The organism is Weissella diestrammenae (assembly GCF_014397255.1).
In the GTDB taxonomy this organism is placed as follows: domain Bacteria; phylum Bacillota; class Bacilli; order Lactobacillales; family Lactobacillaceae; genus Weissella; species Weissella diestrammenae.
The window spans coordinates 1095758-1153428 of sequence record NZ_CP060724.1 but is presented as its reverse complement, the minus strand read 5'-3'; the positions used below and the strand labels follow the sequence as shown (position 1 = coordinate 1153428).

Annotated in this window: 40 protein-coding genes, 4 tRNA genes, 3 rRNA genes and 2 pseudogenes (2 of these 49 running past the window's edge); 2 read left to right on the top strand and 47 right to left on the bottom strand. The window is 42.3% G+C overall.

Going from position 1 to position 57671, the window contains the following annotated elements:
• The 3 genes in view from H9L19_RS05610 to purE are tightly spaced (each overlapping or abutting the next) and all read right to left on the bottom strand, a layout consistent with a single transcriptional unit that may run on beyond the window.
• A protein-coding gene (locus tag H9L19_RS05610) for a phosphoribosylaminoimidazolesuccinocarboxamide synthase (RefSeq protein ID WP_187528711.1) crosses the window boundary here: on the bottom strand, positions 1-401 show its 5' portion. 319 nt of this gene lie to the left of the window's left edge; the window shows 401 of its 720 coding nt (coding positions 1-401); its start codon is at positions 399-401; the stop codon falls past the left edge of the window.
• Complete coding sequence (gene purK, locus H9L19_RS05605; protein WP_187528710.1) at positions 388-1515, bottom strand: 5-(carboxyamino)imidazole ribonucleotide synthase; 1128 nt, start codon at positions 1513-1515, stop codon at positions 388-390. The genes H9L19_RS05610 and purK overlap by 14 nt, the downstream gene beginning before the upstream one ends.
• Positions 1508-1996 carry a 5-(carboxyamino)imidazole ribonucleotide mutase gene (purE, locus tag H9L19_RS05600; RefSeq protein WP_187528709.1) on the bottom strand — a complete coding sequence of 163 codons (489 nt, stop codon included), beginning with the start codon at positions 1994-1996 and terminating at the stop codon, positions 1508-1510. The genes purK and purE overlap by 8 nt, the downstream gene beginning before the upstream one ends.
• A 447-nt stretch (positions 1997-2443) precedes the next feature.
• On the opposite strand from purE, the gene mscL reads away from it, so the two are divergent.
• Complete coding sequence (gene mscL / locus H9L19_RS05595) at positions 2444-2824, top strand: large-conductance mechanosensitive channel protein MscL (protein ID WP_187528708.1); 381 nt, start codon at positions 2444-2446, stop codon at positions 2822-2824.
• A gap of 271 nt (positions 2825-3095) precedes the next feature.
• On the opposite strand, the gene H9L19_RS05590 is transcribed toward mscL, so the two are convergent.
• The 8 genes from H9L19_RS05590 to H9L19_RS05555 form a co-directional block, all read right to left on the bottom strand.
• Positions 3096-3779, bottom strand: coding sequence for a LysM peptidoglycan-binding domain-containing protein (locus tag H9L19_RS05590; RefSeq protein ID WP_187528707.1), 684 nt, complete (start codon positions 3777-3779; stop codon positions 3096-3098).
• Between the two features lie 367 nt (positions 3780-4146).
• Positions 4147-5091, bottom strand: a complete 945-nt coding sequence (gene coaA / locus H9L19_RS05585; RefSeq protein WP_187528706.1) for a type I pantothenate kinase — start codon at positions 5089-5091, stop codon at positions 4147-4149.
• Positions 5092-5097: 6 nt separating this feature from the next.
• Positions 5098-7386: an RNA polymerase recycling motor HelD gene (gene helD / locus H9L19_RS05580; RefSeq protein ID WP_187528705.1), complete on the bottom strand. Its 2289-nt coding sequence runs from the start codon at positions 7384-7386 to the stop codon at positions 5098-5100.
• A gap of 245 nt (positions 7387-7631) precedes the next feature.
• Positions 7632-8012, bottom strand: a complete 381-nt coding sequence (locus H9L19_RS05575) for a DUF956 family protein (protein WP_187528704.1) — start codon at positions 8010-8012, stop codon at positions 7632-7634.
• A 96-nt stretch (positions 8013-8108) separates the two neighbouring features.
• Positions 8109-9023 (bottom strand): PTS system mannose/fructose/sorbose family transporter subunit IID, encoded by a 915-nt coding sequence (locus H9L19_RS05570; protein ID WP_187528703.1) that lies wholly within the window; start codon positions 9021-9023, stop codon positions 8109-8111.
• 16 nt (positions 9024-9039) lie between these two features.
• A complete protein-coding gene (locus tag H9L19_RS05565; protein WP_187528702.1) occupies positions 9040-9852 on the bottom strand; it encodes a PTS mannose/fructose/sorbose transporter subunit IIC in 813 nt (270 codons plus the stop codon).
• 39 nt (positions 9853-9891) lie between these two features.
• Positions 9892-10848: a mannose/fructose/sorbose PTS transporter subunit IIA gene (locus H9L19_RS05560; RefSeq protein WP_187528701.1), complete on the bottom strand. Its 957-nt coding sequence runs from the start codon at positions 10846-10848 to the stop codon at positions 9892-9894.
• A gap of 262 nt (positions 10849-11110) precedes the next feature.
• Positions 11111-12547, bottom strand: a complete 1437-nt coding sequence (locus tag H9L19_RS05555; RefSeq protein WP_187528700.1) for an aspartate ammonia-lyase — start codon at positions 12545-12547, stop codon at positions 11111-11113.
• Positions 12548-12681: 134 nt separating this feature from the next.
• On the opposite strand from H9L19_RS05555, the gene H9L19_RS05550 reads away from it, so the two are divergent.
• Positions 12682-15492 (top strand): YfhO family protein, encoded by a 2811-nt coding sequence (locus H9L19_RS05550; RefSeq protein ID WP_187528699.1) that lies wholly within the window; start codon positions 12682-12684, stop codon positions 15490-15492.
• Positions 15493-15556: 64 nt separating this feature from the next.
• Here the strand turns inward: H9L19_RS05550 and H9L19_RS05545 are convergent, their stop codons facing one another.
• The 36 genes and pseudogenes from H9L19_RS05545 to H9L19_RS05370 all read right to left on the bottom strand — a co-directional run.
• Positions 15557-15865, bottom strand: coding sequence for a hypothetical protein (locus H9L19_RS05545; protein WP_187528698.1), 309 nt, complete (start codon positions 15863-15865; stop codon positions 15557-15559).
• A gap of 219 nt (positions 15866-16084) precedes the next feature.
• Positions 16085-17275 (bottom strand): WxL domain-containing protein, encoded by a 1191-nt coding sequence (locus H9L19_RS05540; RefSeq protein WP_187528697.1) that lies wholly within the window; start codon positions 17273-17275, stop codon positions 16085-16087.
• Complete coding sequence (locus tag H9L19_RS05535) at positions 17263-17922, bottom strand: hypothetical protein (protein ID WP_187528696.1); 660 nt, start codon at positions 17920-17922, stop codon at positions 17263-17265. Before H9L19_RS05535 ends, H9L19_RS05540 begins: the two co-directional genes overlap by 13 nt.
• Positions 17922-18290, bottom strand: coding sequence for a hypothetical protein (locus H9L19_RS05530; RefSeq protein ID WP_187528695.1), 369 nt, complete (start codon positions 18288-18290; stop codon positions 17922-17924). Before H9L19_RS05530 ends, H9L19_RS05535 begins: the two co-directional genes overlap by 1 nt.
• Positions 18280-19320 carry a WxLIP family cell surface protein gene (locus tag H9L19_RS05525; protein ID WP_187528694.1) on the bottom strand — a complete coding sequence of 347 codons (1041 nt, stop codon included), beginning with the start codon at positions 19318-19320 and terminating at the stop codon, positions 18280-18282. The genes H9L19_RS05530 and H9L19_RS05525 overlap by 11 nt, the downstream gene beginning before the upstream one ends.
• Positions 19321-19395: 75 nt before the next feature.
• The gene (locus H9L19_RS05520) at positions 19396-20013 is read right to left on the bottom strand and encodes a WxL domain-containing protein (protein WP_187528693.1); all 618 of its coding nucleotides are present in this window, start codon (positions 20011-20013) and stop codon (positions 19396-19398) included.
• Between the two features lie 275 nt (positions 20014-20288).
• Entirely contained in the window at positions 20289-23699 is a 3411-nt protein-coding gene (locus H9L19_RS05515) for a beta strand repeat-containing protein (protein WP_187528692.1), read from the bottom strand.
• 84 nt (positions 23700-23783) lie between these two features.
• Positions 23784-27056, bottom strand: a complete 3273-nt coding sequence (locus tag H9L19_RS05510) for a KxYKxGKxW signal peptide domain-containing protein (protein ID WP_187528691.1) — start codon at positions 27054-27056, stop codon at positions 23784-23786.
• Between the two features lie 258 nt (positions 27057-27314).
• Positions 27315-27388: transfer RNA gene (locus tag H9L19_RS05505), tRNA-Pro, on the bottom strand.
• Between the two features lie 93 nt (positions 27389-27481).
• A complete protein-coding gene (locus tag H9L19_RS05500) occupies positions 27482-28120 on the bottom strand; it encodes a copper homeostasis protein CutC (RefSeq protein ID WP_187528690.1) in 639 nt (212 codons plus the stop codon).
• Positions 28121-28223: 103 nt separating this feature from the next.
• Positions 28224-29501, bottom strand: a complete 1278-nt coding sequence (locus H9L19_RS05495) for a chloride channel protein (protein WP_187528689.1) — start codon at positions 29499-29501, stop codon at positions 28224-28226.
• A gap of 366 nt (positions 29502-29867) precedes the next feature.
• Positions 29868-29951, bottom strand: a tRNA-Leu gene (locus tag H9L19_RS05490).
• Between the two features lie 28 nt (positions 29952-29979).
• Positions 29980-30052: transfer RNA gene (locus tag H9L19_RS05485), tRNA-Val, on the bottom strand.
• A 6-nt stretch (positions 30053-30058) separates the two neighbouring features.
• Positions 30059-30175: ribosomal RNA gene (gene rrf, locus H9L19_RS05480) — 5S ribosomal RNA — on the bottom strand.
• Between the two features lie 93 nt (positions 30176-30268).
• A 23S ribosomal RNA gene (locus H9L19_RS05475) occupies positions 30269-33184 on the bottom strand.
• 257 nt (positions 33185-33441) lie between these two features.
• A tRNA-Ala gene (locus tag H9L19_RS05470) sits at positions 33442-33514 on the bottom strand.
• A 76-nt stretch (positions 33515-33590) separates the two neighbouring features.
• Positions 33591-35169, bottom strand: a 16S ribosomal RNA gene (locus H9L19_RS05465).
• The 16S, 23S and 5S rRNA genes sit together here with 3 tRNA genes alongside, the layout of an rRNA operon.
• A 407-nt stretch (positions 35170-35576) precedes the next feature.
• Positions 35577-37754: an LTA synthase family protein gene (locus tag H9L19_RS05460; protein WP_187528688.1), complete on the bottom strand. Its 2178-nt coding sequence runs from the start codon at positions 37752-37754 to the stop codon at positions 35577-35579.
• A gap of 128 nt (positions 37755-37882) precedes the next feature.
• A complete protein-coding gene (locus tag H9L19_RS05455; protein WP_187528687.1) occupies positions 37883-38137 on the bottom strand; it encodes a DUF1797 family protein in 255 nt (84 codons plus the stop codon).
• Positions 38134-39144, bottom strand: coding sequence for a lysylphosphatidylglycerol synthase transmembrane domain-containing protein (locus H9L19_RS05450; RefSeq protein ID WP_187528686.1), 1011 nt, complete (start codon positions 39142-39144; stop codon positions 38134-38136). Before H9L19_RS05450 ends, H9L19_RS05455 begins: the two co-directional genes overlap by 4 nt.
• A 5-nt stretch (positions 39145-39149) precedes the next feature.
• Positions 39150-40174: pseudogene (locus H9L19_RS05445) on the bottom strand (glycosyltransferase family 4 protein).
• The gene (locus H9L19_RS05440; protein WP_187528685.1) at positions 40167-41417 is read right to left on the bottom strand and encodes a glycosyltransferase family 4 protein; all 1251 of its coding nucleotides are present in this window, start codon (positions 41415-41417) and stop codon (positions 40167-40169) included. The pseudogene H9L19_RS05445 and the gene H9L19_RS05440 overlap by 8 nt, the downstream one beginning before the upstream one ends.
• 208 nt (positions 41418-41625) lie before the next feature.
• Positions 41626-42276, bottom strand: a complete 651-nt coding sequence (pyrE, locus tag H9L19_RS05435) for an orotate phosphoribosyltransferase (RefSeq protein WP_276509308.1) — start codon at positions 42274-42276, stop codon at positions 41626-41628.
• Complete coding sequence (gene pyrF, locus H9L19_RS05430; protein ID WP_187528683.1) at positions 42270-42992, bottom strand: orotidine-5'-phosphate decarboxylase; 723 nt, start codon at positions 42990-42992, stop codon at positions 42270-42272. Before pyrF ends, pyrE begins: the two co-directional genes overlap by 7 nt.
• Positions 42993-42995: 3 nt before the next feature.
• Positions 42996-43958, bottom strand: coding sequence for a dihydroorotate dehydrogenase (locus H9L19_RS05425; RefSeq protein ID WP_187528682.1), 963 nt, complete (start codon positions 43956-43958; stop codon positions 42996-42998).
• Between the two features lie 67 nt (positions 43959-44025).
• Positions 44026-47205, bottom strand: coding sequence for a carbamoyl-phosphate synthase large subunit (carB, locus tag H9L19_RS05420; RefSeq protein ID WP_187528681.1), 3180 nt, complete (start codon positions 47203-47205; stop codon positions 44026-44028).
• On the bottom strand, positions 47189-48280 hold the full coding sequence (locus tag H9L19_RS05415) for a carbamoyl phosphate synthase small subunit (RefSeq protein ID WP_187528680.1): 1092 nt from the start codon (positions 48278-48280) through the stop codon (positions 47189-47191). The genes carB and H9L19_RS05415 overlap by 17 nt, the downstream gene beginning before the upstream one ends.
• Before the next feature lie 61 nt (positions 48281-48341).
• On the bottom strand, positions 48342-49619 hold the full coding sequence (locus H9L19_RS05410; protein WP_187528679.1) for a dihydroorotase: 1278 nt from the start codon (positions 49617-49619) through the stop codon (positions 48342-48344).
• A gap of 12 nt (positions 49620-49631) precedes the next feature.
• Positions 49632-50561, bottom strand: a complete 930-nt coding sequence (locus tag H9L19_RS05405; protein WP_187528678.1) for an aspartate carbamoyltransferase catalytic subunit — start codon at positions 50559-50561, stop codon at positions 49632-49634.
• 259 nt (positions 50562-50820) lie between these two features.
• Positions 50821-51132 (bottom strand): hypothetical protein, encoded by a 312-nt coding sequence (locus tag H9L19_RS05400; RefSeq protein ID WP_187528677.1) that lies wholly within the window; start codon positions 51130-51132, stop codon positions 50821-50823.
• A pseudogene (gene glmM, locus H9L19_RS05395) lies at positions 51125-52491 on the bottom strand (phosphoglucosamine mutase). The gene H9L19_RS05400 and the pseudogene glmM overlap by 8 nt, the downstream one beginning before the upstream one ends.
• A gap of 124 nt (positions 52492-52615) precedes the next feature.
• On the bottom strand, positions 52616-53596 hold the full coding sequence (locus H9L19_RS05390; RefSeq protein WP_187528676.1) for a CdaR family protein: 981 nt from the start codon (positions 53594-53596) through the stop codon (positions 52616-52618).
• Between the two features lie 2 nt (positions 53597-53598).
• The gene (cdaA, locus tag H9L19_RS05385) at positions 53599-54423 is read right to left on the bottom strand and encodes a diadenylate cyclase CdaA (protein ID WP_187528675.1); all 825 of its coding nucleotides are present in this window, start codon (positions 54421-54423) and stop codon (positions 53599-53601) included.
• Positions 54424-54475: 52 nt separating this feature from the next.
• Positions 54476-56539, bottom strand: a complete 2064-nt coding sequence (locus H9L19_RS05380) for a cation:proton antiporter (RefSeq protein WP_187528674.1) — start codon at positions 56537-56539, stop codon at positions 54476-54478.
• 33 nt (positions 56540-56572) lie between these two features.
• Complete coding sequence (gene murB, locus H9L19_RS05375; RefSeq protein WP_187528673.1) at positions 56573-57463, bottom strand: UDP-N-acetylmuramate dehydrogenase; 891 nt, start codon at positions 57461-57463, stop codon at positions 56573-56575.
• 13 nt (positions 57464-57476) lie between these two features.
• A protein-coding gene (locus H9L19_RS05370) for a 3'-5' exonuclease (RefSeq protein ID WP_187528672.1) crosses the window boundary here: on the bottom strand, positions 57477-57671 show its 3' portion. Its footprint extends 339 nt past the window's final position; 195 of the gene's 534 nt are visible here — the last part of the coding sequence; its start codon lies off the right edge, out of view — the gene reads right to left on this strand; the stop codon is at positions 57477-57479.

The window sequence follows — 57671 nt, the reverse complement described above, 5'->3', positions numbered from 1 at the left end:
CTTGGATCATCTAAAGCATCATTTTTAAGATAAAATTCTTGCACAATCGGCTTGAGCGGTTGCATTTGTGGTACATCATATTTTCTTTGAAAACTACCAGCGGCAAAATTTCTCGTTACAATCTCCACTTTGATCATCTCTAAGCGTTTCACCAAACTATCTGTATCGCTTAATTGCTGAATAAAATGATTTGGGACATGGTGCTGTGACAAGTAGGTGAACAGAAAACTCGAGATTGCATTCGTATAATAAGCTTTGCCAACGATTTTTGACTTTTTCTTGCCGTTAAGTGCCGTTGCCTGGTCCAAATGATGTAACCAAATCACTTCTGGATCTGACGTGGCATAGACCGCTTTGGCCTTTCCCGTTATCAATAAGTCGCCTTGCTCAATTTTCACCATGTTGTTGCCCCCATTCGTGTAACTGTTGCACATCTTCATTACCTAATACTGTAATATGCCCCATTTTTCGACCTGCTTTAATATCCGCCTTACCATAATCATGAAAATGCCATTCCGGATGATGAATAAAATCCTGTCTAGCCGTCAAAAGTGTTGTCCCAAGTAAGTTGTGCATGAGACTTGGCGCAAGCAATTTTATCGGCGGTATTGCTAACCCAACAATACTGCGAATATGTCCTTCAAATTGTGAAATATTGGTTGCCTCAATTGAATAATGGCCTGAATTATGTGGCCGAGGTGCCAGTTCATTGACATAAACTGTTTCTCCTTGGACAAACATTTCAATCCCTAATACGCCACGCAAATTCAGAGCCTGCGCGATTGATGTCGCAATCGTTTGAATCTGACTTTCCAAGGCCAAGGATAATACAGCTGGCGCACGTGTCTCATTTAACACATGATTCACATGCTCATTTTCAACAATCGGCCACGTCCGAACCGCTGCGGTACCATCCATCGTTACCATCACACTCAGTTCGCGATTAAAATTAATTTTTTCTTCTAAAATAAGTTCTTGATTATCCGTCACTGGCCAGTGCTCTAAAAGCTGTGCCAAGTCATCTAGATCCCCAATGTCCCATTGACCGTGTCCATCATAGCCACCTTCTGCCGTCTTTAGAATGGCTGGTAATTTAATTTGTTTGACCGCCTCTTTTAATGCTTCAGGCGAATTAATTGCTTCATAATTAGCGACCGGGATGGCGTGCTGACTAAGAAAATCTTTCTCACGCAGCCGATTCTTCGTCAACGCTAACATTTTTGTCCCTTGTGGCAGCGCGGCACGTTTACTAGCTAATTGCAATGTTGTCAAAGATATATTTTCAAATTCATAAGTCAAAACATCGGATTGTTCTGCTAACTGTAACAATGCTGATTCATCTGTATACGCTGCAATAATTGCTTCATCAGCTACTTGAACCGCTGGTGCGTTCGCAGTTGGATCCAAGACAATAATGCGATATCCCATAGCTTTAGCTGATAAGGCCAACATTTGACCTAATTGTCCCCCGCCAACAATCCCAATGGTAGCCGGCGGTAATATCACTTTATTCATCAAAAAGTGCCTCACTATCAATTGCGGTTTGCATTTGTTGTGTTCTAAACGCTTCAAGTGGCTCAATTAATCGAGCATCCTTAAGACTTAGCATTTGTAACGCATAGTAAGCAGCATTCTTAGCGCCGGCATTGCCGATTGCCACCGTCCCAACTGGGACACCTGCAGGCATTTGAACAATGCTTAATAACGAATCTAAACCATTCAAAGCATGACTTTGAATTGGCACGCCAATGACTGGAATGATCGTATTCGCTGCTAACATACCTGGCAGATGTGCCGCACCACCTGCACCGGCGATGATGACGTCCACGTCATTCATTCGTGCTTCTTTTGCAAAAGACATCAATTGCTGCGGCATGCGATGCGCCGAAATAATATGTCTTTCTACAATGACATCAAATGTGGTCAATACGTCTACTGTCAATTTCATCGTCGGCCAGTCCGAAATTGATCCCATCACTACTGCAACTTTCGTCATTTACTCACTCCATCTTGATATTATATTGATATAGTTCGTGTTTACGCTATAATTAAACCGCATTTTTTTGTTTTTGTATATGTTTTATTAGTTTATCAATCAATTATGTGTTTTTCTGTTCGGTTTTTCGGACATTTTGTAAAACCACACCCGAACATTCGTAAAATCGAAGAGATGCCGCCTATTCGAACCGCTTTGTTTCACAATCAATTGACACAATGTCACACTTATCCAAAAAAATATGCTACTTATGTATAGATATTTAATTTATAAAAATATATGTTTCATATATTTTTATATACATTAATTTCAAACACCCATTTGACAAATCATTATTTAAGTAATTTATTAAGAAAACATCTGTAGAACTTTATCAATTATTGATATTTATGTATGATTATGAATGTATATATATTAAAAACACAGCTATTTTATGGAGGATATATTATGCTATCAGAGTTCAAAGCCTTTATCATGCGCGGTAACGTCTTAGACCTTGCCGTTGGTGTCATTATTGGTGGCGCATTTACTGGACTTGTTAAATCATTGACTGAAAACCTTTTAAATCCAGTGATTGGTTTATTCACCGGTCAAGCATCGAATCTGGACAGCTTACAATGGGTTGTCACCAAAGATTTAACCTTTAAATACGGTGCATTTCTTGGTGACGTTATTAATTTCCTCATCACCGCTTTCGTCGTCTTCTTGATCATTCGCTTTATCACACGCATCATGCGGAATAATAAAGAAGAAGCCGTTCAAGTTAATCAAGAATTGGCTCTTTTAACTGATATTCGTGATTTATTGGAGAAACAAGCAAGCAAATAAAAAACGTTTATCAATCAGATAAAAAACCCATCCGTTGACAAAACTAACAGATGGGCTTTTTATATGCTCTAAATTTATCTCATCGACTCAAAATCATTATTTTTGCATCATACATCGATTATTTTTACTAGTTTGATTAGCACTAAACCATCACATCGGACAAGAATTAAAAAATAAACGTATTGATGCTAGATTAGCGTCTCATACCGTTCAAAACAAAAAAGTGTTGGCCATAATATGACCAACACTTTTCGTTATATTAAATTTCTTTTTACCACCAACCGTGTGACAAACGGAAAGAAATGGCAGCATCGATTGAACCGTAACGTGAAGTAGCGTAACTAAGCATTCCGGCGGTTTGTTCTGCAACAGAACCATAACCCCAAGCATTCTTAGTTTGTCCCAAACCGTGATAACCATTAGGTGATACAGCGTTAGGATTTCCACCTGATTCAGGCATAACAACATATTGCCACAATGCAGCAGTTCCACCAGCAGCAATGAATTGATCATAAACTGAACCAGATCCAGTAGTTGTAGCAGCAGTCGTTTTAGCGGCTGATGCACTTGATGCAGCAGCGCTTGAAGCAGCAGCTGACGAAGCGGCTGATGAAGCAGCAGCACTTGAAGCAGCGGCTGATGAAGCAGCTAATGAAGCAGTGGCTTCTGAAGCGGCTGAAGCAGCAACGTCAGTCGCTGAAGCGGCTGATGAGGCAACGACATTATCGTCTTCTGAAACAACCAATGATTGATCCTTGATAATTAAACCAGAATCTTTTAAATGGTTGGCCTTCATCAAATTATCAACAGTTGTATTGAACTTAGCAGCGATATCACTTAATGTATCCCCACCTTGAACAGTATATGTGGTTGCGGCATTAATTGCCGTTTGTCCAACGCCAAAGACCGCTGTCAATCCGGCAACTGTTAATGCTGTTTCTTTAATTTTATTCATTCTAATTTTGTCTCCCTAATTTAAGAAGTCTCTCTAGCACCGAAGCGAAATTGCTCGGTGAATCATTTGCGACGTATCCGCCGCATCAACATATATAAGTTTACCAAGCCAGGGAGATGAAATATTAAGGTGAGTTTACAATCAGTTACCAAGCATCAATTTGACCCTCAAATTATGTTACATTGATGAAACATTACAAGTGTAACAGGTCAAAAAGCCCATCATAACGACTTTATTTATTTTTTAATTAACCAGTTAATTAAATTTGATTATGTCATTTTTAGCGCATTTTTTATGGTGATGCTAATTATTAAGTCGGTCATTTCTACACTTTGTCATTAAAATGACACATTGATAAGTTACATTATTAGAACTTTCGTAACCAAACATCACTAATTTCGTGGTGTTTTGCTTTGTGCAAGACAATATCGGCACGCTCACGTGTGGGCAAAATATATTCTTCCAAGTTCACTAAATTGACGGTTTGCCAGACATCATGTGCCATGGACTCGGCCTCCGTTATAGGCACTTGCGTCCATGACCAGAAAAAGTTTGTCGTATCATTCTTCTGCTTTGTTTGCCGTAATAGCGCACGGAAACGTTCAAGGTACCATTCTTCAATCAACTTTGTATCAGCATCGACATAGATTGACACATCAAAGAAGTCTGACAGATAAACAGGTGAGTCTACCGTCGCCTGCAACGTATTGATACCTTCAATAATAAAAATCTCTGGACGCTCAAAAACATCAAATTCGTCTGCGACAACATCTGAAATGTCATGTGAGTATTTGGGCGATCGAATATCAGTCGTACCATCTTTAACAGTATCCATGAAATCAAGCATGCCCCGCATATCATATGATTCAGGGAAGCCCTTGCGCTGCATGATGCCTCTTGCTTGTAACTCTGCATTCGACAACAAAAAACCATCCGTTGTCGTCAAAGCGACTTGTTCTTCCCCAAATTCCGCTTGCAACATAAATTGCAAGAGCCGTGCCGTCGTAGATTTACCCACGGCAACTGGCCCAGCAATACCAATCACGAACGGTGCTGGGGTTTTAACATGGTTTAAAAACGTTAAGCGTTCGGTCCGATTCCGATCATACTGAGCCTTACGCAACAACAGATAATCGACTAATGGTTTGTAAACCTCAAAAACGTCCGCCATTGAGACCTCATCATTAAACGCTTTAATATTTTGTAGCACATGTGGCGTCACAAGTTCAGTTGTTCTCTCAGCCACTGGCGTTGTCAATGCTTGCCAGTCGGCACGTGCATACTCAGCAAAATTAATCGGTGCGTTCGCCATATTTAATCACCTTGTTTTCATAACATATAATTCGGGTGCCACATCAAGCAACGTTGACAAATGATTTTTCGCTAATATCGTTAAACGGTGCATAGCACGTGATGCAATTGTGTAGACCAATTGACGCTCATCATCACCAGCATACGTTTCGCGTGATGCATTCCACATAATCACAGCATCGAACTCCAAACCTTTAGCCAAGTATGCTGGCACAATAATCGTCCCCGGTACTAGACGCTGATTTTCAGTTCTAATGATCGTCACATCCGTCGTTGAATGTAATTCAGCATATACCTGTTCAGCTTCAGCAAGTGTCTTAGTAATAATAGCGGTTGTTTCATGATCAGCGACATTAATCGCGACTTGCGACTTAACCGCTTGTATCATGCCACTGTGATTAGTCACCACCTCAATGGTTGGTAAATCACCTGTCCGTTCAAACGCATTAATAGTTGCGCCTTCAATGAGGATTGCTTTGGCAAAATCTGTAATTTGTTGTGTCGAACGATACGTTTGTGTTAATTGAACATACTCAGATTTATCAGAATCAAACAACTGGTCTAACTCTTGATGTAGTGATCGTGCATTTTCTTTTGTAAAAATGGCTTGATTCAAATCACCAAGCATTGTAAACCGTGCCTTTGGAAAACTGTACTTCAAAAATGCTAACTGGAATGGTGTATAGTCTTGAATCTCATCAATAAAAATAAAGCGAATATCACGTTCACCATGACTACCTTTAATCAAATCAAACAAATACATAAACGGCGTCATATCGGCTAAATTCAATGCCTTTTGACGCATTTGTTCCAAAGTCTCTGCCACGCCCTTTTGCCAGATTTCAGGTGTCAGGCCATAATTTACGACCGACACAAAATCAGGTAATTGTTGGAGAAATTGTATGAATTGTGCATTAATATTTAAAAATCGTGTGCGACTAATTAACTTTAATACAGGTGTCATTTCAGCCTGAACAATCACTTTGGCTAATGCGTTGTATTCTGCCTTTTCATCTTTAAATTCTTTAACGTTATCACCAAGCAAGGAATCATATTCTTCTTTTGACAAATTTTCAATTCGCGCTTCAACCCAATCGGATTGCATCTCCGCCCCAATATGGCCACGCACTTTATTTAGTAAGCGTTCTTTGGTTGCCTCTAAACGTTGTCCTAAACGATAGTTATCATTATATGAATAGTAAATTTCTGCAATTTGTTCCCGACTGATAATTTCATGTCCATGAAACTTAATCGGACGAAACTTCATACCCGCTTGATTTAAGGTTTCCGCATACGTACCAACGGCATTAAAGAATGCACTCGTTCCCTTGAAATCGTTTATTTGTTGTTGCCACAGTGGTTGCTGTTCTTCAAAGCGTTCTTGTAAGGTTTCCAATTTCAACTTAGGTAATCGGCGTGAAGCATATTGATAATACGTCATCTGCACCATATTTTGCTCACCCATTTCGGGTAATACTTGATCAATATAATCATTAAATAATTGATTAGGCGAGAACATCACGACCTGCCCCGCCGATAAATTTCCCCGGTATCGATAAAGTAAATAGGCAACCCGTTGTAAGACCGCCGATGTCTTACCAGAACCAGCAGCACCTTGAACAAATAGTAATTCTGCGCGTGTATTACGAATAATTTTATTTTGTTCGCGCTGAATGGTCGTCACAATTGATTTCATCTTCGTTGAAGATTCACCTGATACGGCATTCAGCAACATCTGATCGCCAACTGCCTCGTCGGTATCAAAAAGGGTCACGATTTTCCCGTCTTCGATTTGAAATTGACGTTTCAAAGACACATTGGCTGATTGTTGACCATCCGGTGTTTCATAAATGACATCGCCCAAACCTGCATCATAATAAATTGATGAAATAGGCGCCCGCCAATCATAGATTAAGAAATTATCTGGTGCATCTGAAAAAGACGCTAATCCAATATAAATAGGTTCTGGTTGATCAGCCCCACTTTCTTGGACATCAATGCGTGCGAAGTATGGATTATGTTGTAAGCGTGACAACACGTCTGCTTGATGTTCAGCTGAATTCTGGGCTAATTCCCGTTCTTGCAACATTTGTTGTTGCTGACGAACTGACATGGCTGTTTCAAATAACCCTGAATAAGTCGATGACTTAAAGCGAACGTCGTTCCAACCTTTTTCAACCTCATCTTGCCCCTTTTTTGCTCGATCAAGTTGCTTGTCATTGGCCTCTTGTGCCACCTTAATTTTTCGCAACACTGTATCAAGGCGTTGCTGCTCCACTTCGAATTCTTTCGACATTTAGGGGCCTCCTCATAAAAAATTAGTTATTCTATATTAACACAAATTACCGAATTATCATAGTTTCCCCATCGACCCTGACGACTCAAGCAAAAATTAACGCAGTTATCAAAAAGCTAACCATAGCCTGTACATCGCCATTCTTAAAAAAATGGTGGGTGGCATCTAGCCACCTACCATTTGATTATTATTTCATATTAAAAATAATCTGAGAATCATCTCAGTTGCCCAGCTATACAGAACAATTACTTTGCTGAATTTTTCTTAAACCATCGCTGAAAGCGCGCTTTAAACTTCTGAACTAAACTTGGCATTCGCAAAACACGTTCATCGCCAACATGATTCCGGACTGCTTTTAAGACTGGCCCAACCATCTTAGACGAAAAATCAAAGCTCCCGGCAGTTGTTTGCACTTTGAAGCGCCGACCAATGTGCGTCCCGCGAACCTGAGCTTGAACCATGATCAACTCCGCCCATGGCACCTGAATATAGTCATTGACATTGTTATCATTAAAAAATTCAAAGGCCTTGTCACCGACTAAAATTTTGCCATACTTTGCGCCAATCCCAGTATAAAAAATACCTGGGGCAGAAAGGTCAGCTACTGTATTCAGAGATTGAACCATAATTAATTCTCCTACGTCTTTTATTCTTTCTACCTATTATAGCTTATATAACTCATAACAGAAAAGGAGCCAGTATAACTGACTCCTTTTTGTTCGTTACATAATGTGTAGTACGTGAAGTACAACACCGACAACGAATAGTCCAACAATCAAAATGATTGGTGATACCTTCTTCTTAAGCAAATACATGCATAAGAATGTTAAGAGCAAGCCCATCAGCCCGGGTACCAAAGAATCAAGGTTAGCTTGCAAAGTATTAGGTACTTCCTTTGTTAAGCTTAACCCACCTGCTTGTTGACCCAAAATTTCTTGTAACTTTGCCCCACTAACATCACCCTTAGGGAAGTTAATATAGGCACCTTCAGCTAATTTCTTGGCTGGCAGTTCAAGGACAAATTTAACGTTAACCCAACGTTCAACTAAGACCGCCAGAATAAACATTCCAAGAATTGACGCACCCTTTGTAATATCCTTCAGCAAACCACCTGATAGGTCCTTAGTGATTTCGCTTCCGGCCTTATACCCAAACTCTTGGGTATACCAGAGGAATCCCCAACGTAAGATATTCCAAACAACGAAGAAGATAATTGGTCCCATGATGTTTCCAGCAATGGCCAAAGATGCCCCTAATGCACCCAAAATTGGTCGAACTGTGAACCAGAAAACTGGATCTCCAATTCCAGCCAATGGTCCCATCATTCCAATTTTCACACCTTGAACGGCTGTATCATCAATGGCGGCACCATTTGCACGCTCTTCTTCCAAAGCTAAAGTCACACCTAGAATTGGTGATGCCAAGTATGGGTGTGTATTAAAAAATTCCAAGTGACGCGTTAGGGCTGCTGCCCGGTCTTCTTTGGACTTATACAGACGCTTAATCGCAGGAATCATCGCATAAGCAAAGCCAAGATTCTGCATCCGTTCATAGTTCCAAGACCCTTGTAGAAATGTTGAACGCCATGCAACCGCAAGACGATCTGATTTTGTTAATGAAATTCTTTCTTCAGTCATTTTCTCAGTCCCCTTCCTAGTATGCGTTCAACACGTCGCCGACTGGGTCACCAGATCCGCCACCGTTTGAACCACCACCGTTTGAACCACCACCCATCTTTGAGAGGTTGATGTAAATCAAAGCAATGGCAACTCCGATAGCACCAAGAGCAATCAATGTTAATTGGCTAACGGCTGCTAGGGCAAATCCAAGTGCGAAGAATGGCCAAACTTCACGCGTTGCCATCATGTTGATAACCAAAGCGTACCCAACGGCAACAACCATACCACCACCGATAGTCATACCATCTGATAGCCAGTGCGGTACGGAATTCAAAGCTGATTGAACTGAACTTGCAGGAATCAAAATCAAAAGAATCGCAGGAATTGCAATTCGAAGACCTTGCAATCCCAAGGCCGTGATGTGAATACGTTCCAAAGGCTTAATTTCGCCACGTTTAGCAGCGGCATCAGCCCCGTGAACCAATCCAACTGAAATCGTTCGAACGATCATTGTTAAGAAAAGTCCAGCTACGGCCAAAGGAATTGCGGCACCGTATGCTAAAGCGATATGCCCAGCATCAAAGTTGCCACCTTTAACAAGAATAATAGCAGATGCAATTGAGGCCAAAGCAACATCCGGCGCCACAGCGGCACCAATGTTAGCCCAACCTAATGCCATCATTTGCAATGTCCCACCCAAGATAACACATGGAATCAAATGTCCTGTGACCAATCCGATAAGGGTACAAGCAATTAATGGTTGATGTAATTGGAACTCATCCAAGATTCCTTCAATACCAGCAAGGAATGCGACAATGATCACTAATATAATAGAAATTATTGACATGATATTATACCTTTCACTTCTTAAAAATTTTGAATAAAATTATTGAACATTAGCCTTTTGAATCAAATCGAACAAGTTAGCCTTTGAATCGTTTGGCACCTTTCGAACGTCAAATTCAACGCCCAAATCACGTAACTTTTCAAATGTCTCAACATCACGCTTGTCCATTGACAATACTTTGTTGACCATTGTCTTTCCAGTCGAGTGAGCCATTGAACCAACGTTAATCTCTTTAATTGGTACACCGCCTTCAATTGCAGCTAGCGCGTCTTCTGGATTTTCAAACAATAGGAAGGCTTCCACACCACCCATGCGATCATCATTCATAACCTCAATCATTTTACTAATTGGAACAACGTTAGCATGTACACCATTTGGTGCAGCTTGTGCAATCAAGCCCTTGCGCAACTCATCATTAGCTACTGCATCAGAAACAACAATAATACGGTTAGCTTTTGATTCAGGCGTCCAAGCCGTAGCAACTTGTCCGTGCAAGAGACGGGTGTCAATTCGAACTAAGTTAATCTTGATTTTACCTGGCTTCAAACCAACTGGATTTGCAACTTTTGCGGGCTTGTCAGTCTCTGTGACTTCAGCCTCTGGGATTGATTTAACCCCCTCCTTAGCAACGGGTACAAGATACTGGGCAATTTCGGCTGCCGTTTCTTTTGAGAAGCGAGCACCATAGGCCTCAACCAACATCGGCAAATTCAGGCCAGAGATAATGGCCATGTTGTCGGCATGTTCAGCCACAATCAAGTTAGCTTGATTAAACGGTGATCCTCCCCACAAATCTACTAAGAACAACACTTGGCTCTCAAGACCGCCATCAAATTGTTCCACTGCATCTAGCAACTTTTTGCGTAAATCATCTGGTCCTTCATTTGGCATGAAGGTGACGACTTGCACATTTTCTTGCTCACCAAAGATCATTTGTCCAGACATTTTAATGCCTGCAGCAAATTCGCCATGACTGGCAATAATAAAATTAACCATTATGCGGAGCTCCTTATCATTATTTAATACTTTTATACTTCATAGTACTTTTCTATCATACCATTTTTCACATTTAAGTAAACGTTTTCATTGGCTTAACAGACCATATTTTACGAATTATAACTTTTCCATGCAAATCTGATAACATTTTTTAAAGAAAGTACTTATTTTTCTCATAATTATCAACTATTCATGAGAGGTATCTCGTGACATTTTTAGCGTCATCGTAAAAATTTCAGATAAATACCGTCATGCCAGCAATTTAATCAGTCGTCGTTTCAGACAAAGGCCGTAACACTAAGCCGTGTTCTGGTGTGCGAGCATTAATCACAATTTCTTCAACGGCAAAAACGTGTTGTAAATCCTCAGCTGAAAAAAGACCAGAGTCAGCTGCAATTTCTCGGAGTGGCTGGCCCGTTTTCAACGACTGCTTGGCTAACTTGGTAGCTGGCGCATAACCAATAATTTTTGCCATCGCTGTCGCAAATGATGCAGATAAGTCAATATCTTTTGCTAAGCGGTCTTTATTTGGTGTGATACCAACGATGGCATGTTCACAAAAAGTATTCATTGCGCCTGTTAAATGGGTGATGGAGGCAAACAGGCGATAAAAAATAACCGGTTCAAACGCATTCAATTCCAGTTGACCAGCCTCAGATGCTGCTGATATCGTTGCATCATTACCTAAGACCTCAAAAGCGACCTGATTGACTACTTCTGGAATTACTGGATTGACCTTACCTGGCATAATTGAACTTCCCGCCTGACGAGCAGGTAAATTAATTTCGTTCAATCCAGACCGGGGACCAGAACTCAGAAGTCGCAAATCATTAGCAATTTTTGATAAATTAACAGCTAGACCTTTTAAACTACCTGATAAAGCCACTAGCCCGTCTAAATTTTGCGTGGCATCAAACAAATCATGCGCCTGCGACAGTTCCAAGCCTGTTATCTCGCCCAATTTAGGGACAATATGGGTTTGATAATGATATGACACATTGATTCCTGAGCCAATCGCTGACCCACCTAAATTTAGTTGATGTAAAGCCTGTTCGCTCACTTCAATCCGCGCTAAATCTCGTAATAATGGCTTCAACCAAGCGTGAAAACTGTTTCCCAATGTCATAGGCACTGCATCTTGGAGTTGGGTGCGTCCCATTTTATAAACCCTAACATTTTGATCAGCCTGGTTCCCCATTGCATCAATCAAAGTAGTTAATGATTGCTTCAATGGTGCTAATAGTCGTAATAAAGCCAGTTTACCCGCGCTCGGATATGTATCATTGGTACTTTGACCTAAATTGACATGATCATTAGGATTAACAAGCTGATACTTTCCCAATTGACCACCTAACCGTTCATTTGCCAAATTTGCAAGCACTTCGTTTACGTTCATATTTAATGATGTACCTGCACCACCTTGAATTGGATCCAAAGGCCACATGCTAAAATCAAGTGGTGATGTTAACAACTGTTCTGTGACTTGAACAATTGTCTTAGCAATTTTGGGATCTAAATCACCTGCCGCAGCATTGACTTTGGCGGCAGCTTGCTTAATTTCTAAAAAGGCCCGTATCATCTCAGGTTGACACTTTTCGCCAGTAATCGGGAAATTATCCATCGCTCGTTGTGTATGAATACCATAATAAACCGCTTTTGGTAGCCGCAATGTCCCTAACGAGTCCTTCTCAGTCCGCATGATAAACCATCCTTTTAATTTGATATGTTTCTTTAAATTATAAAGGACTATCAACATTTAAAGGCCTACTTTGTCAGCAAATTTCACATGCTATAATAAAGGCATGCATCGACACATCAACAAACGAGGTCATCATGACATTTCTTAAATTTTGGCGGCGCCCAATCGCCCACTATACATTGTTTTTTTTAATCATCGTGAGTCTGATTTTTGGTCCATTATTATTGACTCAAACCTCTTTAATTTGGAATGGTGATGGGATTACTCAGCATTATCCCGCCCTACTCCATTGGCAACAGGATTTAAAGCAACTTTTGTTTCACCATCAGTGGCCAGCCATGTGGCAATGGCAAATTGGCTTAGGACAGGATTATTTTCAAACCTTTTCCTATTATGTCATGGGGGATATTTTCACCTATCCAATTGTTTTTTTCAAAGCCAGTCAAGCCGCACACTACTATGACATCATGCTCATCGTCCGACTATATCTAGCTGGGCTGAGTTTTCTCATCGCGGCCCCTCATTTATTGCCTAACAAACAACATATGCCAAATTGGATTTTGAGTCTAGCGGCCATCACTTACGTATTTACTGGTTACACTGCTTTTAGTGCCTTCGAACATCCGTTTTTTATTAACCCCCTCATCATTTTCCCGCTCTTAATTTGGAGTCTCCTGCGCGTCTTACAAAGTGGGCACTGGCTATTCTTGCTGGTAATGGTCACTTGGACACTTTGGAATAATTTCTATTTTGCCTTCATTTTAGGCTTAAGTAGTTTTATTTTTTGGTTTGGTTATCATTTACTGCATCGACAATGGACACAATATCTTGTCCGAATAATCGGAACAACTATCCTTAGTTGCCTTATTGCTGCACCGTTGTTAATTCCCTCAATCCTGGCTACTTTCTCAGCTGCACGTGCCAATACAAAACTTGCTAATGGCTTGATTTTGTATCCTACAAGTTATTATTTGAACCTACCTGGTTCATTGATTGGTACACCAACTACGCCTAATTTTTGGGTCACTGGCGGCATTAGTTTTCTCAGTATCACCGCGATTGTCTTTGGCTGGCGCCGATTTGAAACTTTTCGTACTTACAACTATATCTGGATAACAGCTACTATCGGTTTAATGTTGCCAATCTTCGCTGCAATTTTCAATGGGGGCTCGTCGCCTTCAAATCGTTGGATGTTCGTCCTAAGTTTACCAATGGCGCTCATGACGATTAACTTACTCGTCCAACTCAAAACATTAACCAATCGCGACATCATGCTGACAGCCATTGTTGGCCTGGTCGCCACAATTTCGCTCTTCATCGCAAATCATTTTGATGTGAACAGCTCATTTGGTCTTTTGATTGCCATTTTTTGGGCGGGACTATGTCTGCTTTTGTTGATTATTCAGACCGACATAAAACACCAACCCCTGTTAATTGTCACCCTTACATTATTAAGCTTAGTCATGCTCATGACTCGTAATCATAGTGATGATAGTAATCCAAAAAAGTCAGTCTTAATGCCAATGCGCACGGTCCAAAAATTAACGCGTATGCAAGCTGACTATTCTGTGACACCTAATCAATTTGAACGCGTACAAATTGATAACCAACTCAGTAATTTAACCGGCGTTTCGCCTGCTAGTAACCTCCCCATTATTGGCCCAGTCAATAGTATTAATAGTTATTGGTCACTACAAAATGCCAATACATCATATCTAATGCAGACTGTTCAAAATCAAACTACAACACCCAACGATGTCACTGGTACCCTTGATGACCGAAATGTCTTGAGTAATATTTTGGGTGTTACAAACCGCTATGAAAATGATGATCAATCAATGCACCCAGCAAGCTATCAATCACAAATTAACCACACAATTAATCAGCAAACAGTCGCCACATCAAGAAATGTTTATCCTTTGATTTATGCGCCCATAACGATTGTTTCAACCAAGAATTTTCAACAATTAAACGCGACTCAAAGAGAGGCCACGCTTGCGGATAGTATCATTTTGAACCAGACCAAGTCTCATGCAACCTCTGATTTTAGTCGCCAGGTCATAACAACCAATATTTCCGTCAATGGTACTAAGCAATGGCAGAAAGAAGTTAACTTTCAATATCAAACGCATGCGAGTGTTTTGCCCGATGGCATTACCATTCAGGCAAATTCAAAATTAAGAGGCACTGAACTTCATTTAGAGCTGAGCCACTTGACATATCAACCCTTCACTTTGAGACAGCGCTATTTAAATGATTTATCAACCTACCAATTTAATTTCAAGCAACAACAACAAAATCCCCAGCACACTGCTGATTTGCGCTATAATCCAACTAGTTTTTCATACAATTGGTTTAAAAATAACATCACAAGCCCAGAAAAAAAGGTGAACGGTTATCAAATCGAAACCAGTTATTCAGGACATGATAATAGCCTATATCAACCCGGCAAGAATAACCTCTCGTTTTATCAACAACGTTCTGCTGTAACGGTCAATTTAGGCACCGCTAAAAAAGTAAATCAGAATCACTTTGTTCCCTTGATGTTTAGCCAACCTGGTACCTACCGCTTCAAGATTAAAGTCGTCGCCATACCAGTTGACCTACGTTTCAATCAAGTGGCACAACAAATTCAAACTCAAGCACCAAAAAAAATCAATATTAAGCGTGATCAGGTCACTACTGTAACAGACCAGAATCCAACTGGTTATTTGGCTACAACGATTCCCTATAGTTCTGGCTGGCAAAGCACAACTAACCAGCTTGTCAAATCAGGTACTGGTATGCTGGCCATTCGTTTACATGCCGGCCAAAACCAAATCCAATTACGCTATCAAACGCCTGGACTTAAGCTCGGAATTCTGCTTGCCTTGGCTGGCTGGTTAATCATTATCGGTATTTCAATTTGGTTAATAATCTACAAAATCAAAATATCAGCTCACTAAGGCATCAATAAAATAACGACTGTTTTGAAAGCACACATACTTTCAAAACGGTCGTTATTATTTTTTAGATACCATCTTGGGCAAACCATTTAGGTAATGGTAACCAATCTCCAGTTTTTTTCGACTGTACCTCAAAGTGAGACACATCATAAATCGTTTTCCGATCGCCATCTAAGGGTGACCAATATGTCTCATCTGCTCGGCGAATGACATCCCAATATGGCAGCTCATACGTTTTCCCATTGGGTTCCCGTACAGCAAAGCCTGGGTCTTGGTGAATCGTCTTTTCTCCCACCAAAGGACTTACATTTGCTAATTGATTGATCATATCCACGAAGGTATCACTGCTAATTTGTTCCAATTCTTTAGTCATCGTATGCCATCCTTATCTTATTTATTTTAGCATAAACCTTAGTGAAGTTGTCATTGGACAACAGTGGATTGGGTTCCTCAATACCATGTAATAACAGCCTATAATTACTTTGATACACCTAATAATAACTGGCAATCCAAAATAAAAAGACATATAGATTGTAAGCGCCAAACCATAATTTTAGCTAACTTAGCAATCTATGTGTCCTTAGATATAAAATTATTGTGCTGTTGGTACTGCGACTTGATTTGATGACAAATTCCAAGTCACCGTGCTAATGAAACGTTGATGATTAAAAATATCAATATTTGGATTAGCATTCAACAACAGCTGCGCTTTAATCGGCCAAACAGCAGGCTTGGTCTTTGCTGAAGTAGCAACTGTCACTGGTGTGTTATTATCAATCAAGTCAGTGTTACTGGTATCTAAATCACTGATTAACCGCAACACATTTCCAGCTACTAGATTCGTCCCAGTTACTGTCTTATATGGTGTCATATTAACTGTTAGTTGCCAATCATTTGCTCCAACTCGGGTATCACTGATTGCTAAATTAGACGTCACTTCGGGCTTTTTTGCAGCATTTTTTGTTCCGTTATAAACCTGACTCACGTTGATATCACCGAAATTAAAATTGGGAACTTGGTCTAACGACAACTTACCCGCTGGCTTTGTCACCTGTAATTCAGCCACGTTTGAACTCACAGTAATAGTGTTGTCTGCTCGTTTCTTTGAATCATCAGAGGCCGTTGTTGTAAAGGTCACTTGTGCACGATATGGTTTACCTTTGGTCGTGGCTGCAGCTGCATCCTTCATAAAGGAACTATCACGCGCAAAGGTCAAAATATTTTGGTCACTATTTAATGCATCAATAGTTGCAATGGTACCAGAAGTATGGGTGACACCTTGCGCAGTAGTTGGTGTGGTTAATTTTTTACCATCACCATCAAAGAATTGCCACTGATATTTCCATGGATTTGTACTCTCCGATGCTGTCTGCAAATCGCTCAATCCAGAAACTTGCCATTTAAGACCTGCATCCTGGGCAACTCGACTAGCTGCTAAGCCACCAACAGCCACCGGTGCGCTAGCCGAGTTACGGCTCGGCGTCGATGTATCACCAGCGATTGCCGCTACTTTTGCCGGATAACCGGCGACTGCTGTATCTTTATTGACGAAAGTTGCTGGATCAACATACGTCTTATCAAAAACAAATTTAGTTTGACGACCATTCGCTGGCAAGTACGTTGTTTTATAACTACCTGTTTGCCATTGAACCAAATCAGTCGAATTATTTGGCGTGATATTGGCTTTTGAGTCATACGCAACAGTTGAGAAAACAACTGGTGTTACTGAGATTGCTAGATTAGTCGAGGGAACAGGTTTCGGTAAAACAACTACCTTAGCCATTTTAGTATAGTAAGTAGACCCAAATATCCCCAGTTACTATACGAAAATTGAAAATAATATGTTCCCTCCGTCAAATTGTCACTAAATGTTACGCTTTTTAATTGACCAATTCCGGTTGCATCTTTCGTCCCAGATGATGTCGGACCGGACCATTGATTACTTGCGTCCAACTTCCATTCCTGCTGCGTCACCCCTTTTGACGAAAGAAAACCTGCTGCGATTTGCAAATTGAAATTCACAGTTGTACCTGAAACAACATATTGTTCAGCCTGTGGTTGAATGGTGAATCCTTCGCGAAGTGTAAATACAATCCAGATGCCTCCATTAGACGGCTTATTTGCATTAGAAGGTGGTTGAATCTCATCCCTTACCATCCGACTTTGCACTTGCTTGGCAATCGCATTACCTTGATCAGCTTGTGTAGGTTCCATCGCATTATCGGTTGAACTAGGCTGAGTTTGTGATTCAGAACGATTGACTTCAGACACTGACTGACTCGAACTTGTATCAGTTGTCGGACTTGCAGCACTCGTTGATGATGCAGGTGCACTACTATCGGCACTAATTGCCATTGGCTGTGTCAAATTGACTAATGATCCTGCCAAAAGAAGCGTTAATACTAGTCGCGTCATATTTTTTCGTACCATTATCGCTCCCTCCTTTGACGTGAATCAGTTTTTGATCGGCCAAAATGTATTAACATGAATAGTAACATCACAATCAGCCAACTCAACAAAGATACTTGTGTTGCCGCTGTCATTGGCAAATCACCATTTTTCGCAGTAGCTACGTATTGAATTTCTTGTCCATTTTTGGGAATCGCTGGTTGTCCAACATTACCAGTATTTGGCAAATCAGGATGCGTTTTGTCTAAATCAATGTCAAAAGTAACTGAACTCGTATTCTGTTCATTAATATCAGCCCAACCGACTGACTGCATACTGAAAAACAAAGCACTAGCCAAAAATGTTCCGAAAACCAACATTATGCTTTTAATTAATGTTTTATTCGTCATCTTTCTCTACACTCCTTCGACGACCTAATAGGTACGCCCCGAGCGCAATTAATACAATTAAGATAACCGCAAGTAATCCCCAAAGCCATATATATGGTATCGATTCTGAATTGGCAAGTCGCTTACTAATCTTTTGACGAGTTGTACCATCAATCGTGAAATTACGTGCTAAGTTAAATGTTTTCTTGCCTGATACCATTTTGACGTGCAATGTATATGTGCCCTTTGCTGGTACGACATTTTTCGTATCAATTGCGTAGTTAAATGTTGATTGTGGTGCCATTGCTAAATCTTTAGCCTGCTTTTCATACAAGCGCTTAGTCTGACCCCGCTTGGTAACCCAAGCGTCCATCTTGATTTTACCAAACATAACAGGCTCACTATTTTCAATACGCCCACTGATTTGTGGCTGTCCGCCACTTGTGTCCAAACCGGCCTTGGTTAACGCCACTTTAGGACTGATAGTTTCATCCGGATCTTGTGTTAAAACAGCCGGAACCGTCATTGCAAATGTATTTTTAATACCAAATGATTGGTTCGTTGTTTCGGTTTTGGTCACCTTCTTGACATAAACACTTCCAAGAATTGTACCACGATAACCTTTTTTAGGAATTTTGACATTGAAAGTCACGTTCTTTGATTGACCAGGTTCAATTGAAAACTTTTGAGAACGGTCTGCTTTACTGGTCAAACTAGGCAATAAAGTTTTAGCGCCTTTAACCATTTTCTGTTTACTTGGTGTATAATCGATTGCCCCAGTATTACTGGTTGATGCGGTTACTAATTGTGCTTTAAATTGGTTCGCATTTTTCGTATCCAGATTCTGAACCGTAACCGTCAATTGATACGTTTTTCCCGCATCAGTTTTTAATGAAAAGTACCCCAAATCATTTTGTGTTTGCCCTGAACCATACACAGGTGAAACCGTAAAATCAGCTCCCTCGGCGTGCACATGTGGAACAGTACTCACTAATCCCAATAGTAATCCCGCAACACTAAGCCAGGTCATTAATTTTAATTTTTTTAACAAGTTAATAACCTCCAAAAAAAATAAGGTGCCGGGCAACCAAGATTGCCTGCCCCTTATCATGACGTTTCATTAAGTTTAGTTAGCTGCGGATGCAACTGGTTGTGTTGATGACAAGTTCCAGTTGATTGTTGACGTAAACTGTTGACCCTTTGTCAAAACTGCTGAAGCGTTAGCTCCCATATCTAGTTTTGTATCAGTTCCCTTAATAGCAAAGACGTCATTACCGTGCTTAGCATTACCAGTGGCGATTGAAGCAGATGATCCATCACCCTTGATGTTAGCATCCACTGTCTCACCCAAAGTACCAGTTGTTGTAAACTTCAAAGCTGAGTCAGATGACAAAGTTGTTGATGAACCATCTGAGAAGGCTCCCATTGTTGCTGTTAATGACCAGTCTGACGTTCCCAAACGGTTGTCGTCAATTTCAAGTGTTGAATCATTAGTTGCTGCCTTATTTGCAAAACCAGAGAAAATTTCACTTGACTTAACTTCACCAAAGCTAAAGCTTGGAACAGACTTCAATACAAGACTTCCACTTGGATCTGTTGGATCTGTTGGGTCTTTAGCAATAACTGAAAAGTCAGCTGTTGAATCTACTGGTTTTATTGCATCAGCAGATGCTTGTCCAAAAGCCAAAATGGCTGGGCTCAACAAAGTTGCAAGTGAAATAGCTGCGAAAGCTTTTGTCTTCATAATAAATACTCCCCTTTGATAACATATCTATAATAATATACTTATACCAATACTATGGAAAAATTCTACTACCTGTATATCTTTCCTTACCTATATACTAACATATTGTAAGAGAATAGTACAATACTTTTATATAACATAAATAATATTATTATATTTCTTCTATAAATAATTATAGAACCTTCTTCTGAAAATGCAAAAAAGACTGACATGTCAACAATAAAACATGCCAGTCTTTTTTATTTAATTTCTATGAAATTAATCATTTTAATTGTTTATTTATCTTCCTTACGACGTTTAGCAATTACTAGCATCAGACCTGCTACCAATGCTGACAAAGCCATGAGAAGCTCACTATCCTTTTGAACAGTGTCCGCATCTAAACGACTACCAGTATTTGGTAATATCTTGTCTGATTGTCCATCAGCCTTAGACTGAATCAATCGCTTTGATGCTGTTCTTGTAGCGGCACTCGCGTTCGAACCAGCTTCACTCGCGTCAGAAGTTGTCGCACTCGCCGCACTTGAAGCAGCTGAACTGGCTTGACTTGCCTCGCTGGCGGCACTTGAAGCACTTGAGCTGGCTGCACTTTGAACATTAGCAGCTGAACTTGCGATTGCAGCGGCACTACTTGCAGCGCTTGCAGCGGTTTGACCATCTTGTGCTGCACTTGAGGCAACACTAGCGGCGCTACTTGCGACTGAAGCGGCTGAACTTGCCACACTTTCTTCATTAACTGCTGTATCAGCATATGATTGTGCAACTGAGGCAGCTGAACTTGCCACACTGTTGTACTCGCTAGCAGCTGAACTGTCACCTACGGTGGCGGCACTAGCAGCCTTTGAGGCATTCTCATTGGCGATACTTACAGCTGAACTGGCTTGTTCATTGGCTGTACTTGCAGCAGTTGCAGCGGAGCTGGCATCACTGGCAGCACTTGAGGCAACCACACTAGCACTACTTGCGATTGAGACAGCTGTTGAAGCAGCACTTGAAGCTTCAGCGATTTCAGCAGCGGCTGATGAAACAACCGCATTACTCTCATTTTCACTAGCTAATTGGGCCACTTCGCTGGCTTGGCTTGCGATTTCACTTGCAGCACTTGAAGCATCTTGTGCTGATGACTGTGCTTCACTGGCTGATTCACTGGCATTATCTGCGTATGAACTTGCCTTATCACTACCACTAACTGCGATACTTGCAGCACTACTTGCAGCTGATGTTGCTTGTGATGCAGCGCTTGAAGCAGTACTTGCAGCGCTCGAAGCATCACTAGCAGCTGAACTTGCTGTTGATGTGGCACTACTTGCTACACTGGCAGCTGAGCTAGCGACTGAGGCCGCACTTGAGGCGTCATCAGCGGCACTGCTTGCTACTGAATTGTAACTTGAAGCAGCTGAACTATCACCAGCTGAGGCCGCACTTGAAGCAGCTGAACTGGCTTGACTTGCCTCGCTGGCGGCACTTGAAGCTTCACTAGTTGCCTCACCAGACCAATTCATCAACGTCACTGTGGCCGTTTGGTCGGCTAGTGCTGTAAACGTAGCTGGAATTGAACTATTTGCTGCATCAATTGAATAACCAGTTTGAACGAGTCCAGATGTACTTGGATCATAAGTTACTGCGCCATCTGTTACCCCTTTAATCACATCTGTTGCAATTGTTGCACCAGTACTTGCATCAACATACCGTACTGTAATACTTTGAACATCAGCCGTATACGTGACTGTCGTTGATTGTGCAGCCGGCATACTTGTTGCTGTTTGACCATAATTCCCATTAATAACACTTTGACTAGCTGTATATCCAGCAACCTCTGGTGTCACAATTGAGACATCATCCCCAACCCGTGTATAAGTGATGACACCTGTGTAATCATCTTTATCAGTTGTATACGTAATCGGTGCCGTTACTGACGCCGGAGTAGCACTACCAGCACCTGCATAAGTAACTGTCTGTGCGACTGTTACTGTCCCTGCAGTGTGATTATGTGTCACATAGACTGTCCCAGTTTGTTGGCTATCAGCTGTGAATGTCGTAGGTACATCAGCACTTGCAATCGTTAAACCATTTGGTAATTTCGTAGCAGGGTCAAAACTGGCAGTACCATTAGTGACACCAGAAATGGTTGTTGTCGCCACAACTTGATTACCATTATCTTTATCAAGATATGACACAATGATTTGTTGTGCATCGGCACTATATGTCACAGCAAGCATTTGATTGGTTGGCGCACTAGTCATTGTATCTGCATAACCAGAAGTACCTGCTTGTGAAATCGAGTAGCCCGCAATCGTTGGAACGGTTATCGTTGGGTTAGTACTTGTTCGAGTATAGACGGTCGTTTGTGCCACCAGATCAGTATCAGAAGCGAATGTAACTTCTGTGATCGTATCGGTTGGTGTCAAACTACCCGCACCTGTATAGGTGACTGTCTGGATTGCTGTTGCTGTACCAATGGCATGCGCATGCGCAAGGTGCACTGTAATTGATTGCGTTTGACTATCATTGTCATCAGCAACAGTCGCCCCTTCAGTTGTCACTAGGACATAATGTGTTGGAATATCAGCGGTAAAATTAATACTTTGATCACTTGGAACTTGCAGTGTCTGTATCGCACCGACTTGTGCGCCAGCATTATCATCATCAACATACTTAACTGTAATTTGTTGCTCGTTAGCAGTATATGTCACATTGGTTGTGATTCCAACCGGTTGCGTCGTACTCGTTTGATAAGCTGTTACTGGTACACTAGCAACACTTGCTGTATAACCCGCAATAATTGGTGATACCAATGCATCCCCACCACTAACAGGCGTATAAGTCGTTGTCTGTAATGCTTCATCGGTCACTGTATCGAAATGAATAACTTGCGTTTGATTGGCCGGCGTTTTAGCGCTTGGCAAGCCAGAATACGTGACCGTTTGTGTGACTTCATACGTGCCATTAGTCATCACGTGATTCAAAGTCACAGTTGCTGTTTGATTGGCTGATGCTGTCAAAGCGGTTGGTATCACACTCGACGCATCAATTGTGTAACCGGTTGGTACTCTACCGGACGTTGCAGGATTATAACTCACAGCTTGATCGGTTACACCGTTAAAAGTATCAGTCGCAATCACATCACCTGTAATCGCATCAACGTAATTAATTGTTAGCGTTTGAGGCTCTGCCGTATATGTCACAATCACCGTCTGATCTGAAGGCGCTGAACTAAGCGTGGTTGCATAACCCCCATTAATTGTCCCTGTTTGATCTGCACGATACCCAGCAATTGTTGGCACTGTCACGCTGACATCATTTCCAACACGCGTATATGTTGTCACACCAGTCACTTGATCTAAATCAGCCGCATAACTAACGACTTGACTTTGTGCCTCAGGATTTGTTTTTGCACCTGTGAAATTAACCTGCAGTGTGGCTTGAACCGTACTTTGTGTGTGTGCATGTTTGAGGTGAATCGTAATACTTTGATTAGCATCTGCTGTTGTCTGATACGAAATCGTACTTTGTCCACTATCAACTAACAAATAACCGCCAGATACGTCTGGGGTAATTGTCAATGTTTTATCAGTCGTTGATGCTACGGTTGTGTTTTTTGCCGTAATAGTGGCGCCACCATTATCATCATCAACATAATTAACCGTAACCGTTTGTGCATCCGCCACATAACTGATTGTAAACACTTGTGGTGTCGCATCAGTTGTATTGTTAGCCCCATTTGATGTTTCATCAAACGGGGTTGCCGCAATCGCTGCACTTAGTGACGACTAAGTCTTATCACCAACCTTGACAGTATACGTATAGCCCGTTCGTGCTAATTGCGCATCAGTTGTTGTCGTCGACATTGATGTACCAGACTTTCCCGTCATTGTGCCATAATTTTGTGCACCCAAGGGATCTGTCATATCAGTCACAATAGAGGCTGATTGCGAATCAGCTGAAGAGACAATATAGAGCGTATGCGTATATGACCCATCACTTTGTAATGTGGCACCGTCAATTGACCATGTGTCAGGAATGGCTGTACCCAGAGAATCCAAATAATATTGACCAGAAGCACTATATCCATCGCTTAACCACCCCACCTGATGGAACAATTGGGTTGCAGTCGCTGGGTCAGCGGTCGTTAACCCACCATCACCAGTCAGGCCAGCCATCGCGGTCGAGTCACCATTTTTTGCAATATTGTTGTTCTCTGCTGATGAAATAATATAGTACAAATCACCCGAACTATCGATTACTGTGCCTAATATTCCAACGGGTTGGAAATTAAAATCACTCGCAGGAACAATTGTTTCGGTCTTCAGGTTAATCGCCACGTCAACTGCTTTAACCAAATTAGCATATGCCGTATTGACATCTAACTGAGAGGCATTGACATCAGCTAAAACAGTCTGCGCTGCTGTTAAGGTACTACCAGCTAATGCCGATTGAGTCGCACTGCCGCTAACACGATTGACTAAAATTGTTAAATCAGTTGTCGTCACATTTTGATAAGCGACCTTAGTTGTTACTATCCCACTCATAGCCGAAATACCAGTCACAGCCATTGAATAGTTTTCTTCAGTAAAGCTACCTGATGCCGTCGTCGATAAATTAGGATCAGTTGCTTCAAAGCTAGCTGTCGCTGTAATCGTTGTTGACAGGTTAGATTGTGCACGCAATTGCGAAAAGACTGTTTGTAGCTGTTGGGCAAAAGTAATGTTGTCCTTACTGATTGTCGTCATCATTGATTGGATAGAACTACCAATTGAATTTGCTGAGGTATTAATTTGGGTAGTAATCAAGTTCAAAAGAATCCCACCGATGATACCCAAATTGCCTTGGTTTTTAACCATCGTTTGGAACTTAGAGGCATCAGTGGTCCCAACATATTCAGCTGAATAACGGGTAGCGGCTTGATCTGCCAGTGTTTGTTGTCCTTGTCCCAAGGTTAACAAAAAGTTCTTGATTGCTAAATCGGATTCTGTCGTACCAGTAATGGCATTGGCTACATTCGTATAACTTGTTGCGATTGATACCGCAATACTTTGAATTTGGGCATCCACTGTTTGCTGTGTATAACGTGCAATTAAATCAATGGCAGTAGCTGTTAAAGGATCGTTTGTGCCATTATATGCATTGTATGCAACTTCCATAAATGAAACAACGAACTGGGGAATCACCGTTGTTGAATAAACATTGATCTCATTTTGCATCTCATTCAATGACGTAATCAGTTTTTGTAAAGGCGCTGTCAAATTAGCACTAGCGATTAACCCTGGATCAAGCTTTAAGTTAATCACATAAGTCCCATCTTGATTTTGAACAATTGGTGCTAAGAAGGTTGATTCTGAAAAGGTTTTTGTATCTTGCATCAAGGCAATGATGTAATTAACTTGAGCTTGGATGTCATCCAAGTTCAAATTCAAAGCCGGGATAAACGCTGAAGGTTTCCCAGACTTATATAAACTGGCCACAGCTTGAAATTCAGCATTGTTGGTCGCTAATTCAGTCGCATAGCTAGCAGCGGCATGCATCATCGTCGCATAACTCGTGCTAACACCAGAAACGGCTGCCATACTATTAAACATCGTCGCCATCGAGTTCAAATCACCACTATTAAAATGACTAAATGAGCCGCTTGCATCGATGGTAATCAACTTGTTTGCTTCTTGATTCGCTTCAACTGCCGAAATAGCATTCACTATATCTTGTTGTGCGGCAGCTGCGGCAGACGCGGCAGATGTGGCACTTGATTGAACGCTTATGGCTGAATTGGCAAGTGAATTGGCGACAGACGCGGCGTTACTTGCAGCAGATGAACTGGCTAATGCTGCTGTATAAGCACTGGCGGCTGAACTAGCAGCAGTTGATTGGACATCAACGCTGGCCGCAAATGATTGTAAAGCGGATAAATTAGCATCATCTATCAGCGTACCGTCAGCGTATGATGCAGCTTTATGCGCATAAGAGGCAGCAGCCGTATAATTCCCAGCATTTGCTGCCGAGGCAGCACTAGCAATCGCTGCTGATTCTGATTGATAACTCCCGTAACCAGTTTTACCAGAAAATACACCCGATCCAGCTGCACTGGTCTTCGTACCTATCAATGGTATTGTGTCAAATGTCACATTATTAGCATCTGCGATGGCCTGACTTGTTACGGCTTGCAAAGCAGCGAGTGCGGCTTGGCTAGCTGCTGATTGAGCAGCCATGACTTGTGCGTATGAGCTAGCTGCACTGGTTGCCGATGCAGCCTGACTAATAGCTGTCGATTTAGCGGCAGCTGCACTACTAGCAACACTTTGCGCCGAAGATAATTCCGCCCGAACAGCTGCGAGTGAGTCAAAGGATAAATCAGCTGTGCTACCACCAGCGGTCGTGGCTGTTGTACCATCAGATGACGGCGTCACATCAGCTAAACTTGTCGTTTGACTAACCGGTGATGTCACAACGACTTGCGCCGTTGTATCAGTTGCTGGATCAATTGCGCCTGAAAATGACCCCGAAATATCGACAGGTCGTGTTTGCGGGTCGGTTGCATTCGCAGTAATGGCACCTTGATCATTGGCTTGTGAAGCAGTACTATCCCCTGCGCTTGTTGCAAGACTTGGATAAGCATCACTTGAAACTGTTCCTGTCGTATAAGTTGTGTCTGGATGCGCCGAAACTTGTGCATTTGCAGCACTGACTGCATTATCGGCTTGCGAAGTGGCTGAATTGTCTCCAGATACGCCGGTTCCGGTCGCAGTTGTAGTGCCGTTACTAGTCGTCTGTTCCGTCTCGGCTGTCGTGTCAGCACTAGCATCAGTTGGCATGATAGCCGCCCCAGTTACGCCAGCAGAAAACATTGAAATCAGCACTAATCCAGCCTTCAACCAGTTCGCATCGGATTTGTGCACATATTCTGGCACGTGGCGCTTATCAAAATGGTCCGTCACCATTTCTGAAATATCGGATATAATCCCAGAATCTGATGCTTTGACCCACGTTTTTTTATCTTTATACATTTTAAAACGTGGTTGATAATCTTTCTTTTTTTGGTTATTTTTTCCCATAACGCACCCCTTTAATAAGATATAATTCATCTTCAAATATACCGCTTAAAATGTTTATTTGCTAATGATAAGTGTCATTTATACTTACTTAATTTAAGGGAATTTTTACGTTTTGTATTATTGTTTTTTTTTGCAAAAAAAAAACATATTAATACATTTTCAATATGTATACATAATTATGCAATATAAATTTATAAATATTATTCATTTTATTGCATAATAAAAAAACCAACCCATTTCTGAGTTGGTTTACTTTGATCGGGACGACAGGATTCGAACCTGCGACCCCCTGGTCCCAAACCAGGTGCTCTACCAAGCTGAGCTACATCCCGAGATAATAGATAAATTGTTTTTTTGCTTTCAATTAGCTCAAAAACAACATCTATTATTATACTACCTTTACACGGTAAAATTCAAGCATTAATTTAGTCTAGTCGGACAATCTTCGACCCATGAACCTGTAAGCACGCCAGCGCCTGTGCTATGTGCTCAGCATTCTCATATGTGATACCACCGCCCGGTAAAATCTCAATGCGTCCATTGGCGTCAATAATCGTTTGCTTAAGCTTTGGCAACGTTTCCGTTATTGGCTCTGATAATTGGCCGCCATGCATTAAGATGCGTTGGACACCCTGCTGAACCAACCAGTCAATTGCTGGTAATTGTGCATCATCAGATAGGTCGTCAAAGGCCATATGCATGACGACCTGCATTGGTTTTGCTAACTGAATTAATTGCGTCATGCGTTGCTCATCTAAATGATTCTGTTTTGTTAAGATGCCAAACGTCACAGTTGATATACCAACTGTTTTTAAGGCTAAAATTGTCGCTTTCATCTCTTCAAATTCAGCATTATTATAGACAAAGTCGCCAGCGCGGGGACGCACCATCACGACAAGTTCGACCTGTTCCTGATTAGCTAACGTATAGACCTGTTTTACCAACTTTAAATCAGGTGTTAGTCCACCTAAATCCAGGCGGCTATTTAGCTCAATGCGATCAACATGTGCCACAATTGCTCGTTTAGCTGTCGTCAAATCTTGCAAAGCAATTTCTCTTATCATCTTTAACCTCACATGAAAAATATTCATAGTTATTCGGATCTTCGTGTAAAATTTTTACCAACAAATATAACCGAGTCGTTCCATACTCGCAATGAATCTTAGTTTAATTTCTTTTTCTGAGCACGATTTGTGAACTCACATATGCTAAGGCGACGCCTAGACCCAGCGGCAAGAAGGCAGAATAGTTCAAATGGCTCACTTCAAAGATCATAAACAAAGCCATTAAAGGCGCTTGCTGTGATGCTGCTAGTAAAATCCCGGCCCCTAATAATGCGGTCTGACTTAGTGGCAATGCGATTCCCATCAGATTAAATCCAACACCAATTAAAACACCTAAAGCTGACCCAATAGCAATGGATGGTGTCAAAGTCCCGCCAGCCGCCCCTGAGCGAATCGTCAATACCGTCACAATCGCTTTGACCATTGCACCAAACACCAACATGCCAATGAACATCTGTTGATTATAATTCATAGAGAGCTGAGCCAATGCTCGACCATTACCCATAATTTGTGGAAAACGCATTGCTACAATTCCGGTAAGTACTGCTGCCAGCGGTAATTGCCAGAGAATATTTTTATCCTTACTTTGTTGTTTTTCTGCCCATTTAAATGTTTGTCGAAAGAATGCGCCAGCAATTCCGATCAATGGCCCTGCAATTATAACAAACGGTAAAATAATCAGTGTAAAGTGCGTGTCATGAATTAAATAATAGGGTTTAAACCCTTTAACCAACGAGCCGACTAACATTGCAATAATCGACATACTTAAACTTACAGTCACGGTTTTAGGTGAAATTTGCTTCAATAAAATTTCAACGCAGAATAACATACCAGTAATTGGTGCAATATAAATACCCGCAAATCCGGCACCAGCCGCGGCTGCAATCAATAAGCGCTGATTTTCTTGAGTCAAGTTTGGTAATCCCAGTCTATTAACCAAATGTGACCACCGCTGCGCCAGCATAGCCCCAGCCTCTCGAGGTGCCAATTCACGTCCAACAGATCCGCCAGTACCCACAAACATAATTTGCGTGATGACATCAATCACCGTTTGAACCCAAGGCATTTTTTCGCCTTTCAAGGCTTGATTAATCCCAATTACTGGTTTATATCTTGTACGCAAGAAATACCATACAACTGCAGCAATCACACCACCAATAACGACTGAAATCAAACGGTGGCCACCCGTAATCATCGTTGCACTGGGCGCTGCCGATGTTTCTTCAAAACTTAAAAATAACCGTTCAATCCCATCTAAAAATAAACTAAGCACTAACGCGCTCAACCCAACAATCACACCTAAGACAATTGTTGAAATAATTAAGATACGCGTTTGTTCATCACTTTTATTTTTTGATTGTTTATTTTGTACACTTTCCATTCATTCTCTCCCTCGTTAGCATAACCTATATATTATACCGCGATTACTCTCTGAGGGCGTAAGTGTTAATAAGTTTTATGGTGACATTTAATGACTATACAATATAAAAAACGTTGTTTTTAAACAAACCGATACAACTCATCACAATTCGTGCTGAATGCTATCCCTCCTTTTTCAAGCGTGATAGCACTGTATTAAGCTATAAATCCCTTTAGTATTTTTCATATGTTATTGATCAATGACATATACACAGTCTGCACTAAGATTTATTATGGATACCACATATCAATATAATATTCTACCATGTTAAAAAAGAGTGTATATTAAAACAAAAAAACGCTATTTCTAGCGTTTTTACCTAATTTATGCCGTCGGTGGGAATCGAACCCACACTCTCTTGCGAGAACGGGATTTTGAGTCCCGCGCGTCTACCTATTCCGCCACAACGGCATTTAAGCTGATTAGTTAATTAATCAAATGGACGTTACAGGGATCGAACCTGTGACCCCCTGCTTGTAAGGCAGGTGCTCTCCCAGCTGAGCTAAACGTCCAAAATTGCATCGCGACTTCCTATCCTCGCAGGAAGCGATCCTCCAACTACTTTCGGCGTTACTGAGCTTAACTTCTGTGTTCGGTATGGGAACAGGTGTGACCTCAGTGCCATCGTCACGACACGTTTATTAAATTGAGAAGTTTAATCCTCTCAAAACTGAATCATATTGTTTGTAAATTTGTGAAATAAATTGAACCACCACGTTTTATTCAACTTGGTTAAGTCCTCGAACCATTAGTACTAGTCCGCTCCATGCCTCGCGGCACTTCCACTTCTAGCCTATCTACCTCATCATCTATAAGGGGTCTTACTTCTTTCGAATGGGAAATCTCATCTCGAGGCGAGTTTCACACTTAGATGCTTTCAGCGTTTATCTCATCCGTACATAGCTACTCAGCGATGCTCCTGGCGGAACAACTGATACACCAGTGGTACGTCCACCCCGGTCCTCTCGTACTAAGGGCAGCTCCTCTCAAATTTCCTACGCCCGCGACGGATAGGGACCGAACTGTCTCACGACGTTCTGAACCCAGCTCGCGTACCGCTTTAATGGGCGAACAGCCCAACCCTTGGGACCGACTACAGCCCCAGGATGCGATGAGCCGACATCGAGGTGCCAAACCTCCCCGTCGATGTGGACTCTTGGGGGAGATAAGCCTGTTATCCCCAGGGTAGCTTTTGTCCGTTGAGCGATGGCCCTTCCATGCGGAACCACCGGATCACTAAGTCCTACTTTCGTACCTGCTCGACCTGTTAGTCTCGCAGTCAAGCTCGCTTGTGCCTTTACACTCTGCGAATGATTTCCAACCATTCTGAGCGAACCTTTGAGCGCCTCCGTTACCTTTTAGGAGGCGACCGCCCCAGTCAAACTGCCTGCCAGACACTGTCTTCCATCACGATTAGTGATGCGAGTTAGAGTGATCATACAACGAGGGTAGTATCCCACCAACGCCTCCATCGAAACTAGCGTTCCGATCTCTACGGCTCCTACCTATCCTGTACAAGCTGCACAAGCACTCAATATCAAGCTACAGTAAAGCTCCATGGGGTCTTTCCGTCCTGTCGCGGGTAACCCGCATCTTCACGGGTATTTAAATTTCACCGAGTCTCTCGTTGAGACAGTGCCCAGATCGTTACGCCTTTCGTGCGGGTCGGAACTTACCCGACAAGGAATTTCGCTACCTTAGGACCGTTATAGTTACGGCCGCCGTTTACTGGGGCTTCAATTCGCACCTTCGCCGAAGCTAAGCACTCCTTTTAACCTTCCAGCACCGGGCAGGCGTCAGCCCCTATACGTCATCTTACGATTTTGCAGAAACCTGTGTTTTTGATAAACAGTCGCCTGGGCCTATTCACTGCGGCTCAGCTTGCGCTGAGCACCCCTTCTCCCGAAGTTACGGGGTCATTTTGCCGAGTTCCTTAACGAGAGTTCACTCGCACACCTTAGGATGCTCTCCTCGACTACCTGTGTCGGTTTGCGGTACGGGCAGGTAAACACTAACTAGAAGCTTTTCTCGGCAGCGTGACATCATGGACTTCTCTACTTAATTTCGATCCTCATCATCGCTTGTTCTTATAGGGATAAGCATTTAACTACTCCCAAAACTTACGATTTAACCCAGCATTTCCATTCGCTGGGATCCATTAGCCTTCTGCGTCCCTCCATCGTTCAAACATGTTCACCTGGTACTGGAATCTCAACCAGTTATCCATCGACTACGCCTCTTGGCCTCGCCTTAGGTCCCGACTAACCCTGGGAGGACGAGCCTTCCCCAGGAAACCTTAGTCATACGGTGGACAGGATTCTCACCTGTCTTTCGCTACTCATACCGGCATTCTCACTTCTATGCGCTCCACCAGTCCTCACGGTCTGACTTCATCGCCCATAGAACGCTCTCCTATCGCGCCAACTTAGTTGGCACCCGTAGTTTCGGTGGTGTGTTTAGCCCCGGTACATTTTCGGCGCAGAATCACTCGACTAGTGAGCTATTACGCACTCTTTAAATGGTGGCTGCTTCTGAGCCAACATCCTAGTTGTCTATGCAACTCCACATCCTTTTCCACTTAACACACACTTAGGGACCTTAACTGACGATCTGGGCTGTTCCCCTTTCGACAATGGATCTTATCACTCACTGTCTGACTCCCGGACATACGTAATTGGCATTCGGAGTTTATCTTAATTTGGTAACCCGAGATGGGCCCCGCACCAAAACAGTGCTCTACCTCCAATACGCTACATTCCGAGGCTAGCCCTAAAGCTATTTCGGAGAGAACCAGCTATCTCCAAGTTCGATTGGAATTTCACCGCTACCCACACCTCATCCTAGCATTTTTCAACATGCACAGGTTCGGGCCTCCAGTGCGTCTTACCACACCTTCACCCTGGACATGGGTAGGTCACCTGGTTTCGGGTCTACAACTACATACTATGACGCCCATTTCAGACTCGCTTTCGCTTCGGCTCCGGTCTTTCCACCTTAACCTTGCATGTAATCGTAACTCGCCGGTTCATTCTACAAAAGGCACGCCATCACCCCTTAACGGGCTCTGACTTCTTGTAGGCACATGGTTTCAGGAACTTTTTCACTCCCCTTCCGGGGTGCTTTTCACCTTTCCCTCACGGTACTGGTTCACTATCGGTCACTAGGTAGTATTTAGCCTTGGGAGATGGTCCTCCCAGATTCCGACCGGATTTCACGTGTCCGGCCGTACTCAGGATCCTACACGGGAGATTGCATGCTTTCGTTTACAGGGCTATCACCTTGTCTCGCGTGGCTTCCCAACCACTTCAACTAACATACAATTTTGTAACTCCACAACGGTAGTCCTACAACCCCAAAGTGCAAGCACTTTGGTTTGGGCTCTTCCGGGTTCGCTCGCCGCTACTGACGGAATCGATTTTTCTTTCTACTCCTGCTGCTAATGAGATGTTTCAGTTCACAGCGTCTACCTTCAACTAGTCTATAGATTCAACTAGTGATAACTTGCATAACAAGTTGGGTTCCCCCATTCGGAAATCCCCGGATCAAAGCTTACTTACAGCTCCCCGAGGCATATCGGTGTTAGTCCCGTCCTTCATCGGCTCCTAGTGCCAAGGCATCCACCATGCGCCCTTAATAACTTAACCTATCAACTGACGTTGATGATTTAAGTTTTGAGTATGTGACATCTTTCAGTCACTTGCGATTATCACGATATTGCTATCGTGATGAACTTGTATAAAAACTCAAAATAACGCGGTGTAATACACTGTCAATTGTCTTGCGACAATCAACTCTTGATTACTCGGTTCAATTTATTGATTTTCAATAATTTGAAATTTTAAATTTACTAATATGATTCAGTTTTCAAAGAACTAATGATATTGGCAACCGAAGTTGCCAATGGAGAATAGCGGGATCGAACCGCTGACCCCCTGCTTGCAAAGCAGGTGCTCTCCCAGCTGAGCTAATTCCCCAGATGATACTATTGAGTGTAAAACACTCAAAACTAAATAACGTTTCAACGATGTGCAAGTTTCCGATTTTCCTTAGAAAGGAGGTGATCCAGCCGCAGGTTCTCCTACGGCTACCTTGTTACGACTTCACCCTAATCATCTGTCCCACCTTAGGCGGCTGGCTCCTAATAAAAGGTTACCCCACCGACTTTGGGTGTTACAAACTCTCATGGTGTGACGGGCGGTGTGTACAAGACCCGGGAACGTATTCACCGCGGCGTGCTGATCCGCGATTACTAGCGATTCCGACTTCGTGTAGGCGAGTTGCAGCCTACAGTCCGAACTGAGACAAGCTTTAAGAGATTTGCGCACCCTCGCGGGTTGGCGACTCGTTGTACTTGCCATTGTAGCACGTGTGTAGCCCAGGTCATAAGGGGCATGATGATTTGACGTCATCCCCGCCTTCCTCCGGTTTGTCACCGGCAGTCTTGCTAGAGTGCCCAACTAAATGCTGGCAACTAACAATAAGGGTTGCGCTCGTTGCGGGACTTAACCCAACATCTCACGACACGAGCTGACGACAACCATGCACCACCTGTCACTTTGTCCCCGAAGGGAAAGCACCATCTCTGGTGTGGTCAAAGGATGTCAAGACCTGGTAAGGTTCTTCGCGTTGCTTCGAATTAAACCACATGCTCCACCGCTTGTGCGGGTCCCCGTCAATTCCTTTGAGTTTCAACCTTGCGGTCGTACTCCCCAGGCGGAGTGCTTAATGCGTTAGCTTCGCCACTTAGGGGCGGAAACCCCCAAACAGCTAGCACTCATCGTTTACGGTGTGGACTACCAGGGTATCTAATCCTGTTTGCTACCCACACTTTCGAGCCTCAACGTCAGTTACAGTCCAGAAAGCCGCCTTCGCCACTGGTGTTCTTCCATATATCTACGCATTTCACCGCTACACATGGAGTTCCACTTTCCTCTACTGCACTCAAGTCATCCAGTTTCCAAAGCAATTCCTCGGTTGAGCCGAGGGCTTTCACTTCAGACTTAAATAACCGTCTGCGCTCGCTTTACGCCCAATAAATCCGGATAACGCTTGGAACATACGTATTACCGCGGCTGCTGGCACGTATTTAGCCGTTCCTTTCTGGTAAGATACCGTCACACACTGAACAGTTACTCTCAATGTCATTCTTCTCTTACAACAGTGTTTTACGAGCCGAAACCCTTCATCACACACGCGGCGTTGCTCCATCAGACTTTCGTCCATTGTGGAAGATTCCCTACTGCTGCCTCCCGTAGGAGTATGGGCCGTGTCTCAGTCCCATTGTGGCCGATCAGTCTCTCAACTCGGCTATGCATCATCGTCTTGGTAAGCCATTACCTTACCAACTAACTAATGCACCGCGGGACCATCTCTTAGTGATAGCATGACCACCTTTTAAGTGAGAACCATGCGGTTCTCATTGTTATACGGTATTAGCATTTGTTTCCAAATGTTATCCCCTGCTAAGAGGTAGGTTTCCCACGTGTTACTCACCCGTTCGCCACTCACTGCAATGTCTGAATCAAATCTGAGCAAGCTCTTCATTTCATCAAACCACAGTGCGTTCGACTTGCATGTATTAGGCACGCCGCCAGCGTTCATCCTGAGCCAGGATCAAACTCTCAATTTAAATTGATCAGCTTGAGTATAACTCAATCTTTTTTGTTGTTTAACAGATGTTAAACGAATTTACTAGCGAAATTGACTTCGCAAATGTTTGTATCATTTTTACGTGATACACTTGCACATTTGTTTCATCGAAACGTTATTTAGTTTTCAATGTTCTACGTTGTTGTCTCAATCAGACAACTTTTATATCTTACCAAAGCGTGATGACAATGTCAACAACTTTGATGAATTATTTCTTACGCCATTCCGTTGACATCAGTTGATGTGGCAAAAATAACGCTTAATTAATATACCGCGAAATCAATTGTTCGTCAACAACTAATTTCATCAAAATGATGTGAATAATCATTTAAATCGTCATAGCAATAAAAAAGCACCAGTCAGTGACCTGACTAGTGCTAATTATAGTTACTTATTTCGTTCTGATCCATGGCCGCTTAGAATTGAGTCTGGTGACGCAATTTGATTCGAATTCGTATTCTCTTCTCCGGTTTGAATCGTTTGCTTGGGTCCGCCTAATTCAGGCGCATCAGTATTATAGTTTGTCAATTTACCATCATTTTGAGATGCCACACTTGTCCCTAGGCCTTGTACTTTCTTGAGCTTAGCTAACCCAACACTCTTTTTATACGAAAGTGACTTGTCCTTTTTCTCTGGGATTTCAGACGCATTAGCAAAGCGCAGTAAATTACCTTGAATGACTTTATCAGAATAAGCCAGCGACTTTTCAACATACGCGTTTGCAGCCTTAACCGCTGATTCAGCACGCGGATCCATCTTAGGATTGATTTTGGTACCCGTCGAAGTGACATAGTAATTCGAACCAATCTTCATATACTCACTACTTACCCAATCACCATTTCTAAATGGCACAATTTGCTTGTACTGCGCAGAGAACATATCTGAGCCAAATTGAATCATGGCATCATCTTTAATTCCCAACAAATCCAATAATGTCGGCATAACATCAATTTCACCACCATAAGTATGATTGATGCCACCCTGCATGCCAGGAACACGAATCATAAATGGTACCTTTTGCCAATTCACTAAATCGGTGGCGGAAACGTTTTTCTTACCAATCAACTTAGCAATCGCTGATTTATGATTTTCAGAGATACCATAGTGATCCCCATACAAAACGATCATTGATTTATCCCAGAGACCACTATCCTTAAGGTATTGTTCAAATTCACCAAAGGCTTGATCAAGATAACGTGCAGTTTGAACATAACCGTCAACAGTTTTATCATCTGTATCGGTTTTATTAATAGAAATGTTTTGTTTATCCAAGTCATAAGGATAGTGATTCGTCACAGTGATAACCTTTGAATAGAAAGGTTGTGGCAACTTTTCCATATAAGCTGCTGAGTCCTTTAAGAAAATCTTGTCCTTCATACCATAGCCGACATTGTATTCTGGATTGTCAGCGTCTTTATAGTATGACTTTGAAAAGAAGTAATCATAACCCCAGTTCTTATACGTATTATCTCGATTCCAAAATGATGGCACATCCCCATGGAATGCAGCTGATGTATAGCCACCCTCCTGGGCCAAAAGCGCCGGCATAGCTTGGAATGTGTTTGATGTCCCGTAATTTGACATCACTGAACCAGATGACGTACCGAAGAGCGATGTTTCTAACATCAGCTCCGCATCAGCTGTTTTTCCCTGACCAACTTCATTATAGAAATTATCAAACGCTGTGGTATTCTGATCATGATAAAAGGCGTTCAAATTTGGGGTCACTTCCTGCCCATCCCAACGATAATCCAACATAAATTGTTGAAATGATTCGAGGTGGAAAATAATAACATTTTTCCCCTTAGCTTTACCAAAAGTAACAGCATTATCAAGTGTCCGATTCTCATTCACAAACTTTTTGATTTTATCTAAATCAGCTGGTTTAGCCTTTTTAACTTCATTCGATTGTTCCCGCGTCTTCACCACGTTGTATGCCGCATACTCATTTAAGCCAAGGTATTTAACAATGTAATTGTTGTCAAAAGTTCGCGTCAGCAAGCCCGAGCGATCTCCAGATGCAATCCCAAAGACAGTCAACATCATTACAAATCCAAAGGCAGTGACTAACATCGCAAAACGCTTTTGAACAGCAGTTTTATCTACCTTTATGATTTTAAAACTCAATAAAATCACTAACACGATGATGTCGACGAAAACGATAAAGTCAATTGGCTGGACAATCCCACCAATCGCTTTTGACAAGTTATTTTGAACTGACCCCCCGGCTTTCATAATGTTAAGTGAAATAAAGTCAGTAAATTCACGATAGTACAAAACATTTGCAAACAGCCATAGGGTTTGAATCAAATTAATCAATAACATCAACCAATAAGCTAATCGGCCTCTAAAATAGAGTGCAATCCCTAATAGAATGATTGCTGTCGGGATAGGGTTTAAAATCAGCAAAAACTGTTGCAATAAACCTTTAGCACCAAGACTGAATTCAACTTGGTATGCCCAATACGTTTTAAGTGTTACTAAAAATACCGATAGAATGAAAAATCCGACCGTTGAATTAAAATCAGGCCACCATTTCTTGATTGTCATTCCGATACGTTGCATCTTACTCACCCATCACTTTCAAAATTTGTCATTCATTAATTATTTATACAATCGCAGGCTACCTGACATTATCACACAAGGCGGACTGGTCTAATCTACTTAGTATAATGTGTAACAATAAAATAACCTTAAAATACAGCTTTAAAATCAGCTAACGTCTCATAAATATCAATTGCTAATGCATCTAAATTATCGAACGCAAAGCGTCGACTATCGTCTCGACCACCATACACCGCAAATGTATGCGAAGGTTGATCGTACAGGACGGTCAACACATTGACGCCAAACATATCAAAATGGCGTTCTTGAAATTCGCTATTTTGGTCCAACGTCATTGATTCAAGCCGTTTAATGATTTTAACTAATTCACTTTCTCGGCTCATTTTGTCCTCTTTCTAGCCGAAACATTAAAAGCAATAATGCCGGCAAACATACCAAAATAATAAGTGATGAGACGCCAAATCAGCATCGCCAACACCAATGTTGCTGCGTTAGGCAAGAAACTACTAAAAAGCATTGAAAAACTTGCTTCAGCACCACCCGCGCCACCCGGAATTGGGAATAGCGAAATCACCATGACAATTAAAATATGGAGTGACATGACAAAAATAAAACTTGCATGAGTTTGACCTAAAGCTAACAAAATAAAATATGGAATTGCATAGTACAAAGCTAATTGGACAAAAGTCACACCAATTGCTTTGCCCATGGCGCCCCAGCGCCGACTCATACGATAGCTTTCAGCATGAAAATTATCAATTTTTTCACGTGTCGTGGCTAACCACTGTTCATGCTTTTTAGGATTGAACCATTTAACCGGGGCCAAAATTAGCGTAGTCAGGCGATCAGTAAATGCTGGCCAATACATCACCAACAATAAAGTAACAATCACGGCAAAATGAATCAAAAATCCAATAATGACCAACAAAGCCATTTGATTCAATTTATCGGCGATATAGTTAAAGCCAATTAATAATGCGATAACAAAGTTAATCACAATCATACCTTGATAAACCACAAACTTCATCAATAAAATTGAGCCTGAGCGACCAATATCAATTCCAGCTTGCGCTAATGCAATCATTTGCATTGGTTGCCCACCAGTAGCAAAGGGCGTAATCCCATTTCCTAATTGTTCAACTAGTGGGACGCGAATTGCCGCCCGCCAACTAATTTTTTCGTGTTCAGTATCAACAAAAATTTTAACTACAACGGCTTCTAACAAGAGATAAACAATCATCGCACCCAGCGCAACAAGTAACCACCACCAATTTGCCGTATGAATTGACTGAATAAAAGCTTTTGAATCAACATGCCGCATTGAAAAGTAAAATATGCCACCACCAAGCAGCAACATGAGAACGAAAATAAAGCTATTTTTTCTTGTCATATTAGTTACCTTCCCGCATTGGCTTGTTCAAAATAGAACTTCTCCCAGATTTTTGCCACATTTTCAGCTGAATAGCGTTCAGACGCTTCTAATGCTGCTTGAATCATGGTAGTCCTTAAATCAGGATCTCCATTTAATGCTTCAAGTTGTTTTTGCATTGCTGCGCGGTCAGATGCCGGCAAGTAATAACCAGCAATAATCGCTTGATACAGCGTTAAATCTCTTAAAATTGTTGGTGTACCAGTACTAAATGCTTCTAAGGCTGACATTGGAAACAGCTCATTAAAACTTGGCAATAAAAATGTATCGGCCATATTGTAATAAGCATTCATTTCATCTCGATCCACAATACCTGGGAAATATAAGTTAGCCGGTGGGTTATCAACGACTTTTTTTAGCTCATCATACCCAGACGTAATACTTCCAAAAGAGAACCCCCGGTCCAAATAAACGACCATTCAGGATTGGCTTTTGCCAGCTCAATAAAATCAAACACACCTTTACGCTCTTGAATTTGGCCAACACCTAAAACGATATAATCTGATGGTTGATACCCTTTTTTTTGTCGAAAAGCAGCTTTTTCTGCTTGTGACTCAGGGTAAAAACGTGTCTTAGAAACAAAGTTTGGAATGTAGGAGATTTTCTCACGCGCCACGCCATTTGCCACTAATTTATCGATAAACGTAGGATTAACGACAACGATATGATCCATTCGTTTATAAAAAGCCATAACATACCAATAAAAAATATTTTTAACTGGGGCATGTAAGGTAATTGACCCTTCTAGGGTTTCAGGTAAAAAGTGAACATACCCAATTTTACGTCCACGTCCGGGTAAAAACGTATTCAGATAAAACCAAAAGTCAATCGTATGGTAATGACTAATATCAGCGCGCTTTAACGAATTAAACTTTAACTGCATTTGTTGCGTAAACTTATCGGTGAGTAAGTTCACCAATTCACGATAGGCTGACCCGACACCTTGTCCAGGAACGGTTTCAGCCGATGAAAACATAGTTATTTTAAGCATTATGATTCCTTCTAAATGGATTACGTAGCACAAAGGTCCGGGCATATTCTGCGTCGGCATCTTCTGCTGCTTCAAGATCCTCTTCTTCATGATAAACGGCAATCGCTTCTTGATAAAAGGCAATGATGCGTGCACCAAATGTTCGTTCATCAATTTCATGTAAAATCGTTTCACGAATATCAGGGTTACCCAAGACTTGTTGTGCTTGGGCCGCAAGCAAATACTTTTCAACTGGTGCTGTTAATTCGTAAACATTGCGCACCAATGTACCAATATTTTCATCCGTCACGACAGTATCAAGATAAGGGCTATTAATCGCAACCACAGGCGTATTTGCCGTCATCGCCTCAATATACGTTAACCCCTGGGTTTCACTCTCCGATGCCGAAACAAAGACATCAGCCAAACAATAGTAGCTGTATGCTTTATCATGTGAAACGTAGCCCGTGAAAATCACTTTATCCATAATTTCCAAAGCCGCTGCATGGTCTTGAATTGCCTGTTCGGCTGGACCGTCTCCAGCAATAATTAGGCGGGCTTCAGGGAGATCATCTAAAATGTCTGCAAATGTTTCTAAGACAGCCTCAATATTTTTCTCAAAGGCAATGCGACCCAATGACAGCATAACCAATGCATCAGGGGCCAGTCCCAATGACTGACGCAAAGCAACACTTTGGTCCTCATCGGTTGTATGTTGGACCTTAACACCTGTTGGGATAATTTCAATCGGGGCTTTGATACCATATTCAAGCAATTGTTCGCGTGTCTGTTCTGAAGGCGCCACTAAACCAGTTAAGCCTCGAGAATAACCACGCATAATCATTGCGACCCCACCGGGACGGATAATGCGACCATTAAAAACATAGTGCGTGTAATCTTCATAATTCGTATGATAAGTATGAACAACTGGAATATGCATAGCCCGTGCCACGGACTTACCAATCAAGCCTAAGGAAAACTCAGTTTGTGTATGCACGATATCTAATTTTAGCTTCTTAGCAATTAATTGGGCTTGAATCGCCCCCCGGTATGCAATGCGTCGTTCTTTAAAGCCCATAAACGGCAGGCTCGCAAAACGATACACATTTGGCTCGTCACCTTTTTCTGGTGCATTAGGATCAGTTGACGTGAAAATGTAAACTTGATGACCGTTTGCTTCTAGTTGTTTGCGAAGCGTTTCAATTGAGGTGGCAACACCTGACAACTGTGGAAAATATGTGTCAGTAAAAATCCCTACGTTCATGTGGCTCCCCTTTCGTGAATATATCTTGTACTATCATAACAAAAAAAGCAGGCATTTATAACCCACACCCTCAGGATACACCGGCAATATAATCGGTTAAAGTCTCGATATGACCGCAACAAGTTTAATTTTCAAGCAATAAAAAAACTTCGAGCACCAGTCAGTTTCACGGTCTCAAAGTTAGTCATTTGATTAAAAATTAGATGTTTTAGTGTTCAGATAAATCAACAGTTTGCCAATGTCCTGGGTCTTGCCGCCACGTTTGTAAGATTTGCAATTCTTCAGCCGAAATCAAGCCGAGCCGGGCCGCCGTTTCAATTAAGACAGAATAGGTCGTAAGTGGCGTGAAATCTGTAGCTGCTTGCTTAAAATTATCATCGGCAGCCGATAAATCATATGAAAAAATCGACACGACACCCAAGACATCCCCTTGTGCCGCACGTGTGGCCGCAACGGCGCCTAAAACTGAACCACCGGTCGAAATCAAATCATCAATCAAAACAACCTTTTGACCCGGTAATAATTGGCCTTCAATTTGTTGCCCCGCCCCATGATCTTTTGGCTTTGATCGAACATAAATCATCGGTAAATCTAAGGCTTGCGCCACCCAAGCCGCATGTGGAATACCAGCCGTCGCAACGCCACCAATCACTTGCGCGTCCGGGTATTGGCGTTTTATTAATGCCACTAAGCCGTTAATAATGATTTGTCGCACCTTGGGAAATGCAATTGTTAACCGATTATCAGTGTAAATTGGACTTTTTAAGCCTGAAGCCCATGTAAATGGTTGCGCTGGCTGTAATTTAACCGCACCAATTTCGAGCAATCCCTGAGCAACCGCATCTTGATATGTCATGATTCATCTCCTTCATGGTAATTTTGTAATGCCCGGTAGTAGGCTACGACCGGGTCTTTAGCCCCAGTAATTGATCGACCAATTACAAGACCATCGGCACCCAATTGTTTTGCCTTTGCAGGTGTCGTGATACGTTGCTGGTCACCTTGATCGTCATCAATAAAGCGAATTCCCGGCGTCACTGATAGAAAATCTGCACGCGTCACTTGATGTATGGCGCGTGACTCATGCGCAGATGATATAACACCAGCTAACCCAGATTTTTCGGCTAATTTTGCTAGATGCAAAACCGATTCTGATAACGGCACTGATATCAACTGAGTCGCCTGCATCTCAGCATTTGAAAATGACGTCAATTGCGTAATGGCCAAAATTTTTAGCGGCGATTGATTCACCTTCTGGCCATTCCTTGCCCCTAATGCAGCTGCACGCATCATCCGCTCACCACCAGCAGCATGCACCGTGAGATAATCAACGCCTAACCCGGCAATATTTTGCGTCGCTTTTCCCACTGTATTTGGAATGTCATACATTTTTAAATCTAAGAAAACAACATACCCAGCAGTTTTTAGCGCCCGAATAAATGCCGGACCAGCAACATAAAACAATTCCATTCCAACTTTAACCGCTGGCCGTTGTGTACCAAACTGTTCCAAGAATTGCCAAGCCAAGCGTTCATTCTCAAAATCTAAGGCAATAAAGACCGGTTCATTTGTCATTGCTTACTCCTCATTTGGTAACCACTCACTGACCGTTTGTGGTAAGGGTTTAAGCGCTTTGGTTACGGTAGCAACCGATTCAAAGCCATATCGATCTAACGCACCTGGCAATTCAGCCACTAATTGCGCTAATAACATTGGATTCGCCGCATTAGCCACCCCAACTTGCACTGCACTCGCTCCTGCTAATAATAATTCCAATGCATCATCAATCGTCTGAATGCCACCCACGCCAATAATTGGAATTGAAACGACTGAGGCAACTTCATAAACCATTCGCACTGCAATCGGATGAATCGCGGACCCCGACAAACCACCAATTCCGCGGAATAACCGTACCTGACGCTTTTGAAGATCCAAGCTCATGCCTACGACGGTATTAATTACTACAATGCCATCAGCGCCAGCCGCTTCCACTGCTTGTGCAATTGGCCGAATATCAGTCACATTTGGTGATAGCTTAGCATAGATGGCTTTTGTCGTGACTGCTCTAACTGCAGCAATAACCTCAGCCGCCGTTGCTGGATCTACGCCAAATTCAAGTCCACCACGGTCAACATTGGGGCATGACAGATTGATTTCAAGTGCCTTAAGATAAGTGTCTTTTTCAAAAGCAGTCGCTAATGTCACGTATTCACTCACCGTTTCCCCAGCAATTGAAATCATGACTGGTAAATCAGGCAAAGCTTTTTCCAATTGTGGCAAGAAATTTTTCTGTACCTTTTTCAAACCTGGATTGGCTAACCCCACTGAATTCAATGGCCCAGCTTGCGTTGTAATCACCCAAGGTTGTGGATTTCCACCCCGTTCAGTGACCGTGGTTGTCTTCAAAACTAATGCGCCTAGTTGATTTAAATCAAAGTCATTTAAATGATCCAAGCCATAATAAAATGCACCTGATGATGGCATTAATGGATTTTTTAACGCTAATCCAGGTAAACTGACTGCTAATCGATTATCTGCCATATTTATTCTCTCCTCATTATAAATTCATAGCGCTTAGTGATGCCCTTGTTTTCACGTTCATGCGATTTTATGACATTGCCGTGACACCAAAGCCCTGCATTTCTAAGACTGACAACAACGCGTCAACCGTATCAAATGCCGTAAAGAGTGGGACTGCGTTTTCAATTGCTGCATTCCGAATCGCTCGTCCATCGGATTCGGTCGACCCATCTGGACGCGTTGTATTAACAACCAACTGAATCGAGCCTGCTTGTAATGCGGTCACTGGATTTTGATTAGATTCAGAAATTTTATCCAAAATCGACACCTCTAAGCCGTGTGCATTGAAATAGTCACCCGTCCCGGCTGTGGCAACAATTTCAAAACCTTGTTTTGCAAAGCGTGTGGCTAACTTAGCCGCCTCAACTTTATCAGCGTCGGCAACTGTGAACAGGACACGCCCAAAGCTAGGAATATTCACATTCGCTGCGACGAAGGCCTTATATAATGCCTTTTCAAAGGTTTCATCTGACCCCATCACTTCACCGGTTGACTTCATTTCAGGTCCTAAAAGCGAATCAACATCCGGTAATTTTGTAAATGAGAACACTGGCGCCTTAACATGGACCTGATCATTTTCTGGTAAGACACCCGTTTCATATCCTAAGTCGGCTAATTTTTCACCTAACATCACCCTTGTCGCCAATTGAGCTAGTGGTGTATGGGTCACTTTTGAAATGAACGGCACAGTCCGCGAAGCACGTGGATTCACTTCAATGACATACGCTCTATCTTCGTGAATTACAAATTGAATATTCATCATGCCAATTGTCTTGAGTGCTTGAGCTAAATTAATTGATGCCGTCACCATTTCTTGCTTGACTTTTTCAGACAAGGTTTGAGTCGGATAAACTGACATTGAATCACCTGAGTGAACCCCTGCACGCTCAATATGTTCCATTAACCCGGGAATAATAATTGTTTCACCGTCAGACAAAACATCAACCTCGGCCTCATCTCCTTGTAAATATGAATCAATCAAAACTGGATGGTCATTAGACACCTTGACTGCACGTTGCATATAGTCTTGCAGTTCAGCCGCATTGGTCACAATTTCCATCGCGCGACCACCAAGCACATACGATGGTCGAATCAAAACCGGATAACCCACTTCATCAGCGGCAGCGATTGCTTGCGCCACGGTCGTCGCTGTCTTACCTCGTGGTTGTGGCAAGTCCAAAGCCTTAATCACTTGGTCAAAGGCTTCTCGGTCTTCAGCACGATTTAAATCTGCCACCGATGTCCCTAGAATATCAACACCAGCTGCCATCAATGGTGCTGCCAAATTAATCGCAGTTTGGCCTCCAAATTGCACGACAACGCCACGAGGTTGCTCTAAATCAATGACATTTAAGACATCTTCTAGTGTCAATGGTTCAAAGTATAGTTTGTCAGAGACTGAAAAATCAGTTGAAACGGTTTCGGGATTTGAATTCATAATAATCGCTTCATGGCCAGCAGCCTGAATGGCTTTGACCGCATGAACCGTCGCATAATCAAATTCGACCCCCTGACCAATCCGAATTGGACCCGAACCGAGTACCAAAACTGACTCGCGATCACTTTTTTGGGATTCATTTTCTTTTTCATAAGTTGAATAATAATAAGGCGTTTGTGATTCAAACTCGGCTGCGACCGTATCAACCATTTTATAAACTGGTAACAACCCCGCACGTTGTCGTGTCTCACGAAGCAGTTTGGCGTCGGTATGCCAAAAGTCTGCAATGGTTGCATCTGCAAATCCGTATCGCTTGGCCATTCTTAAGACCGTTAAATCATCGTGGTGCGCCTTTAACTGCTTTTCAATTTCGACAATATGCAATAACTTGTCGAGAAAAAACAAATCAATTTGCGTCCTCTGATTGATTTGTTCAATCGATATGCCCCGCCGCAATAACTCAGTCAAGACAAACAAGCGATCGTCTTGAACAGGCATAATTTGTGCTAGCAATGCATCCGTGGTTTGATCTGCATAGTTCAACTCATGTAATCCAATCACGCCAATTTCTAACGAACGAACCGCTTTGTTTAATGCTTCCTCAAGATTACGACCGATGGCCATGACTTCGCCAGTTGCTTTCATCTGAGTTCCTAAATGACGGTCGGCAGTCACGAATTTATCAAATGGAAACCGTGGGATCTTTGCAATCACATAATCTAAAGCTGGTTCAAATTCAGCCATTGTTGTGCCTGTAACGGGATTGACGATTTCATCTAAGCGTAGGCCAACGGCAATTTTAGCTGCCATTTTAGCAATCGGATAACCAGTTGCTTTAGAAGCCAAGGCCGACGAGCGTGAAACACGTGGATTGACTTCAATGATGTCATACCGATATGACTTAGGATCCAAAGCCATTTGAATATTAACGCCACCTTCAATTTTTAGTGCCCGAATAATCTTCAACGCCGCGTCACGTAACATCTGATATTCACGGTCGGACAAAGTTTGAACTGGCGCCACCACAATGGAATCACCCGTATGAATTCCAACCGGATCAAAATTTTCCATCGAGGCCACAATCAATGCGTTATCATTCGCATCACGCATCACTTCAAATTCAATTTCTTTATAACCAGCAATCGATTGTTCAATGAGCACCTGTGTCACGGGTGAAAGTTCCAGCCCATTCGTTGCGATTTCGGCAAGTTCATCAGCATTATTGGCAATTCCCCCGCCTGTGCCACCTAAAGTATAAGCAGGTCGAACAATGACCGGATACCCATTACTTGCTGCAAAGGCCATTGCCTCTTCACAAGTCGTCGCAATTTGTGACTCTGGAATCGGTTCATTCAAACGGGTCATTAACGCCTTAAAGGCTTCTCGGTCTTCAGCTTCTTCAATTGCAGAGAGTTTGGTTCCTAAAAGTTCGATTTGCATCGCGTCCAAAATGCCATCTTCTGCCAAGGCCTTAGCAAGATTCAATCCCGTCTGACCACCCAAAGTCGGCAAGATTGCATCAGGCCGTTCTTGCCGCAAAATGCGTTTGATAAACGCCAGTGACAAAGGTTCAATGTAAACCTTATCTGCCATCTCAACGTCAGTCATAATCGTTGCCGGATTCGAATTGACTAAAACAACCGTATACCCCTCTTCTTTCAAGGCCATGGCCGCTTGTGTGCCTGAATAATCAAATTCAGCTGCTTGTCCAATCACAATTGGTCCAGACCCAATTACTAATATTTTTTGAATATCATTTCGCTTCGGCATGAGTTAATCCTTTCTGACTCGCTTGAATTAGGGCAATAAAATCATCAAATAAATATTCCGCATCATGTGGCCCTGGAGCTGCATCTGGATGAAATTGCACCGAGAAGGCCGCATGGCCTTTTAGCGCTAAACCTTCAATGGTGTGATCATTAATCTCTTCATGGGTGATTTCTAAATCCGTTTCAGTTAGCGACTTTGGATCGACAGCATAGCCATGATTTTGAGAAGTGAAATCGATTTTGCCAGTACGACGCTGTAAGACCGCATGATTAAATCCACGATGACCAAATTTTAACTTATAAGTTTTAGCACCATTAGCCATTGCAAAGAGCTGATGGCCTAAACAAATCCCCATCAACGGAAAGTGTGCTTGTAATTCTCTAATGACAGGTAATACGAAAGCCACAGACTCTGGATCTCCTGGGCCATTCGATAGCAAAATACCATCAGGATTAGCATCAATAATCGTCTGAGCTGTCACCGTTGCTGGGAAAACCATGACATTTACGCCACGTTTGGCCAATGCCCTTAAAATTGAGTGTTTCAGTCCAAAATCAATTAAGGCAATTGAAATGCCCGCCGTTGGATTAACATATGGCGATTTAGCGGTCACTTCTAAGACCTGTGATTCAGATAAATCAGTTGCTTTTAAAGTCGCTACCGCTGCCTCTGGATTAGCATCAACCAATATGGCTTTCATCACACCATGTTCCCGCAATTCACGCGTTAACGCACGCGTATCCACCCCCGAGATACCTGGTAAATCCATTTTCTCGGCCCATTCTGCTAACGACATTTGACTCCGCCAATTAGCTGGCCGTCGTGCAACTTCACGAACTACCAGCGCAGTTGCAGCTGGTTGAAGTGATTCAAAATCATCACGATTAATGCCATAATTACCGATTAATGGGTACGTAAACATTAAAATTTGTCCGTGATACGACAAATCAGTTAACGACTCTTGATAACCAGTCATACCAGTATTGAAGACTAATTCCCCTGTCACCATTTTTGCCGCACCAAAGGCTTCACCCTCATAGATTGACCCATTTTCTAACACCAAATATCGTTGCATCGTATCGCACCTTTCATTTTCAATCATGTTTGATTAACTTTTGACTATCGTAATGGCTAAACTACCGCTCATATACAATTTCACCAGCGACAACTGTCAATTGCGTTTGACCATAAACTGTTTGACCAATAAATGGGGTGTTTTTGCCTTTCGACAAGAAATCAGCGCTGTCAATAACGTATGGCTTTTCCAAATCAAACAAGGCTAAATCGGCAACTTGACCAACTGCAATTGTTGTCGGTGCTGATAACGCGAAAGCACGCGCTGGATTTTCAATCATCCATGCGACCACTTGCGATAAAGTCGCAATTCCTGTTCGCACAAAATGGGTATAAATCAACTGAAAGCTGCTTTCAATACCAACAATGCCCATCGCTGATTTTAAAAAGCCCTGATTTTTTTCCGCTTCGGCATGTGGTGCATGATCCGTTGCAACCATATCAATCGTACCGTCCAACAGGCCAGCGATAACAGCGGCCCGATCATCAGGTGTCCTAAGGGGCGGGTTCATTTTATATTGCGCATTATCACCTGGAATGTCAGTTTCATCTAAGAGTAGGTGATGTGGTGACACTTCTGCGGTCACAGGCAGTCCAACTCGCTTGGCCAACCGCACTAAATTAACAGCTGAACGCGTCGAAATATGGGCCACATGATAGCGAGCACGAGTTGCGTCAACCAACATTAAATCGCGCGCTAATTGACTCGACTCAGCTAATGGGTCAATCCCTGGTAGCTTGAGTTCAGCCGCACGGACGCCTAAATTCATTACGCCATTTTGCATCAAACTTTCATCTTCCAGGTGCGTGACAATCGGTTTATCCACTGCAGCTGCCAAGCGCATGGCTTCAAGCATTGTAGCCGCTGTTTGTACCCCTTTTCCATCATTTGTAAATGCAACTGCGCCCGCATCAGCTAATGCCGTTAAATCGTCAACTTCCTGACTGACCAGTCCATTTGAAATGGTGGCAAACTGCTCAATATGCACAACACCATCGCGCGTATTCTGGGCTTGAACCGCTTTGAAGGTCGCAACAGTTGAAGGCGTTGGGTTGAGATTTGGCATAGCTGCAACGGTTGTAAAGCCACCATGCGCTGCCGCTTTTGAACCGGTGAGAATCGTTTCTTTATGTGTAAATCCAGGTTCGCGAAAATGGACATGGACATCAATCAGACCTGGCAATAAGAGTGCTCCCTCGGCGTCAATCGTTCGATCGACCGTGACTGTTATCTCAGGCGCAATGGCGTCAATTTTACCGGCATTAATTAGCACATCCCGGATGACACACTCATTACCACTAACGAGTAATTTTGCCTGTCGGATTAATAATTTGGTCATCGTTTCTTACCTCTATTTTAAATTTATTGTGTTCAAATTCGATGTCGTCAGGTCTAGCGCATCAAGAATCGCCATCCGTGCATAAACGCCATTGGTCATTTGGGCAAAAATGCGAGATTTTGGCGCCTCGACCAAGTCCGTATCGATTTCAACCCCTCGATTAACAGGGGCGGGATGCATGATTATGGCCTGTGCTTTAAGCAACTCATACCGTGCCTTAGTCAACCCATAAGTTTGATGATAATCAACAAGTGAGAAGTTTGCGTTCTCAACTGATGAAATTCTTTCGTGTTGCACACGTAACAGCATGATAACGTCTAATGTCTCTAAGTCCGTTTCAAAGTCCGTATATTGTCCAAATTGATTGAAATCATCTGGATACCATGCTTGGGGCCCCGAAAATGAAACAGCTGCGCCTAATTGGTGTAAAACCTCAGCATTCGAGCGTGCAACCCGGGAATGCGCCAAATCACCAATAATTCGTATTTTTAGGCCTTCAAAGTGCCCAAAGGTTTCATAAATCGTCATTAAATCCAGTAAACTTTGTGACGGATGTTGACCATTACCGTCACCCGCATTAACTAAATGCGGCATTAGGTCAGATTGTTCGTCAATTAATGGTCGATACCAATCATTCAACGCATGCCGGATAACGACAGTATCAACGCCAACCGCTTTTAATGTCTTGAGGGTATCACTCAAACTTTCGCCCTTTTGCGTTGAACTGGTATCAGGATCAAGTCGGACTTGTTGCCACCCTAATTTCTGTTCAGCCACTTGAAAACTAACATTGGTCCGAGTCGAATTTTCAAAGAATAAATTTGCTACCATGTGCTGTGCAACTGTTGGTACGCTTGTTCCTGCTTTAAATGCAAGTCCACGTTTAATCAAACCGATAATTTCATGCTTTTCCAGATCATTAATATTGACAAAATTTTGCACAGTTAATCTCCTTATGTGTGTTGACACCAAAAAAACGGTAACCTCCGAGAGGTTACCGTCTTCCAAATTCGATTCAATCGTCAGGTTTTCAATTAAGAAACCTGACCAATCAAAAAAATGAAATCCCTTATTAGCCTCTCGGACTAAATTAAAAGGTATATTAGATTGACGTAATTATATCAAAGCTATCCACAATTGTATAGACACAATTTTCATTTTTCCAAGCAGCACGTCGCTAAATCCGACATCAGCCATAAGACTACGAGAGTTGATTCTCAATTAAAATCTTCGCAATTGCTTCATCCATTTCTGGTGTTTTAGTCCACTCAATCCACTTGGGAATTGCAACCATTGGATAGATTTCAAAGTTAGCGTTAACGTAAGCTTCGTAACGTTCAACATTCACCGAGTGTGGAATATTGATTTTCATAATCCGCACTTCTTGAATGAACCCCTGCTCCGCGGCGTATTCAGCTTGTCCATTATGCAGCAAATTGCCAATTTCACGATATTTAGTACCATCTTGACGAGTAATTTCTTCAACAATATCAAAGATCTGATAATCAGTCATTGTCTTGCACTCCAACTTCAGCCATCACCACTGAGACAATGCGATCAACGTATGCCGTCACCAACTCGTCCGTTTGTGCCTCTGCCATCACGCGCAACAAATTTTGTGTCCCAGAGGGCCGCACTAACACACGTCCTTCATCGCCCATTTCATCTTCAACCTGTTGAATGATTGTTTGAATTGCTTGATTTTCCAATGCGAGTTTTTTGTCTTGTACTTTAACATTAACCAATTTTTGTGGATAAACAGTCATAGCGGCCGCCAATTCTGACAACGGTTGTCCTGTCATCTTCATCACGTACAATAATTGCAACGCAGTCAGCATGCCGTCCCTGTGGTTGCCCAATCTAAGAACACAACATGCCCAGATTGTTCACCGCCCAGGTTATATCCTGACTTCAACATTTCTTCTACTACATACCGGTCGCCGACTGCCGTTTTAACCGATGCAATACCATTGGCTGCCATGGCTTTATACATACCAATATTTGACATCACAGTTGTGACAATCGTATCTTGCTTTAACCGGCCACGCTCATGCATGAATTTACCAGTAATGAGCATAATTTGATCACCATCTACCACTTGCCCTTTTTCGTCAACCGCAATCAAACGGTCGCCATCACCATCAAAAGCTAACCCAACGTCAGCATTTTTTTCCAAAACAAATTTTGCTAATGTTTCTGGATGGGTTGAACCCACACCAGCATTGATATTCAATCCATCAGGGGTCGTTGCCATGGTGTCAAATTCCACCCCAACATCAGCAAAGAGACTTGGGACAAGATTACTCGTGGCACCATTAGCGGCATCAATTGCAACATGCAGTCCTTCCAAATTCGTTGGAATGGTCGTTTGAAGAAACGCGAGATACTTAGCGGCACCAACTGGAAATTCGGCTACTGTGCCTAGTCCCTCTGCTGCCGGCCTCGGTAATGTGTCTTCTGTTGCATCTAAGAGGTTTTCAATTTCTGCTTCAATCTCATCAGATAATTTGAAACCATCAGCCCCAAATAATTTAATCCCATTATCTTCAGCCGGATTGTGTGATGCAGTAATTTGTGCGCCGGCATCCGCTTGATCAGCTCGAACCAAATAGGCAACTCCAGGGGTTGAGATAACCCCCAATTTCATCACTTCTATGCCAATTGAGAGTAACCCAGCAATCAGCGCGCTTTCTAACATTTCGCCAGATATTCGCGTATCACGTCCAACTAACACACGAGGTTGACGTCCCTCGGCATGCTGTGTCAAAACAGCACCAGCTGTTCGTCCAATTCGGAACGCCAATTCTGGTGTCAGTTCTTGATTTGCGATACCACGAACACCATCGGTACCAAAATAATGTAAATCAACCATCTCATTTTCTCCTTAAATGTGAACCCAAATTCCTTTCATGCCATTTCAATAAGATTGTATCAAAATAATCTCATATTTGCCAAATAATCATGTAATAAAGGCCGGCAAATCAATGCGAATTATATCAACTGGGATTCTTTGGGGTAATTGTTATCACTACTGTACCAGGTGTAATCGTCGATGCACCATCAGGACTAGCAATTGTGACAGTTTCTTCAGTGACGGCCGTCACATTTGACAAATCTGCTGTGACAGAAACTGACTTGAGTTTTTCCAATGCGTCCATCTTACCTGCAACTGTCACTTCATTGATGTTAGCAGTAACGGTGAATTTACTTGCGTCACCATTCTTCGTACTAATTTTTAATGGGACTTGTTTGCTGCCATTACCAGCTTTGATTGGAATTTTGACCGTTGCTTCAGCTGGTGAAATCGTTACGTCCACCGCATTACCATTGATATCTAACGCCTGCAAAGTGACCTTTTTAGTCACAGAATCCTTTGTATCTCGGTTTAATTGCACATTAGCCACCACCCGATCAACGAGCACCACTGCATTTCGAGACCCAATGACTTGGGCACTAGTGACACTTGATGTAGCATCACCAGCTTCATAGCCTTCAGCAACCGCTTCTTTATTAAAGGTTGGTGTCACCGTGAAGTTTTTCGTCGCCCGCTTATAAATCGAAACTTTAAGTTTGGTCTGATCTAATTTGTAGGTTAAATCCTTATTCAACCCACTTACCTTCAAGGTGATATAGTGCTCACCATCCGATAAACCTTTCAAATTGGCATAGATTTGAAAATTTTTCGTATTCATTGTTGTCGTCACCATCGCGGTCGGACCGGTTAATTTAATGCCCATTGTTTCAGGCACACCAATCACAATGTACTCATTCGTATCAATACCACTCAATTGAATTGGCATGGTCATTGTTTCGGTCTTTTGCAAGCCAATACCTAACAAATTTTTGGTTGTTCCACTTGTATCATTTTGCACCTTTGATGTCTTACTTGGTACTGTACTATCAACGTAAAAAGCCAAAAGAAGGGCTAAGATGAATGAAAAAACAATGTAGATAATTTTATCGATTTTTTTAAACATGCTTACCGCTCCTTTCGCTTAAACCAAGTTGAGAATAATAATCGGTCAAACCATGACCCCTTATTCTCCGTCGACACAAGATGAACCGTCAAGTATTTTAAGAAGTCATCATGCGTTAAATCTTGCATCAATTCTGCATTGCGCGTGATAGTAATGCCACCCGTTTCCTCTGAAACAATGATGGTCAAAGAATCCGTAACTTCTGAAATACCGACACCCGCTCGGTGCCTAGTTCCGAGCTCTTTTGGAATCGTTGGATTATCAGACAAAGGTAAATACGCTGCCGCAACAGCAATCCGGTCGTCTTTAATGATGACCGCCCCGTCATGTAGCGGGGTATTAGGAATAAATGTATTAATTAAGAGTGCACTAGTAATTTGTGCATCCATTTTAATCCCAGTTTCAATATATTCTTCTAGTCCCGTCTCCATCTCAATGGTGATTAAAGCACCAATTTTTCGCTTTGACATGTACACCACAGCTTCGTCTAATTGTTCAACTAAATCTAAGCCTTCTTCGCGACTTTGTTTCTTGAAAAATTGCGAACGGCCCAGATGTTCTAAACCGCGACGAATTTCTGGCTGAAAGACAATCACTAACATAATTGCCCCCCAGTTGATAATTTGATCGGTCAACCATGAAATCGTCGTTAATCCGATTGACACAGAAACTAATTTCACGACAATCACAATGGCTACACCACGAATTAATGTGAACGCTTTTGTGCCTCGCATGAGCATCATGAGCCGATATATCAAATACCAAACTAAAATGACATCGATAATGCGGACGACACTAATATTGCTTAAAACACTTGCAAAATTCATTATTATCTCCCATTTAATATTTAAGACCAGTATGGTCGTGATGGAAATGCGATTAGTGGGCTTCTTTGGTTAACAAGCCAGCCTCAGTAAAATTAATGCCTTGGCGCAATTTCATCCCCGTATCAGCGGAAATGAAATGAGCTTCAAACAGATGTTGCACAGCTTCACGTTGTGCAGTTAACCCAATCATTTCAAGTGCCATCTTAATCGCTTCAGTTTGAACATCTGTAAACTCACGTTTGACCCACTTGGCCTTTTCAATGCGATTACGATAAGAAATCACCAAATTATGTGCAATCTGCTGATCAATCTTTTTTACTTGGTCATCAGATCGGCTAGTAAACTCAGAAATCGCTGTAATTGCAGCCTTCGCTGCTTCAGATTGCGCAATCATATATTCTGCCCGCACTTTATCGTTTTCTTCATCAGTTAACCAAACACGAACGGCACGAATACCACGTAAGAACCATCCTTTCAAGCAGCGCATCGATCCTTTTTGCGATGGCCTTTGATGCATGCGTTCTAAGTCATTCATCAAGCGGTCTATTCGGCGAACTTCACTGGTATACACAAACTCAGAAATTTTTTCATCGACTAATAATTGGCGTAAACTATCACGCTCAGCTGTTAGTGCAATTCTGCGAATCGTCACCTCACTGGCTAACATTGGGTTTAATTTATCAATACTCATATTTTCAAGCTGAATCTGACGAATTTGCATCTGATAACGCAACATAATGTCATATGCCACAGTTTGGTTATTTTCCCGTCGGTGTTGCTCAATCTCACGCACTGCCGATTGCAGAACATAGATATGCGCGCGCGCCTCAGTCATATGTTTTGCGACGGGGGCCGCCGTGCCTTTTTGTTTGACCGGCTTTTCAGCTAATAGCGGCAGAAAAATCACAGCCGCCAATAATGAAATAATAATCACCGCAGAGGAGATAAAGAGCATCAAGCCACGTTCAGGAAATGGCGTCTTACCGTCTGCAATAAACAACGGTACCGATAGGACACCCGCCATTGTGACGGCACCACGAACACCTGTTAATCCTGAAACAATTGCAATTCGCCATGACAATACTTCGTCATGATGTGTCCGCCGACGAACGAACTGGGTGAAATAAGTCCACAAGACACGAATACCAAAAACGGTCAACCATGTCGCAAAAGCATAAAGGGTTACCATCATCAATGATAATTTGCCAGTCTCTCCGGCAAAATTTTGCATTGCCACTGGGATTTCGATCCCCAAAAGGACGAAGATTGTCCCATCAAGCAAATAACCTAAAATATTCCAAGTTTGAATACCGGTTAAATGTAATTCTCCAGTATAATTGACGTCAGTTTTGGTTTGTAAATTAGCGATGATGGCAGCCACAACGACTGCTATCACACCAGAAGCATGAAAGTGTTCAGCTGTTAAATAAATAATAAATGGACTAAATAATTGCACACTCACACTAAACACAACATCATGCGCCCCCTTTTCCGCTAAGAAATCCGTTGCTGCATTGAAAATACTGATGATTAACGCCCCAACCAGTGCCCCCACGAGTGACATGTAAATAAATTCGCCGGTCGCATGGAGTAATGAAAATGTCCCAGCAACTGTCGCCGCAATGGCGAACTTAAAAGCCACCAACCCACTTGCATCATTGATTAAACTTTCACCAGCAACAAGATGCAGCACATTAGCTGGTAATTTTGCATCTTTAGCAATCGCTTGGACCGCAACTGGGTCAGTTGGTGATAGAATCGCGGCAATCGCAAAAGCCACAGGTAATGACAATTCCGGCACAATGAGGTAGATGATTAGACCACCGAGCACCGTGGTAATAACGACCAACAAAATCGCATTTCCAAATATCGGTCCACGTAAGGCCCACAGCTCACGCTTAGGAAAGCGCCATGCATCTGAATACAATAGTGGCGCAATAAAAAGCAATAAAAACCAACTCGTTTCTAATTTAATTTCAACATTAAAACTAATGGCCACCAGTAATCCTAGACCAATTTGAATCAAACTAACCGGAATCGACTTAATAAAGTGCGACAACATATTGCCAATCAAGACTAAGCCAACTAAGGCGATAATGACTTCTAACGTATCCATAGAATAACTCCTAAATTATTGATAATTTACCGTTTATTCACCTAAAATTTTAACTTCCGTTTCTAATTCCACATCAAATTTAGCTTTAACCTGCGCTTGTACTGCCCGAATGACCGCAATATAGTCGCTAGCAGTCGCATGGTTAAAATTCACAATAAATCCCGCATGTTTCTTTGAGACCTGTGCGCCGCCAACAGTATAACCTTGCATGCCAGCATCCATAATGAGCTTGCCGGCATAGTGATGCGGTGGGCGCTTAAAGACCGATCCAGCAGATGGATATTCCAACGGCTGTTTTGTTGCCCGCTGAATATTAAAATCTGTCATGGCTTGTTCAATCGCAGCTCGATCACCAGGCACTAATTTAAATGTTGCGCCCAAAATGACTTCACCGCTCGTTTGAATCCGACTTTGTCGATAATCAAAAGCCATTTCAGCATTGGTTAATTCTTTAATTTGATTGTCAGCTGTTAAAACTTGAACGGAATCAATCCAACGTGCGATGTAGCCGTCATAAGCACCAGCATTCATATAGACGGCCCCACCGACAGAACCAGGAATACCCGCTGCCCATTCAACTCCCGACAAACTATGGGCCATTGCAACGTTTGTCACATCAATCAGTGCTGCACCAGCCTGCGCTGTAATGCGTTCCCCACTGACTTCAATCTGGCATAACTTACTTAAGAAAATGACTAGCCCGCGCAATCCAGCGTCACCAATCACTAAATTCGATGCATTCCCAATGACCGTGATAGGCATGTTATTATCATGTGCGCACTGTAAAACCTCTTGTAAATGAGAAACACTACTGGGCCAAAAAGCCCAATCAGCCGTTCCGCCCACTTGGGTATTCGTATAATTTGCTAAACTAACCTGTGACTTAATATCGTATCCGGGAAATTTTTGGTTTAAGTTGATCACGCTACGCACTCCTCTAAATGACTTTGACCAAGGGCTTGATTTGATCCACCCCAAATTGTTCTGCTTGTGTTACTAAAATTTGTGCGGCAGCAACCGTATCATCTAATGCGTTATGATGATGTAATAAATCGATGCCTAGTGCCGATGACACTGTATTTAACCGATGATTTGGTAATTCAGGATAAAATCGACGCGATGTTCGCACAGT

Coding starts and splice junctions, on each gene's coding strand:
- purK (WP_187528710.1), bottom strand. CDS start 1,515: ATGAATAAAGTGATATTACCGCCGGCTACCATTGGGATTGTTGGCGGG.
- purE (WP_187528709.1), bottom strand. CDS start 1,996: ATGACGAAAGTTGCAGTAGTGATGGGATCAATTTCGGACTGGCCGACG.
- mscL (WP_187528708.1), top strand. CDS start 2,444: ATGCTATCAGAGTTCAAAGCCTTTATCATGCGCGGTAACGTCTTAGAC.
- H9L19_RS05590 (WP_187528707.1), bottom strand. CDS start 3,779: ATGAATAAAATTAAAGAAACAGCATTAACAGTTGCCGGATTGACAGCG.
- coaA (WP_187528706.1), bottom strand. CDS start 5,091: ATGGCGAACGCACCGATTAATTTTGCTGAGTATGCACGTGCCGACTGG.
- helD (WP_187528705.1), bottom strand. CDS start 7,386: ATGTCGAAAGAATTCGAAGTGGAGCAGCAACGCCTTGATACAGTGTTG.
- H9L19_RS05575 (WP_187528704.1), bottom strand. CDS start 8,012: ATGGTTCAATCTCTGAATACAGTAGCTGACCTTTCTGCCCCAGGTATT.
- H9L19_RS05570 (WP_187528703.1), bottom strand. CDS start 9,023: ATGACTGAAGAAAGAATTTCATTAACAAAATCAGATCGTCTTGCGGTT.
- H9L19_RS05565 (WP_187528702.1), bottom strand. CDS start 9,852: ATGTCAATAATTTCTATTATATTAGTGATCATTGTCGCATTCCTTGCT.
- H9L19_RS05560 (WP_187528701.1), bottom strand. CDS start 10,848: ATGGTTAATTTTATTATTGCCAGTCATGGCGAATTTGCTGCAGGCATT.
- H9L19_RS05555 (WP_187528700.1), bottom strand. CDS start 12,547: ATGCGGACTGAGAAGGACTCGTTAGGGACATTGCGGCTACCAAAAGCG.
- H9L19_RS05550 (WP_187528699.1), top strand. CDS start 12,682: ATGACATTTCTTAAATTTTGGCGGCGCCCAATCGCCCACTATACATTG.
- H9L19_RS05545 (WP_187528698.1), bottom strand. CDS start 15,865: ATGACTAAAGAATTGGAACAAATTAGCAGTGATACCTTCGTGGATATG.
- H9L19_RS05540 (WP_187528697.1), bottom strand. CDS start 17,275: ATGGCTAAGGTAGTTGTTTTACCGAAACCTGTTCCCTCGACTAATCTA.
- H9L19_RS05535 (WP_187528696.1), bottom strand. CDS start 17,922: ATGGTACGAAAAAATATGACGCGACTAGTATTAACGCTTCTTTTGGCA.
- H9L19_RS05530 (WP_187528695.1), bottom strand. CDS start 18,290: ATGACGAATAAAACATTAATTAAAAGCATAATGTTGGTTTTCGGAACA.
- H9L19_RS05520 (WP_187528693.1), bottom strand. CDS start 20,013: ATGAAGACAAAAGCTTTCGCAGCTATTTCACTTGCAACTTTGTTGAGC.
- H9L19_RS05510 (WP_187528691.1), bottom strand. CDS start 27,056: ATGGGAAAAAATAACCAAAAAAAGAAAGATTATCAACCACGTTTTAAA.
- H9L19_RS05500 (WP_187528690.1), bottom strand. CDS start 28,120: ATGATAAGAGAAATTGCTTTGCAAGATTTGACGACAGCTAAACGAGCA.
- H9L19_RS05495 (WP_187528689.1), bottom strand. CDS start 29,501: ATGGAAAGTGTACAAAATAAACAATCAAAAAATAAAAGTGATGAACAA.
- H9L19_RS05460 (WP_187528688.1), bottom strand. CDS start 37,754: ATGCAACGTATCGGAATGACAATCAAGAAATGGTGGCCTGATTTTAAT.
- H9L19_RS05455 (WP_187528687.1), bottom strand. CDS start 38,137: ATGAGCCGAGAAAGTGAATTAGTTAAAATCATTAAACGGCTTGAATCA.
- H9L19_RS05450 (WP_187528686.1), bottom strand. CDS start 39,144: ATGACAAGAAAAAATAGCTTTATTTTCGTTCTCATGTTGCTGCTTGGT.
- H9L19_RS05440 (WP_187528685.1), bottom strand. CDS start 41,417: ATGAACGTAGGGATTTTTACTGACACATATTTTCCACAGTTGTCAGGT.
- pyrF (WP_187528683.1), bottom strand. CDS start 42,992: ATGACAAATGAACCGGTCTTTATTGCCTTAGATTTTGAGAATGAACGC.
- H9L19_RS05425 (WP_187528682.1), bottom strand. CDS start 43,958: ATGGCAGATAATCGATTAGCAGTCAGTTTACCTGGATTAGCGTTAAAA.
- carB (WP_187528681.1), bottom strand. CDS start 47,205: ATGCCGAAGCGAAATGATATTCAAAAAATATTAGTAATTGGGTCTGGA.
- H9L19_RS05415 (WP_187528680.1), bottom strand. CDS start 48,280: ATGCAACGATATTTGGTGTTAGAAAATGGGTCAATCTATGAGGGTGAA.
- H9L19_RS05410 (WP_187528679.1), bottom strand. CDS start 49,619: ATGACCAAATTATTAATCCGACAGGCAAAATTACTCGTTAGTGGTAAT.
- H9L19_RS05400 (WP_187528677.1), bottom strand. CDS start 51,132: ATGACTGATTATCAGATCTTTGATATTGTTGAAGAAATTACTCGTCAA.
- H9L19_RS05390 (WP_187528676.1), bottom strand. CDS start 53,596: ATGTTTAAAAAAATCGATAAAATTATCTACATTGTTTTTTCATTCATC.
- cdaA (WP_187528675.1), bottom strand. CDS start 54,423: ATGAATTTTGCAAGTGTTTTAAGCAATATTAGTGTCGTCCGCATTATC.
- H9L19_RS05380 (WP_187528674.1), bottom strand. CDS start 56,539: ATGGATACGTTAGAAGTCATTATCGCCTTAGTTGGCTTAGTCTTGATT.